At 53.7% G+C, this 55,518-nt stretch carries 50 protein-coding genes, 3 tRNA genes and 1 riboswitch (1 of these 54 running past the window's edge); of the genes, 19 read left to right on the top strand and 34 right to left on the bottom strand.

Features of this window, described 5'->3' with window-relative positions:
- Positions 1-47: 47 nt before the first annotated feature.
- From OUO13_RS16745 to msrB, 12 genes are all read right to left on the bottom strand, one after another.
- Positions 48-123 (bottom strand) — tRNA-Gly (locus OUO13_RS16745).
- Between the two features lie 25 nt (positions 124-148).
- Positions 149-224 (bottom strand) — tRNA-Gly (locus OUO13_RS16740).
- 20 nt (positions 225-244) lie between these two features.
- Positions 245-320 (bottom strand) — tRNA-Glu (locus OUO13_RS16735).
- Positions 321-693: 373 nt separating this feature from the next.
- Positions 694-2,478: a polysaccharide pyruvyl transferase family protein gene (locus tag OUO13_RS16730; RefSeq protein WP_283175033.1), complete on the bottom strand. Its 1,785-nt coding sequence runs from the start codon at positions 2,476-2,478 to the stop codon at positions 694-696.
- Positions 2,479-2,488: 10 nt separating this feature from the next.
- Positions 2,489-3,142, bottom strand: a complete 654-nt coding sequence (locus OUO13_RS16725) for a hypothetical protein (protein ID WP_283175032.1) — start codon at positions 3,140-3,142, stop codon at positions 2,489-2,491.
- Positions 3,123-4,094 (bottom strand): hypothetical protein, encoded by a 972-nt coding sequence (locus OUO13_RS16720; RefSeq protein ID WP_283175031.1) that lies wholly within the window; start codon positions 4,092-4,094, stop codon positions 3,123-3,125. Before OUO13_RS16720 ends, OUO13_RS16725 begins: the two co-directional genes overlap by 20 nt.
- Positions 4,084-6,120, bottom strand: a complete 2,037-nt coding sequence (locus OUO13_RS16715) for a glycosyltransferase family 4 protein (protein WP_283175030.1) — start codon at positions 6,118-6,120, stop codon at positions 4,084-4,086. The genes OUO13_RS16720 and OUO13_RS16715 overlap by 11 nt, the downstream gene beginning before the upstream one ends.
- 23 nt (positions 6,121-6,143) lie before the next feature.
- A complete protein-coding gene (locus tag OUO13_RS16710) occupies positions 6,144-7,757 on the bottom strand; it encodes a polysaccharide biosynthesis/export family protein (protein WP_283175029.1) in 1,614 nt (537 codons plus the stop codon).
- Positions 7,758-7,769: 12 nt separating this feature from the next.
- Entirely contained in the window at positions 7,770-8,945 is a 1,176-nt protein-coding gene (locus OUO13_RS16705) for a KpsE/RkpR family capsule polysaccharide export protein (RefSeq protein WP_283175028.1), read from the bottom strand.
- Positions 8,938-9,603: an ABC transporter ATP-binding protein gene (locus OUO13_RS16700; RefSeq protein ID WP_283175027.1), complete on the bottom strand. Its 666-nt coding sequence runs from the start codon at positions 9,601-9,603 to the stop codon at positions 8,938-8,940. The genes OUO13_RS16705 and OUO13_RS16700 overlap by 8 nt, the downstream gene beginning before the upstream one ends.
- Positions 9,600-10,352 (bottom strand): ABC transporter permease, encoded by a 753-nt coding sequence (locus OUO13_RS16695; RefSeq protein ID WP_283175026.1) that lies wholly within the window; start codon positions 10,350-10,352, stop codon positions 9,600-9,602. Before OUO13_RS16695 ends, OUO13_RS16700 begins: the two co-directional genes overlap by 4 nt.
- A gap of 145 nt (positions 10,353-10,497) precedes the next feature.
- The gene (msrB, locus tag OUO13_RS16690; RefSeq protein WP_283175025.1) at positions 10,498-10,887 is read right to left on the bottom strand and encodes a peptide-methionine (R)-S-oxide reductase MsrB; all 390 of its coding nucleotides are present in this window, start codon (positions 10,885-10,887) and stop codon (positions 10,498-10,500) included.
- A 1,222-nt stretch (positions 10,888-12,109) separates the two neighbouring features.
- Between msrB and OUO13_RS16685 the strand changes: the two genes are divergently transcribed.
- Entirely contained in the window at positions 12,110-13,708 is a 1,599-nt protein-coding gene (locus OUO13_RS16685) for a sensor domain-containing diguanylate cyclase (RefSeq protein ID WP_283175024.1), read from the top strand.
- Here OUO13_RS16685 and purT read toward each other — a convergent pair.
- From purT to OUO13_RS16670, 3 genes are all read right to left on the bottom strand, one after another.
- The gene (gene purT / locus OUO13_RS16680) at positions 13,693-14,904 is read right to left on the bottom strand and encodes a formate-dependent phosphoribosylglycinamide formyltransferase (protein WP_428982356.1); all 1,212 of its coding nucleotides are present in this window, start codon (positions 14,902-14,904) and stop codon (positions 13,693-13,695) included. The genes OUO13_RS16685 and purT overlap by 16 nt on opposite strands.
- Positions 14,905-14,983: 79 nt before the next feature.
- On the bottom strand, positions 14,984-15,187 hold the full coding sequence (locus OUO13_RS16675; protein ID WP_283175023.1) for a DUF1289 domain-containing protein: 204 nt from the start codon (positions 15,185-15,187) through the stop codon (positions 14,984-14,986).
- Positions 15,188-15,260: 73 nt separating this feature from the next.
- Positions 15,261-15,842: a CoA pyrophosphatase gene (locus OUO13_RS16670; protein ID WP_283175022.1), complete on the bottom strand. Its 582-nt coding sequence runs from the start codon at positions 15,840-15,842 to the stop codon at positions 15,261-15,263.
- A 378-nt stretch (positions 15,843-16,220) separates the two neighbouring features.
- Between OUO13_RS16670 and OUO13_RS16665 the strand changes: the two genes are divergently transcribed.
- The gene (locus OUO13_RS16665) at positions 16,221-16,556 is read left to right on the top strand and encodes a DUF3135 domain-containing protein (protein WP_283175021.1); all 336 of its coding nucleotides are present in this window, start codon (positions 16,221-16,223) and stop codon (positions 16,554-16,556) included.
- Between the two features lie 84 nt (positions 16,557-16,640).
- On the top strand, positions 16,641-17,195 hold the full coding sequence (locus OUO13_RS16660) for an NUDIX hydrolase (RefSeq protein WP_283175020.1): 555 nt from the start codon (positions 16,641-16,643) through the stop codon (positions 17,193-17,195).
- A 12-nt stretch (positions 17,196-17,207) separates the two neighbouring features.
- On the opposite strand, the gene OUO13_RS16655 is transcribed toward OUO13_RS16660, so the two are convergent.
- Positions 17,208-17,540 (bottom strand): YqfO family protein, encoded by a 333-nt coding sequence (locus OUO13_RS16655; protein ID WP_283175019.1) that lies wholly within the window; start codon positions 17,538-17,540, stop codon positions 17,208-17,210.
- 141 nt (positions 17,541-17,681) lie between these two features.
- Here OUO13_RS16655 and OUO13_RS16650 point away from each other — a divergent pair, with 141 nt between their 5' ends.
- Positions 17,682-19,277, top strand: a complete 1,596-nt coding sequence (locus tag OUO13_RS16650) for a methyl-accepting chemotaxis protein (protein ID WP_283175018.1) — start codon at positions 17,682-17,684, stop codon at positions 19,275-19,277.
- Positions 19,278-19,288: 11 nt separating this feature from the next.
- Here the strand turns inward: OUO13_RS16650 and OUO13_RS16645 are convergent, their stop codons facing one another.
- Together OUO13_RS16645 and OUO13_RS16640 are read right to left on the bottom strand one after the other, a co-directional pair.
- On the bottom strand, positions 19,289-19,540 hold the full coding sequence (locus OUO13_RS16645; protein WP_283175017.1) for a YkgJ family cysteine cluster protein: 252 nt from the start codon (positions 19,538-19,540) through the stop codon (positions 19,289-19,291).
- Positions 19,541-19,619: 79 nt separating this feature from the next.
- A complete protein-coding gene (locus tag OUO13_RS16640) occupies positions 19,620-20,120 on the bottom strand; it encodes a TIGR00645 family protein (RefSeq protein ID WP_283175016.1) in 501 nt (166 codons plus the stop codon).
- Positions 20,121-20,314: 194 nt separating this feature from the next.
- Between OUO13_RS16640 and OUO13_RS16635 the strand changes: the two genes are divergently transcribed.
- Genes OUO13_RS16635 through OUO13_RS16625 form a run of 3 tightly spaced genes read left to right on the top strand, consistent with a single transcriptional unit; the run spans position 20,315 to position 21,721 of the window.
- Positions 20,315-20,872, top strand: a complete 558-nt coding sequence (locus OUO13_RS16635) for a hypothetical protein (protein ID WP_283175015.1) — start codon at positions 20,315-20,317, stop codon at positions 20,870-20,872.
- A 31-nt stretch (positions 20,873-20,903) separates the two neighbouring features.
- A complete protein-coding gene (locus OUO13_RS16630; protein ID WP_283175014.1) occupies positions 20,904-21,059 on the top strand; it encodes a cell developmental protein SirA in 156 nt (51 codons plus the stop codon).
- Positions 21,059-21,721 (top strand): TIGR01621 family pseudouridine synthase, encoded by a 663-nt coding sequence (locus OUO13_RS16625; protein WP_283175013.1) that lies wholly within the window; start codon positions 21,059-21,061, stop codon positions 21,719-21,721. The genes OUO13_RS16630 and OUO13_RS16625 overlap by 1 nt, the downstream gene beginning before the upstream one ends.
- Before the next feature lie 672 nt (positions 21,722-22,393).
- On the opposite strand, the gene OUO13_RS16620 is transcribed toward OUO13_RS16625, so the two are convergent.
- The 6 genes from OUO13_RS16620 to OUO13_RS16595 all read right to left on the bottom strand — a co-directional run bounded on the left by OUO13_RS16620 (position 22,394) and on the right by OUO13_RS16595 (position 32,295).
- On the bottom strand, positions 22,394-22,543 hold the full coding sequence (locus OUO13_RS16620; protein WP_283175012.1) for a hypothetical protein: 150 nt from the start codon (positions 22,541-22,543) through the stop codon (positions 22,394-22,396).
- A 28-nt stretch (positions 22,544-22,571) separates the two neighbouring features.
- Positions 22,572-26,264 carry an ATP-binding protein gene (locus OUO13_RS16615; RefSeq protein ID WP_283175011.1) on the bottom strand — a complete coding sequence of 1,231 codons (3,693 nt, stop codon included), beginning with the start codon at positions 26,262-26,264 and terminating at the stop codon, positions 22,572-22,574.
- A gap of 2 nt (positions 26,265-26,266) precedes the next feature.
- Positions 26,267-27,136, bottom strand: a complete 870-nt coding sequence (locus tag OUO13_RS16610) for a DUF4194 domain-containing protein (protein WP_283175010.1) — start codon at positions 27,134-27,136, stop codon at positions 26,267-26,269.
- A gap of 71 nt (positions 27,137-27,207) precedes the next feature.
- Complete coding sequence (locus tag OUO13_RS16605; RefSeq protein WP_283175009.1) at positions 27,208-28,704, bottom strand: Wadjet anti-phage system protein JetA family protein; 1,497 nt, start codon at positions 28,702-28,704, stop codon at positions 27,208-27,210.
- A 240-nt stretch (positions 28,705-28,944) separates the two neighbouring features.
- On the bottom strand, positions 28,945-29,616 hold the full coding sequence (locus OUO13_RS16600; RefSeq protein WP_283175008.1) for an MHYT domain-containing protein: 672 nt from the start codon (positions 29,614-29,616) through the stop codon (positions 28,945-28,947).
- Positions 29,617-30,252: 636 nt separating this feature from the next.
- Positions 30,253-32,295, bottom strand: a complete 2,043-nt coding sequence (locus OUO13_RS16595; RefSeq protein WP_283175007.1) for an NADPH-dependent 2,4-dienoyl-CoA reductase — start codon at positions 32,293-32,295, stop codon at positions 30,253-30,255.
- 322 nt (positions 32,296-32,617) lie between these two features.
- On the opposite strand from OUO13_RS16595, the gene OUO13_RS16590 reads away from it, so the two are divergent.
- Both OUO13_RS16590 and map read left to right on the top strand, forming a co-directional pair.
- The gene (locus OUO13_RS16590) at positions 32,618-32,839 is read left to right on the top strand and encodes a ParD-like family protein (RefSeq protein ID WP_283175006.1); all 222 of its coding nucleotides are present in this window, start codon (positions 32,618-32,620) and stop codon (positions 32,837-32,839) included.
- On the top strand, positions 32,832-33,620 hold the full coding sequence (gene map / locus OUO13_RS16585; RefSeq protein ID WP_283175005.1) for a type I methionyl aminopeptidase: 789 nt from the start codon (positions 32,832-32,834) through the stop codon (positions 33,618-33,620). The genes OUO13_RS16590 and map overlap by 8 nt, the downstream gene beginning before the upstream one ends.
- Positions 33,621-33,694: 74 nt before the next feature.
- Here map and OUO13_RS16580 read toward each other — a convergent pair whose 3' ends face one another.
- The 6 genes from OUO13_RS16580 to OUO13_RS16555 form a co-directional block, all read right to left on the bottom strand.
- Positions 33,695-34,294, bottom strand: a complete 600-nt coding sequence (locus OUO13_RS16580; RefSeq protein WP_283175004.1) for a TMEM165/GDT1 family protein — start codon at positions 34,292-34,294, stop codon at positions 33,695-33,697.
- A gap of 11 nt (positions 34,295-34,305) precedes the next feature.
- Positions 34,306-34,492: riboswitch (yybP-ykoY riboswitch) on the bottom strand.
- Positions 34,493-34,554: 62 nt separating this feature from the next.
- On the bottom strand, positions 34,555-35,367 hold the full coding sequence (locus OUO13_RS16575; RefSeq protein ID WP_283175003.1) for an MlaA family lipoprotein: 813 nt from the start codon (positions 35,365-35,367) through the stop codon (positions 34,555-34,557).
- Between the two features lie 78 nt (positions 35,368-35,445).
- Positions 35,446-36,258, bottom strand: coding sequence for an HvfC family RiPP maturation protein (locus tag OUO13_RS16570; RefSeq protein WP_283175002.1), 813 nt, complete (start codon positions 36,256-36,258; stop codon positions 35,446-35,448).
- The gene (locus OUO13_RS16565) at positions 36,251-37,102 is read right to left on the bottom strand and encodes an HvfB family MNIO-type RiPP peptide maturase (protein ID WP_283175001.1); all 852 of its coding nucleotides are present in this window, start codon (positions 37,100-37,102) and stop codon (positions 36,251-36,253) included. The genes OUO13_RS16570 and OUO13_RS16565 overlap by 8 nt, the downstream gene beginning before the upstream one ends.
- Positions 37,103-37,347: 245 nt before the next feature.
- Complete coding sequence (locus tag OUO13_RS16560) at positions 37,348-38,727, bottom strand: sigma-54-dependent transcriptional regulator (protein ID WP_283175000.1); 1,380 nt, start codon at positions 38,725-38,727, stop codon at positions 37,348-37,350.
- On the bottom strand, positions 38,724-40,574 hold the full coding sequence (locus tag OUO13_RS16555) for a sensor histidine kinase (protein WP_283174999.1): 1,851 nt from the start codon (positions 40,572-40,574) through the stop codon (positions 38,724-38,726). Before OUO13_RS16555 ends, OUO13_RS16560 begins: the two co-directional genes overlap by 4 nt.
- A 417-nt stretch (positions 40,575-40,991) precedes the next feature.
- On the opposite strand from OUO13_RS16555, the gene OUO13_RS16550 reads away from it, so the two are divergent.
- The 3 genes from OUO13_RS16550 (at position 40,992) to OUO13_RS16540 (ending at position 44,300) form a co-directional block, all read left to right on the top strand.
- A complete protein-coding gene (locus OUO13_RS16550) occupies positions 40,992-41,978 on the top strand; it encodes a TRAP transporter substrate-binding protein (protein ID WP_283174998.1) in 987 nt (328 codons plus the stop codon).
- 476 nt (positions 41,979-42,454) lie between these two features.
- Positions 42,455-43,462 (top strand): porin, encoded by a 1,008-nt coding sequence (locus OUO13_RS16545; RefSeq protein ID WP_283174997.1) that lies wholly within the window; start codon positions 42,455-42,457, stop codon positions 43,460-43,462.
- A gap of 253 nt (positions 43,463-43,715) precedes the next feature.
- On the top strand, positions 43,716-44,300 hold the full coding sequence (locus OUO13_RS16540; RefSeq protein WP_283174996.1) for a DUF2057 family protein: 585 nt from the start codon (positions 43,716-43,718) through the stop codon (positions 44,298-44,300).
- 435 nt (positions 44,301-44,735) lie between these two features.
- Here the strand turns inward: OUO13_RS16540 and OUO13_RS16535 are convergent, their stop codons facing one another.
- The 4 genes from OUO13_RS16535 to OUO13_RS16520 all read right to left on the bottom strand — a co-directional run bounded on the left by OUO13_RS16535 (position 44,736) and on the right by OUO13_RS16520 (position 47,624).
- Complete coding sequence (locus tag OUO13_RS16535; RefSeq protein WP_283174995.1) at positions 44,736-45,107, bottom strand: VOC family protein; 372 nt, start codon at positions 45,105-45,107, stop codon at positions 44,736-44,738.
- A 100-nt stretch (positions 45,108-45,207) separates the two neighbouring features.
- On the bottom strand, positions 45,208-45,903 hold the full coding sequence (locus OUO13_RS16530; RefSeq protein WP_283174994.1) for a helix-turn-helix transcriptional regulator: 696 nt from the start codon (positions 45,901-45,903) through the stop codon (positions 45,208-45,210).
- Positions 45,903-47,048: a tRNA-queuosine alpha-mannosyltransferase domain-containing protein gene (locus OUO13_RS16525; protein ID WP_283174993.1), complete on the bottom strand. Its 1,146-nt coding sequence runs from the start codon at positions 47,046-47,048 to the stop codon at positions 45,903-45,905. Before OUO13_RS16525 ends, OUO13_RS16530 begins: the two co-directional genes overlap by 1 nt.
- A gap of 33 nt (positions 47,049-47,081) precedes the next feature.
- Positions 47,082-47,624 (bottom strand): DUF4124 domain-containing protein, encoded by a 543-nt coding sequence (locus OUO13_RS16520; RefSeq protein WP_283174992.1) that lies wholly within the window; start codon positions 47,622-47,624, stop codon positions 47,082-47,084.
- A gap of 302 nt (positions 47,625-47,926) precedes the next feature.
- Between OUO13_RS16520 and rimO the strand changes: the two genes are divergently transcribed.
- The 7 genes from rimO to OUO13_RS16485 all read left to right on the top strand — a co-directional run.
- The gene (gene rimO / locus OUO13_RS16515) at positions 47,927-49,336 is read left to right on the top strand and encodes a 30S ribosomal protein S12 methylthiotransferase RimO (protein ID WP_283174991.1); all 1,410 of its coding nucleotides are present in this window, start codon (positions 47,927-47,929) and stop codon (positions 49,334-49,336) included.
- 208 nt (positions 49,337-49,544) lie between these two features.
- Entirely contained in the window at positions 49,545-50,888 is a 1,344-nt protein-coding gene (locus OUO13_RS16510) for a S1 family peptidase (RefSeq protein WP_283174990.1), read from the top strand.
- Entirely contained in the window at positions 50,876-51,904 is a 1,029-nt protein-coding gene (locus OUO13_RS16505) for an FHA domain-containing protein (RefSeq protein ID WP_283174989.1), read from the top strand. Before OUO13_RS16510 ends, OUO13_RS16505 begins: the two co-directional genes overlap by 13 nt.
- Before the next feature lie 113 nt (positions 51,905-52,017).
- Positions 52,018-52,407 (top strand): VF530 family protein, encoded by a 390-nt coding sequence (locus tag OUO13_RS19995; protein WP_346429367.1) that lies wholly within the window; start codon positions 52,018-52,020, stop codon positions 52,405-52,407.
- Positions 52,408-52,410: 3 nt separating this feature from the next.
- Positions 52,411-52,920, top strand: a complete 510-nt coding sequence (locus OUO13_RS16495) for a GNAT family N-acetyltransferase (protein ID WP_283174988.1) — start codon at positions 52,411-52,413, stop codon at positions 52,918-52,920.
- A gap of 76 nt (positions 52,921-52,996) precedes the next feature.
- Complete coding sequence (locus OUO13_RS16490; protein WP_283174987.1) at positions 52,997-53,926, top strand: substrate-binding domain-containing protein; 930 nt, start codon at positions 52,997-52,999, stop codon at positions 53,924-53,926.
- An 18-nt stretch (positions 53,927-53,944) separates the two neighbouring features.
- Positions 53,945-55,518, top strand: the 5' portion of a protein-coding gene (locus OUO13_RS16485; RefSeq protein WP_283174986.1) for a methyl-accepting chemotaxis protein. The gene runs 409 nt beyond the window's last position; 1,574 of the gene's 1,983 nt are visible here — the first part of the coding sequence; the start codon lies at positions 53,945-53,947; its stop codon lies beyond the right edge, outside the window.

Here is a 55,518-nt window from a genome sequence, read left to right as displayed (position 1 = left end):
ATGGGGACATCGTAACTTCCTTAACCGGAAGCAGGCTTCTTTCAAACTGGAGCGGGAAACGAGATTCGAACTCGCGACCCCGACCTTGGCAAGGTCGTGCTCTACCAACTGAGCTATTCCCGCAATTTTTTTTGATCAGACGTCGTATTGGAGCGGGAAACGAGATTCGAACTCGCGACCCCGACCTTGGCAAGGTCGTGCTCTACCAACTGAGCTATTCCCGCATTTGCGCCACTTTAAAAAGTGGCATCCCCAAGGGGATTCGAACCCCTGTTACCGCCGTGAAAGGGCGGTGTCCTAGGCCTCTAGACGATGGGGACGTCTCGATCAGTGGCGCGCATTTTACTGATTCAGAAATGCCTGTCAACACCTTTACGCTTTATTTTTACAAACCCAAACTCTCAGAAACGCACCAAGAGATCCTTCGCCAACAAGGGCTTACACAATACAGAAGGTCCGCCAGGACCATCCCAGGCTATACAGCATACTGAAGCGGCGTTGACGAACCAGAAAAGGACTCAGCCAGCAGGACAGGCTCGCCATTTCGCTGCGTTCGTCGCCTTGCTCACACTCACTGCAGCACTCGCACACGATTGCAGGGCGAAAAACCGAGAGCTGTGCAGAGTTATTCAGAGAGCCCCTGGAGCATTCCCTGCTCCACTCTCACGCACACGCACATCTGTGCACAATTTGTCAGAGCGAGCGGAATTCTTCCTTCAGCAATTCAGGATATGGGAAAGCAGCAATCAAAGCATCCGAGTTGAAATTCAAATTGACATCAATAGGAACCATATCCTTAAGGCTTTCAAAGTCGAGCTTTTCTATTCCTGCGAGATCCAGTGGAGTTTGAACAGGAAGCCCAACACCCAGAAAGTAGTCCTTGAACTTTGTGCCATCACCATGAACATGCTTTTCCGCATCAGAGATTGTTGCCCATTGCGCAGGCACTCCATATGCGTTTGCTATGATAATTCCATGCAGTGACGTTGACACAATAACCTTGCAACTGCAAATCTCATCAATTAGACGATGAATGTCTTCATCTGTCACACCAAGAATATCGATAAATTTATAATCACCAGAAACTGGGTGTTCCTTATGTTGATAATGAGGAATGTACCCAACATCATAAATCTTATCAACTTTTGGTTGATAGAATAGTGGCAGCAGGAGTGCAGGATCACCATATACCTCAGGGCAGAACCCACCATTTTCCATAACCACCCGGCGCGTCAAAGGGCCACGTACTGCATGAAAAACTGCATTTGGATTAATGCCCTCCGGAGATCTTGAAGTTCCTGATCCCCAGACAACACAATCCTCCTCTGCCCATTTTATAATGCTTCCAATTGCAAGCATTCCTTTTCCTCGCTGACAAAACTTTGGAGGAATCCCGGTAAGACGCTCGACAATATAGGGATTAAGAATATCTCCAATATTTCCCGGATATGGAGTTTTAGCCCACCACATCTGGATACGCTTATCATCTTCAAACTGCTCAGCACGAATATCCATATCAAAATCAACAAGCTTCGATTTGGCCAATCCACGCCAGGCGTCATACTCGCTGCGCATCAACTCTACAAGCACATGGCGTGCTTGCGATTTACGACCAAGCCGACACAAAATATCGAACATAGCCAATCTTGAATCATACTTTCGAGGATAAAGAAAACTGGCTCGAACTGCATATGCAAGAGCCTGCTTGGCATTAATCGACTTTCCAACATCTGCCAGCTTGAGAAGCAGATCAAGATCTCTCACCGTATAACGTGTCATTTTGTTATACAAAAACGTCCGAATAACCGGAGTGGAAACATTACCTAACCACTCGGCAATCAAGCCGCCCAAAAAATCACCCAAACGGGTGTTTTCATGCTGTTCAACTTTACCTTTAAATTCTGCAACGTTACCACTATCCCCAAACACAAATGCGGCAGTATCAGAATTATCTCCACGCAATGATAGAAACTTACGAGGAATTGGCAATGCCGTCACATTTTCACCAAATGCACGCCAAGCCTCCTCAAGAAAATAATCATCAGTAGCAAAAACATCACTGTCAGCTTCAATTCTTGCCATTTCATTGACAAGACCTATCCCGCCTTCAGTATAATTAAAAAACATAAACGACGGCGACCACGTCCGTGCGAACTTGATGGGATTAAAGGTCGTCAAATCGTTAAAACCACGAAGAAATGCTGCAAAATCGCATGAAGCCGAGTTAATGAAGTCAGGGACGTAATTGATGACGCTATCCACATCCACCCACAATACCGGCTTTTTAAGCTGATCAAGCTTCTCCTTATAGAATTTCACCTTCAACCGACAAATCTGAGACCAATCAAAATCCTCTGAAATATCAAGTTCGTCAATTGAATAATCAAGCCCTAATCGTTCACAATTGGCCTTCAGTCTGCTGGCACAATCATGATAGTATTTATCACCAGCATAGAAAGAAATCACTACAGGTTTCAATTACCACCCCTCAGACAAGCTTGAATTCAAAATAAGGCCTCAACAAAGACCGAGCCGAAGATATATAAATCTTCCTCCCGGCTTCTTCGAAAACCTTTTTAGCCAGAATAATATTATGCATTTGCGAGCTAAGGGTCGAATCCTCCAGCTGCACTTCGCTTTCGGAGTAGAACCTCGCCTGATTTTGCGAATATTGCATATCAACCCCAACAAGACAAACCTCATCAAGCCCTAGATAATAGGCAACCTGAAGAGCCATAACTGTAGTACTGTTACCAAAGAAAAATCCTTCCCGGATATCCTTCGAAAACCCTGTTTTTCCCAAGGATTTTATAAAATCAACATTCGCGCCCGGATCAACAACCGAAAGATCCTTGAACTCTGCACGCAAAAAGGTACGAACTCCCGAATTTACTACACTATCAAAGCACATTCTTTTTTTTTCGGACTGCAAAAACCGCACATCAGAGAAACAATAATAATCAAACTTCAAACGTGAATACTGATCTCTTAATAACCATGAAGCATTCATACCTATAACAACAGCGTCGCCGAGATCATTCAACCCAGCCTGCAAAGCAGATGGTCCATTGGCAATAATGACACCTTTTTTTCCTTTGCATATATTCTTCAACTCAACAATATTAGAGTGCTTTGTAAACATCAACGTACCTCAAAACCAATTTCCTCCAATCCATGAAATCACGATAGTAGGAAGCTGTCTCCCGTATATAACCCATCGTCAAATCCATATTATTTGCCAAATTCGAAAGCACATCATACACAGTATCAACATTTGCATTCAAAAACGGAGGTCTACGATCTGCTCCGGATATACGTTGCAACATCCGACAAGAGAAATAATCCGCGGCATTAACAACGACATTTCCTGCCGCCATGCCTTCCAAGCTCACCTGATGATAGGCGCCTGTGACAATCTCATCAATCGACACATGACATTGCGTTCTAATTTCGAATAATTTGCCAGGAGTAACAGGACCTTTCAAAGAAACCATTTCAACAGGACAGTCCCGCACCAGTTGCTCAAAGATTCCTGGAAGCCGGGGATCGCCCTTGCTATTCCAACGTCCACCACGAGCGTGAGTCGGTGTAAACAGAACCTTCAGGACATCACCTTGACGTTCCTCGCATACCGGATCAAACAGAACCAGATTTGGAACAATTTCATACCCCGGATAATGTCGAGGATGATATTGAGCGAGAACCAGATACTTAGAAAACCCAATCCCAAATTCATTAACGCGGGGAGTAAAAACAGGACCTTCCCGTTGAGGGCTATGCACCTGATACACAAAAATTTTTGACGAGTACTCTTTAATAATTAAAGCCGCCTGCTCTGACAGGAAGTTGTGCACATGAACAACATCTGCCCACTCAAGTGCATCCCTCAACAGCATTTCACCTTCAGCAGTTGCTGAATTAATCAGCTCCGCTCCATCTGTGAAAAAACCCTGCAATCCACTTTGCTTTGGATAGTCAGAAAGAAGCAAACACCGAGCATTAACACCAACAGCAGCAAGTGCTTTCACAACTTTCACTGGAGCACCTACTAACGGAGTTGGCGCTATATGCAAAATATTCATATCATTCAACATCAAACATGTACCCATCCAGTAAAAAAAGCCGAACAAAATCAACTCGACACTGTCTGTTATTAAAATCCTCAAACATACTTTTATATCTATAATACACTTGATCAGTCACAAATAAATCATCCAACTCATCAACAAAATATTCTATAAAGCTATCATGCGAAAAACCACTGAACTCAAAATCAGGATTTCGCAAAACCGCCAAACCAGAATAAAAACCAGTATCAAAATCCTCAAGCCCAGGCCTGTATTTCAATCCATTCCAAACAGGGACCAGATATCCACCAGGAGATACAATTGCTTCTTGAACCACCTTGCGTATAACCACATGCAAGAAATCATTTTTGCAATAGTATATTTTTCTGGCCGACACCGCTTCAGGGATATCCCCAATCAAAACATCAAAATGAGGAGAAAGCGCATCGAAGTCGAAGGGTTTGCTACCATCATAAACCCCCGCAACAATAATGTCAGGATCACAACAACGAAGAAATTTAGCTATTTCCGGATTACTGATATTCCATAAAAATATGACTCGAAACGCTCCAAACCGGGACCTGGTCGCAGGAGGGATGGAGCGCAACATTTCGTAGCAATTCCAGTCAAAAGAACAATCGACTTTGCCATACTTCAAGTTCGGATGACGCAAAGGCCAGAAATCTTTAAATCCATCAACTTTCAAAAGAATATCATTCGAGAATTCAAAATCCCCGTCCGACATAAAAAGAACACGCATTGCACGATGTTTAACATCCACTTCGGAAACAAGATACTTCGAATAATTCTCCAAAGAAAAATCTATATCATATTTTATAGATGCCGCAGCAGGAGTATTCTTTACAACTGGCAGCACAACCTTACTTCTATCTTGAGAAACGACAAGCTTACCGGTTCTTTTCCTATAGAAATCAAGAAAAAATTGCCTCGGATTAACAAACAGCTTCCTCAACTTCCTTGAAAAGGATCCTTTTTTCTTAAGAACAGACATTTTTCCTGAAACCTTAAATATATAGTTGATATCAAAATCACCAACCCGACCTGTAGCATTCGGGTCAACATATATGCTATTTTGCAAAAGCGCTCTAACGCCCAAAACATAAGACGCTATAGCAATTTCTGCACATTCTCCGCCATGAGATTTCGAGCTCAATGCACTTTCTACCGCCAATTTCATTGAAGCAAGCTCAAATTTTTTTGCAGTAAAAAGTACTGGCGTAGAGAAATACTCCACTATCCCCAAATGATCCCAGCAGACAACAATGCATCCTTTGGCTAATGCTTCAAGAGCCACCATCGAAAAGGTTTCAAAAACACTTGGGACCACAACAATATGGCAACGCTCATACAATTCAGATTTCGCAAGAGGACCAAGAAACTCCACATTGGGAAAACGCCCTAAATCAGCCTGAGCCTCATCTCCAGAAACCACGTAAAACTTCAGCTCCGGGAATAATCTGGCAAGAGCAAGAAAATAATCAGTTCCCTTAAGCGAGTGCCAGCGCCCAACAAAACCGACCGCAATTTCACGTTCAAATTCAGAAGAAACCAGACTTTCACATAGTGGATTGGCAAAAATCGAGCACGATTCATATTCAAAAAAGCGCCTTGTCATATGATCAGCAACATGAGACGGAGCTGAAATATAACGCGCCTGATGAATGGCGATTTTTTCCAGTAGAAAAGCCTCCTCATCAGGGAGCTTGCCTTCCATCACTTGCCCTATATACTTCGAAAAATGCAATCGAATGTGAACAGGAACTACTGAAAGTACGAGATTTGCGGCACCATATGTTTCTGGTGACTCAACCATAGACACCGGATTTTCTGAGCAATACGTTGCAACTCGTTGACGAAACTGTTCAAGCGATTCATCAGACTCAATTGACAACACATGAGCAGGAATACCAGATTTATTCAGAACAGCAACGGCAGAATTACTGTATCTAGTGATTCCTGAATCAGTCCGATTTACCGGATCAAGCAATAAATACACCGGATCACTCCCCCGCAATCCTGAATCAGACTTCATCGATCCACCACCGTACTGTAGCGTCAGATCGCTAATGCAACAGCAGCAGATACTGCAATCTGGTAAATCACCTGACTGACGTCCTTCGTCAACTGCAAGGCTTTCAAATCTGGCTTGGCCAATACAAAAATTTCATCACCCGGGCCGATCATCTTCTTGCTATCCAGCTTGTCATTGGCCGAGCGGAACATTCCATTGGGTTTCATCACCAAAGTATTCATATCCTCCAGATCGGCATTAGTACCACCGGCTTGTTCAACATATCCTTCAATCGTTTCGCCCTTGGTGTAGGTAATCGCAGTCGGGAACAGTACTTCACCGTGAATCATGACCAGATTACGTTTTGGAGGAATCACAACCTTGTCACCCTGTTTGAGGACAACAGTTGCAGGGTCATATCCATCGGACAACAGCACCTGTCCGCGAGGCTGAACCTGGCGCGCTCGGTCTATCCAACGCAACACCGTGTCCGCCTCTACCTGACGCAATTCTGCAGTATCTTTGGTTCCTGACCGTGCAGTAAGAACACTCTGCTCAAGCGCAGCCAGAGAAGACATCAGCATTTCTTTCTGACGTTCTGCAACTGCCTGGCGAAAAAGCTGTACAGCTTTTTTGTCAGATAACTCGGTAAACACAACCTGATCGAGCAAATCCTTCAGCGTTGCGCCCCATGGCAATACAATTTCGGTACGAGATTCATGTTCACCCGTCACTTCGACACTAATGCTATCGGCACGCAACTGCGACGTCACCTTGATCAGGGTACCTGGCGTTACTACCACCCCATCAATTTCGGTTACAGCATACTGACGAGCACCAACACGAGTGCCATTCGGTTCAACCAGGGTCACATGCGTAGCACGCTCTCCACCAACAACTGCCGCAAGGATTTCTTTCAGTGGTGTATTGGTCTCTTTCAGCTCGTATTTGCCGCTGAAGCTGACCTCCCCTTCGACTGATACATCGCCACGCTTGCGATCAACAAAAATCACATCACCATCCTGCAACTGTATATCTGGCATTTCACCTCGCTCAATAAAAGCGTATAGATCTACACGATACAAAGTCTCACCATGGCGTTTTACTTCTATGTAGCGATAACTACCCAAATCCTCACGAATACCACCAGCCTGATCAATATAGCGCAGGATGCTATCCGCACTTTGTCCCTCATAAAGACCCGGTTTAACAACCAGACCGGACAAAAACACCTTTACTGTCTGACTGGATGCCAAGGTAACGTAAGCTTCAACGTTGGACTTGTACACACGCTCAACCGATTTCAGAACAACTGCGTTCAGATTACGGTTTTCAACACCCAGAACTCGTACCGGGCCAACCTTCGGGATAAATATATTCCCCTGAGCATCCACCACCGCCTGCTGCTGGAAATCAAGACCACCCCACAATTGCACCAGCAAGGTATCTCCCTGGGAAATCCGGTAATTAGGGTTAATTCCGGTAAAAGAAGCGTCCCGAAAACCGCCTTTGAACAACCAGCCACCATATACCCTGGACAAATTACCATCAGTCAGCACTTCAGGTTTGGCATCGGGCACTTCTGGCTGAACATCCAGCGCCTGCGCTTTTCCTATAGATACCACCAACAACAGTGCCAACAACACCCACTTTTGCATAATCACTTTCCGTTAATCCCGGTGTTCACGAACGATGGCTAGAATCAGCTTGCCAACCAGATATATCAACAACAAGGCACTAAACCAGGTCATTATGTTGTACAAACGCCGTGGATATTTGTCTTCCTCTGGCATTGATGGTTTCTGCACAATCAACAAGTGCTTGAGCTTGCGGTAAGCTTCGGAACGCACGGCTTCATGACTGGCCAGTGCTGATTTGTATAGATCCGAGGCCAACGCTGCAGCCATCTGGATTTCCTGAAAATCAGCATTTACCTTGTTCAATGCGTCACTATTGGCAGACGTCAACCGTGAACGTTCCTCACTCAACTGCGCACTTAAAGAACGAATCAGGTTTTTCTGCGTACGAACATCGGCAGCATCTTCTCTCATCACCGCCAGAAGTTCCTTGAGGCGCGCCTCAGCTTTGATGAGATCCGACTGCAACTGGCTGATCGCCCCTAACAAAGTCGAACCTTCCTGCTCAGGACTGTACAGTCGGTTCTGATCCTGGAATGACAACATCCGCTGCTGCTGCTCCTGTAAAACCTGGTGAGCACGATTGACTTCACGAGCAGCATAATCCAGCTGTTCGTGAGCCATTTTGTCACCAATAGAGTTAATGAACTGCTCGCTCAGCTCTAAAACGGTCTTGCCAAGTTTGAGGGCGTACTCACGATCAAATGCCTGCACCTCCACGTACACAACATCCGACATTTCATCGTGGTAAACATGGATATGATCATTATAGTACTTAACAAATTGCTCGGCAGTTGCATCAGCAGGCATACGGCTTAAAGGATCAATGCTGTCTTGCTGATAGTGCTGACGCAAACCTATTTCTTCATCAAGCAACATCGCCATGTCACGCGATTCAATAAAGGTTTTGATAATCAGCGAATCTTTCATAGTCCCGCTAACAGCGCCGAGAGAGGCAAGTCCGGATAATGGCAAATCATTGCTATCTGCCTGTTTAACCACAAACTGGGCCTCACTTACATAGCGAGGAGATGCTATTGCGACAAAATAAAATACAATCAGGAGCGACAAGGCAATAACAATAGCAAAAGACCCCAGCCGTGCAATACGACTCATCACGCGCTTGTGCACGCGTTTTATAACATGAGGTTTTCGCTTGTTTTCCTGAACATTCAACACATCAGAGCCAGCCGATCCGATATCAGACACCGTACAACCTCTTATATTCATTCACAGCATCCGATATATCATCAAAATAACGGATATTTTTATCATAAACAACGAGACCAGCATCGCAAAATTGCCGCAGCTGATCCACAGAATGATTAACCATAATCAGCGTTGATGACGCATATTTTTGTTTCAGAACCTGCTCACTTTTCTTTTTGAATGCAGCATCCCCGACAGCTGTCAGCTCATCAATGAGCAAGACATCAAAATTGAAATCAAAAGCCATTGTAATACCAAAGGTGACTCTCGATCTCATACCGCTGGAATAATTCTTCATTGGTTCATCGAAGTACTTGCCAATTTCCGCAAAATCAGCAACACGCTCTTCTATTTCTCGAGTATCACGATAACCATGAATACGAGCCACGAAACGAGCATTTTCTCTACCACTCATATTACCTTGAACCCCACCCTGGAGCCCCAAAGGCCAAGAAATATTCACATCCGAATAAATCCGACCGGCACTTGGCATATCCGCACCACCAATCATCCGAATAAGAGTGGATTTGCCTGCACCATTAGGACCAAGTATCCCAATACTCTTGTCTGTAGGAATTTCGGCATTAATTTCACGAAAAACATAACTGCGTCCATTTCGTGTAGGATAATATTTGCTAACATTTTCAAATCCGATCATGAAAGAATAAACCTCTCACGATTACGCCAATAAAGCATTAACCCCAACGAGTTTGAAAGAACAACAGCCATAATCAAATACTCCCAGCTACCGGCAGGAGTTGCATAACTACGAAACCAGGCATCACGCATGAGTTCAAGAGCATGGAAAACCGGATTCCATGCGATCAGATGCCAGTATTGCTCAGGAATCATGCTCGCCGCAAAAAACACCCCGGAAAAAAGCATCATAGGAGTCATGAGCACCGAGATAACCTTATTTACCGAATCCCAATATAAAGCAACAGAACAGACAACCAGACCACAACCATTTGCAAGCAAAGCAAGCAGTATACAGGCCAGCAATAATTCAAGAAATCGGTCAGGCAGAACATCTACCCCAAGCCATCCAAGACCAGAAAAAAGAATAAATGCCACCAGTATAAAATGAAAAAACTCCAGCAGAACCCTGGCAATCACCGGATCCAGAGCAACGACTTGTCGATAAGACAACAGCCCCGCATTTGCATCAATAGCTCCAGATACTTGCGTTAATGTCTTGAAGAACATTTTAAACGGCAAAAGACTCACCAACATGAACAAGGCCACGGGCACCCCCGTCAGCGACTTTCGTCCGATGGATGAGAAGATCAGCACCATAACCGCCGCTTGTGCGGCCGGAACTGCCAATGCCCAAAAGTATCCGAGTCGGCCATTGCCGTAGCGAGAACGTAACTCCCTCATTATCAAGGCAAAAATGGTATCGGCCATAATTTGCCAGGAGTTGCGCGTTCTGATCAAAATAAAAATCCTTGTAACTGAAAAACGGTTAATTGGCCCCTTTTGCTGACCATACCGAAAGGGCGGACAAGTATAGGCAGAAAGTATGCCGACTCCAACCTGCCAACCACCTCAATTAGCGGCTTTCCAGTACCAGACATACCGAATTAATGCAGTAACGCAGACCGGTTGGTGCCGGGCCATCATTGAATACATGCCCAAGGTGGGCATCGCAACGAGCACAAGTGACCTCGGTACGAACCATGCCATGACTGGTATCAAGGCGTTCGAGTATTACCCCTGCCAAAGGCTCGAAAAAACTTGGCCATCCACACCCGGATTCGAACTTTGCATCCGACACAAATAATGGCGTACCACAACAGACACAACAGTAAGTCCCAAGTTCACTACAATCCATATACTTTCCCGTCCAAGGACGCTCAGTAGCAGACTTACGCGTTACCTGATAAGTCAAAGGATCAAGCAACGCTTGCCACTCCGCATCTGTTTTGACGATCTTTTCCATAACGCTTTCCTACCTTCATATCAGCTTTCATAAGAGTATCGTTTCAATCAGCACACCTGACCTCTGATCTTGCCCCCACTTTAACGCAAACATTCATATTATCCATTCACAGCCTGCCACAATAGAGCTACTCCGCACAGCTCTGCGAGAGTGCTGCAACCAGCGCTCTTCGAACTTGTGGAATGATTTTGACTCAGTGTCGATTTTTGACGCAGCCCCCAGGATGCAGGCAAGAGGACCATCAAACCGGCTTCGCGATTCATCACCATCCCGACAAGCCAGAGTCGGCAACAGGTTATCCAGAGGATCCTTAACTTCGCTACCCGCAGGCAGTGGAGGACGGATCGCAGAATTTCGTTGCCCGTATACTTAGCGAGTCAGCTCACAATCATCTTTTTTCTTGAGTAAATCCTGCACTTTTCAACACCACATCCTTCAAAAAAGATCGGTACAGAACAGAGGCTGCTGGCTTTTTTGCTCCAGAGCTTTCTCTGTACCTGACAGGTCAGCTCAGTCCTTCGATCATTGCTCAGCCTACATCCCGGTATTCTGCGTGAAGAGGTCTGTCACCATAGAAAGACAATCACTGGTGCTCCAGGGGCACTCTGAATCACTCTGCGCCAGTGCTGCAGCGCGCGTGAGCAAGGCGGCGAACGCAGCGAAATGACTAGCCAACCTGGCCGGGTCCTTTTCAAGTAGGGCCGCGCAGGTTCGTCAACACCTATCATACGCGCTGCAGCCCGCGCCCTTAGGGCTTTCGGGATGGTGATGACTAGGTGTCGCCGGTTTTTGACGTCGCCCCACCTGGATTGATGCAAGAAGGCCATCAAACCGGTTTCGTGATTCCTTGCCATGCCGATAGGCCAGAGTGGGCACCGAGTGATTCGGAGGGTGCCCAACTCATTTTTCACATGTTCTTTTCCTACCTGAGCTTGGACACCGGGTTATTCATAAGATCATCAGTTACTTCCTCTATAAGAAGGTGCCCACTAAACCAGTGGCAAGATCACTATGAGTTATGGTCGCAAGAAATCAACAAATTGCCTTGTCAGTCCAAAGCGGATGTTGAAGTCACACAGCAATCTGTTTAATGCAACCTGCTCCTCGTTATGTTGAATAATAATTGCCCGACAATCGACAGCTAACGCTACACTTGTCTTGCCAGATATTTTACATTGCGTGCTTTGTGGGCTGGCATCCACCTTCCGGAGACTGTCGGGCATTGGCTACGAGCGTTTCAATCAATCGGCTGTTTTTCAGTCTGGTCACTGCCTATATGGCATTACTGGTCGCAGGCCTTCTGGGCTTCCGCTGGTATGTAAGCTATCCGAATGAAATAGCTGGCGTCCTGCGCGAGCAGCAACAGGCGATTGATAGCCTGAATGCGGCAATCACCCTTAGCCAGCAGCAGCTGGCCACCCAAACCCGCGATTATGCTACATGGGACGACACCTGGTTTTACGTACAGGACCGCAATAACACCTACATCGAATCCAACTTTGTCGGAGACACCTTCGACTCTTTAAATCTTATCGGTGCAATGATCATTGATATTGATGCACACAATATCATTTCATGGCACTACGATCGTGAACTCAACAACTTGACTCTGGATACACTCGATACCGACACAGAGATCTCCCTTGCTCGAAGCAAACAGATGCTCACGAAAGATGTAGCTGTATACGACGTCGCACTGCTCAACAAGCAACCAGCCCTGGTGAGCGTCAGTGCGATCACCCGTTCCGATGGCACCAGGGCCGATAAGGGCTGGCTGTTTTTCTGGCGGCCGATTGATCAGTCATTTTTAGATAATTTGAGTCGTATCACCCGACTCGAAATTCACCCGTTATCACACGCTCAACGCAATTTGCAGAATATTGTCAATCCACTTACCAAGATCAAGGAAAGTCATCAGCTCTGTATGCACGACCGTCTTGGACGCCCTGAGGTCTGCATGGATATTCGCTTTCCAAACTATCACCCCCCCGAGTTTATGGGGGTAAGTACCTGGATCATGCTTGGAATTCTGGCAGTGGTACCATCATTATTCTTCTGGCTGATCATGCATCTGCTGATTGCTCCTATACGAAAGGCGACCCTGTTTCTGGAATCCAGCGTGCGCACCCGCAGCATCCGCAATCTGGAAGTGCCAGAGGACGGCCTGCAAATTCGTGAAATCCGGCGCCTGCTGACGGCTTATAACCAGCTTGCCAGCACCGTACTGGAACAGAAGTCAGCATTGCAACAACTGACCCGCACCGACGCCCTAACCGGTATCGCCAATCGCCGAGCCTTTGATCACGCACTGGAACGCGCCTGGTTCCGAATGAACCGTTACCAGCAATCGATGGCACTGATGCTGATCGATATCGACCATTTCAAACGCTTTAATGACAGCGCAGGCCACCCTGCCGGGGACGAAGTATTGAGGCAGGTAGCCGAAGTATTGGCCAACATGGCCCGTCGCACCGATGAAGTGGCTGCCCGTTTTGGCGGAGAGGAATTTGCGCTGATCGTGTATGCCCACAGCACCCTCGAAGTCGAGAGTCTGCGTCGTAACCTGCATGAAGCCATTGCCAACCTGGCAATTCGCCACCCGGACTCACCAACATCCGAATGGATTACCGTCAGCGCCGGTATTGCCTGGATTCGCAACTCAGGGGAATGGCTGAATAAAACCAACCAGGAAGACTGGCTGGCTTATACCGACATGGCCTTGTACAAAGGCAAGGCCAATGGCAGGAACAACAGTGTGCTGACCGTGTTTGATCAGCAACACCCACTGGAACCCGAGGCAACGCGTCAGAACGTTACCTGAATCTCCGCAATCACCGCAGCCGCACGTTCACGAGCGGCATCGGTGGACTCATCACGCGCCAGTGCCACGCCCAGACGACGCTTGCCACGAACTTCCGGCTTGCCGAACAGACGCAACTGGGTATCTGGTAACGCCAGTGCTGCTGGCAGATTTCCAAACTGCATACTGGCTGATTCACCACTCACCAGCAGCACCGCAGAAGCAGACGGGCCAAACTGACGGATCGATGGAATCGGCAGACCCAGAATGGCACGGGCATGCAGGGCAAACTCGGACAGATCCTGGGAAATCAGGGTCACCAGACCTGTATCGTGCGGACGTGGCGATACTTCACTGAAGATAACCTCGTCACCTTTCACAAACAGCTCAACGCCATACAGCCCCCAGCCACCCAGTTCGGCCGTAACAGCGTCGGCGACTTGCTGGGCACGTTGCAGAGCCAGTTCAGACATGATCTGCGGCTGCCAGGATTCCTGATAGTCGCCATCTTCCTGACGATGACCAATCGGTTCACAGAAAGAGGTAACGGTCTGGCCATCGGCACCACGATGGCGAATGGTCAGCAGCGTGATTTCAAAATCGAAATCCACAAAACCTTCAACAATCACCTTGCCCTTGCCTGCACGACCACCTTCCTGAGCGTATTGCCAGGCGGCATCCACCTGATCAGCAGTACGCACCAGAGACTGACCCTTACCAGAAGAACTCATGATTGGCTTCACCACACATGGCAGGCCGATTTCAGCAACCGCAGCATCAAAGTCTTCCTTGCTGGCGGCAAAACGGTAACGGGAGGTTGGCAGCTGAAGCTCTTCCGCCGCCAGACGACGAATACCTTCACGGTTCATGGTCAGCTGGGTCGCGCGAGCGGTCGGCACAATGTTCACGCCTTCGGCTTCCAGTTCAGCCAGCGTCGCCGTTGCAATCGCTTCGATTTCCGGCACCACCAGATGCGGTTGTTCATGTTCAATCACAGCACGCAAGGCAGCTCCATCGAGCATATCGACCACATGGCTGCGATCCGCCACTTGCATGGCAGGTGCATGGGCATAACGATCCACTGCAATCACTTCACAGCCGAGACGCTGCAGTTCGATTACGACTTCCTTGCCGAGCTCCCCAGCTCCACACAGCAAAACACGGGTTGCAACAGGCGAAAACGGTGTACCCAGTACGCCAGAACTGAACATGGCCATATGAAAACTCTTCCGATAAAAAATTGATCCAGAAAAAAACGCCGACTCAGCGGCGCTTTGCTTCCTGCCTGGCAGGTGTTCAGCGTGATACCGGAGTTACCGGTATAAAATTGATCGAGGCTTCTTCGCGCTCGTAACAGCGGGCCAGCACTTCCTGCTTGGCTTCCGGCGTCATGCGACCCCAGCGGGCAATTTCCTCACCACTGCGATAACAACCAGTACAGATCTCCTGGTCATCCAGAACACAGACATGTACGCAAGGCGAACGAACGAATTGGGTCACTGAAGCTTCCTCAGAGATATATCAGGACGGTCATGCTAGTGGCTGGGCCCCGGCATGGCAACCTCCCGCCCCATTACATTGGTCGTCCGACCTTGATATTCATATCCCAGTAACGGTTCATCAACTCGGCAATCACACAGGCAGTGAGGCCCCAGATTCGGAAATCGCCGTATTGGTAGTTGGGCATACAGTAGCCTTCACGACGGAAATAACTGTCAGGGGGGCGTCGAAACAGTGCCAAAGGCGCCATAAACAGGCATTCCAGTTCACCGGGGTCGGCAACCAGACGGACATCGTGGGGAATCACCGCCAGCACTGGCGTCACCAGAAAGCCATGAATCGACACAATCTGATCGAGTTCGCCGACAACACGCACCAGCGACGGATCAAGCCCGACTTCTTCCTCGGCTTCACGCAGGGCCGTGGCAATAAAATCAACATCGCCGGCATCCCGTTTGCCGCCCGGAAACGCCACTTCGCCCTTGTGGGTTGGCATGTGCGATGAACGCCGGGTCAACAACAGCATAGGCTCTTCAGCACAATCGGTAATAGCCACCAACACTGCTGCTTCTTTCAGGTCTGGCTGATGCATGACTTTTGGGTCGTGGTCTTGCCAACGCCCACTGAGATAGGAAAACAGATCAGATTGATTCATCGATTGAACCCGCGCGCCTCCACACAGCGAACAGTATCTACGAGCATAGCGGTTAAGCCAGCGAAAACTGCGCCAAAAACCACCACCGCCAGCTGACAGTCTGTTGCAGCAGCACCTGATTGACACAAAAACGTCCTGTTTTGTTCACAGGACCACACCCCTGGACAAACTGCACTTACAAAATAGCAACAGAACTATTGTTCAGAAAATTTGAGCCATTTTTACCGACCAATACTGTCAAAAATATTTCTGCTGCAGTATCAACAGGTTAGTCAGGTTAAAAAAACATCAGCATGGATTTTGCGAATGCCGATGGTTGAGTAGACTGTATTACACAGAATGCAAGTTTATTCACAAATTTTCACAGAGGATTACATCGTGCAACTGCCCTCTTTTGATGAACTGAAGAAGCTGGCTGCCAGCAATCCTGAACAGCTCGAAAAGCTGCGTGCCCAGCTAATCGAAGACACCATCAGCAAAGCGCCAGAACAATACCAGCGTCGCCTGCGTGGTCTGCAATTCCAGATCGATATGGAACGCCGTCGCGCTCGCACCCCAATGGCTTCCTGCATCCGTATTTCAAAAATGATGCACGACCATCTGCACCAGCTACGCACCACTGTACTGACTGCTAATGGTGATATAGCCGCCGAACCAGCACCAGCGGCCCAGGACAATAGTGTTATTCTCTTTTCAGCTTTCGCGAATCGTTAATCAAATCTGACGACGGTATACTGCACTCCTGATTGCGGCAGTAGCTCAGGCCGACTGCCGCCCAACCAGGGAGAGAAAACCAGGATGAACTACTGCAGCCTCTGCGGCGGTCCGATCACATTGCAGATTCCGGCGGGTGATAACCGCGAGCGCCACGTGTGTAACCACTGTGGCAGCATCTTTTATCAGAACCCGAAAATTGTGGCCGGCACCCTGCCTGTGCATCAGGGCAAGATCCTGCTGTGCAAACGGGCGATCGAACCACGCAAGGGCTACTGGACGCTGCCCGGTGGTTTTATGGAAAACGGTGAAGGCACCGAACAGGCAGCTCTGCGGGAAACCCGCGAAGAAGCCTGCGCCGAAGTTACCATCCGTTCGTTATTTGCCATGATCAGCGTCACTCACATCAGCCAGGTCCATCTGTTTTTCCTCGCCGACTTGCCAAAGCCGGAATTCAGTTCCGGTGAAGAAAGCCTCGACGTGCGCCTCTTTGCCCCGGACGAAATTCCGTGGGACGAACTGGCCTTCTCCACCGTAGAACAAACCCTGCGGCGTTATCTGGAAGCACCCGACCTGCAAGGCGCCATGCATATTTTCAGCATTCATAACAACCACGGTGGCGTTCAGAAGGTTGACTGACACCCCGTTGGCTCAGGGCTTGAAGTCCGCCGCCAGCACATCCACCAGACGTGTCACATCCCAGGCCGGCTCCTCGTACGGGTGAGCCGCCACCAGCGCCTGAACCGCTTCACGAATCAGCGCATCGGCACACACCAGTTCCACCCGATATTCATCGACCTGCTCCAGAACACCTGCCGAACCAATAAATGGATTGGCTGCCGCTAACGGCCGGAACTGTCCCATGCCTTTTATCTGCCAACAGCAGCTGTCGTAATCGCCGATTTGACCCGCCCCCGTGGCCAACACGGCGGTCTTTACCGATTCCAGATGGCTCTCTGGAACAAAAAATACCAATTTGTACATCAGACTCCTCAAACTCCGGATGCCAATCATGAAATAACCAAAAAACTGTTTTGTCAGCTGCTTATCCTAATAATCGTCTACGCTTTTACCAGACCTGCACGCTGTGCAGGCTCAGCAGGAAAACGACAACAGGAAAGCAACATGTCGATTCAGCGTAAACTCAATCTTGTACTGGGCAGCATCATGCTGCTGTTGTTGATCATCGCGGTCACCATCAGCACCCATTCAGAACGCCAACTGGGGAATGATCTTGTGCACAGCCTGTTGCAAGACAAGGCCAGCGGCTATCTCGACTCGATGAACATGCTGATGATTTCCGGTGCCATTGGCAACCGCGAGCTACTACGCGAAAAACTGCTGGCCGATCAGGCCATTACCGAAGCCCGCATGATACGTTCAGACGTGGTGAACCGCATCTATGGCAAAGGCCATCCGCATGAACAACCCCAGGATGACCTTGATCGGCGGGCATTGGCCGGTGAACGTATCCTGCTCGAACAGGCAGGCCCAAAAGGGCGCGTGATTACCTATATCCAGCCGATTGTGGCGGAAGAAAACTACCGCGGCACCAACTGCCTCGGCTGCCATCAGGCCAAAGCCGGTGACATTCTGGGTGCCACCCGAATCAGTTATTCGATGCAGGCGGTCGATGCTGGCATCAATGCCAACGCCACCCGCCTCGGACTGATTCAGGCGGTGATCATGGGCGCAGCGCTGCTGGTGCTATCACTCTTGTTGCGCCGGTTTATCGTGCATCCGATCCGCCAGATGAAAAGTGCCCTCGCCCATATCGAACAGCATTCTGACCTCAGCCACCGGCTGGACTTCAGCAGTAACGACGAAGTTGGCAGCGCAGGCAAAACCCTCAACCGCATGACCCAGCGGATTGCCGACTCGTTACGTCAGGTAGTCAATGCAGCCCAACAGCTGCAACAAAACACTCACACCATTGATCAGTCTGCCAGTCGAGCGCTGGAAACCGCATCGCGCCAACGTCAGGAAACCCTGCAGATGCAGGACGCGATCGACAGCCTGCTCGACAGCAGCCGCCAAGTGTCAAGCAACGCCTCACAAAGCACCGAAGCGGCTGCCAATGCCCGTAACATTGCCAGTGCAGGCATGCAACAAACCGAACAAGCCGCTGGCCATATCATCACCATGAACGAGGCGATTCAGCAGACCGCCAACGTTATTGATCATCTGGATGAACGCACCAACAGCGTGGGTGGCGTACTGGCAGTCATCCGTAGTATTGCCGAACAGACCAACCTGCTGGCACTCAACGCAGCCATTGAAGCCGCCCGCGCGGGTGAAAGTGGCCGCGGTTTTGCCGTAGTGGCGGATGAGGTTCGCACCCTGTCTCAGCGCACACACGACTCCACCCGCGAAATTGAAACCATGATTACCCAACTGCAAAGCGAAGCGCGCAATGCAGTAGACGCCATGGAACACGCCCGTAGTTCAGCCGAGCAAGGAGTAAACCAGGTACAACTGGCCGCAGAAGCACTTCGTGAAATGGTGCAACAGATGGACGACATGACGCGCCTGAACGATGCAACGCTGCATAGCATGGAGCACCAGGCGCAACTGGGAGGACGGGTGGCGAATGGTATCAGCAGCGTGCGGCAGTTATCCGAGGACACCACCAGCAACGCTGCCCGCACCAGCCAGAGTGTTCATGAGCTGGCAGAACTGGCAGGACGCCTGCACAAGCTGGTCCAGCAATTCCGGCTGTAACAGGAATGGACTTAACGGGTATTATCTTCCAGCCAGCCCAGAAGCTTCAGCGCTTCTGGTCGTGACTCGCCACACACCACCGGGTCGGCCTGAAACTGGTCACATACCAGCGGACGGCCCGGATCGGTAAAAATGCCACACAGGTAATCGGTGGTCAGATGAATACAACGCACTCCGGCCGGTTTGCCATTGGGCATTCCCGGAATCGGAGACGAAATGGAAGGTGCAATACAACAGGCACCACAACCGGCACGACACTGCAACGTCGCTACTCCTGCAAACAAAACAAACGGGGCCCGAAGGCCCCGCCAGAGAATCATTAAAGCCCGTTCAGGCCAACGATCAATCGTGACTGTGACGAGTCAGTTTATCCAGAAAGCCCATGATAAACGCAGACAACACAAAGGTCAGGTGGATCAGGGTGTACCACATAAGTTTGTCGTTATCGATGTTGGTCGCATTCATGAAAATCTTCAGCAGGTGGATGGACGAAATCGCCACAATCGACGCCGCCACCTTGTTTTTCAGTGAGCTGGTATCCAGCTTGCCCAACCAGGACAATTTTTCAGAGTCCTCGCCAATATCCATGCGAGATACGAAGTTTTCGTAGCCAGAGAACATTACCATCACAATCAGACCACCCACCAGTGCCATGTCGATCAGCGACAGGATCACCAGGGTCATATCGGTTTCCGAGATCTCCACAATGTGTGGCAGCAGATGCGAAATCTCGATAAAGAACTTGGTACCCAGAGCCAGCAGGGCAAGGCTCAATCCCAGATAGATAGGAGCCAGAATCCAGCGAGCCATGTAGATGGTGCGTTCCACCAGAGTTTCGATCATGTCATCCTCAACAGATAGTTAAAATTGATAAACTGCGATTATACCCAAGCCGGTTGCCATAACCAGTGTGCATCAGGCGTAACACTGTTCAAATACACAGTAATCCGGACGAGCAACCTTGCCATACCAGAAGGCCTGGTTTAGCCTTGCCCGACTTTTTTCCAGCACCGTCCCATCACGGAGAAGGATGATACATGCGTAGCCCAGTCGCCCTGTCCTGCCTGTTTGCCCTGTTACCTCTGGTCAGCACCTCTGCGCTGGCGGAAGACAAACCGGCTTACACCAATTTTCGCGTTGGCGTGGGCAGCTTTCGCCTGGATATTGACCCGGCCGCTTCGTATCTGACTGACGCTGGCGACCGTGGTTCCAGCCTGTTTGCCGAGTTCCCGCAGAGCGAACACGCAGCATCGCGGTTTATCATGTATCGCTACCACGGTGACGACAAAGACCTAACCGGTTTTGAAACCCAGCTGATGTGGGGCTGGGGCCTCGCCAGCGAAGGTGCACGCCTGTACACCGGCCCGGCCTGGCACCGCGAGAAGATGGCCGTTGAACGCAGCAGTGGCACTCGCGTATTTAACGGCTGGGGCTGGCAACTGGGTGCCGGTTATCAGGTCGGAGCCATCACCGTTGATGTGGCCGCCACCTGGCGCGACAACGAAGACTACGACGACGAAAACCATGCGGCTGGCCACGATTACAAACGCCCGAATGTCTGGTTCCGTAATCTGCTGATCAGCTATCGTTTCTGATAACGACCGTTTTGTTGGAAGGCCTGCCGTTATGACCAACCCCGTTACCGTGCGTTATATGTCACGCTCCGAACTCGAAAGCCTGATGTATAGCCTCACCGCCGCCAGCAACAACGAACAGGCGCAGCTGTTTGAAGCCATCGCCCGCCGCTTGCTGGAAATCATGGAACAGGAAAGCCGCCGTTGATGTTTCCTGTTCTGGCCAGCAGCTCCGACTGGCTGGCCATTCTCAAACCTGAAGGCATTGGTATGCATCAGGAAACCGATGCCAACGACCAGATCATTGAAGGCATCGTTACCCGCCTGCAACAGCAACAACAGGAAGAACTCTGGCCAGTGCATCGCCTCGACAAGGTGACCTCCGGCGTGTTGCTGCTGGCCCGTAACGCCGAAGCCGCCGCCCGCCTCAGTCAGCTGTTTGCCGATCATCGTATCCAGAAATACTACCTGGCACGCAGCAGCAGTCGGCCCAAGAAAAAGCAGGGCTGGATCAAGGGTGACATGGAAAAAATCCGCAACGGCAGCTGGCGTCTGGCGCATAGCACCAACAACCCGGCCATCACCCGCTTCGATTCCTGTTTTGACGAACGCCTGCAGAAACGTCTGTTTTTGCTGCAACCATTTACCGGCAAAACCCACCAGTTACGAGTAGCCTTGCGCAGCCTCGGTGCACCGATTGACGGTGATGAACGTTACAAAGGCGAAACCGCTGATCGTACCTACCTGCACGCCATGGCCTTGTGTTTTGAAGACAAGGGCCAGCAACACCGGATAGTGCAACTGCCCGTCAGTGGCGACTGGGGAGAGATACCGGCCGACTGGCACCAGCCATGGGCCGTCCTGCCCTGAAATATGGGCGTCGGGCCGGGCGCGTTCGGATCGGGCGTCAGGCGTCGGGCGTCGGGCGTCGGGCGTCGGGCGTCGGGCGTCGGGCGTCGGGCGTCGGGCGTCGGGCGCACAGTGTCCATCAACACCGATTTATCCCAGCGCAGCTGGCTGCACCATGCCCATCTGGGCGAGCCGGGATTCACCGCAACGGCCGACCCAGCCGGGGCATGGATGCCCCGCAAGGCCAGTTGGTACAGGGATGTACCATCTGGCCGGGGTCGATCAGCCGTTGTCGGGGAAAACCGGAGACACGAGCCCAGTCGGGCAAAAGCAGGGGGAGGCCCGCCCGGCCGGGGGACAAGGTCCTCCAAGAGGGCAAGCAGCCTCACCAATTAACAAGCCGAGTAGCCGTCGGACGTCAGGCGTCGGGCGCACAGTGTCCATCAACACCGCCTTAACCCAGCGCAGCTGGCTGCACCATGCCCATCTGGGCGAGCCGGGATTCACCGCAACGGCCGACCCAGCCGGGGCATGAATGCCCCGCAAGGCCAGTTGGTACAGGGATGTGCCATCTGGCCGGGGTCGATCAGCCGTTGTCGGTGAATTTCGGAGATACGAGCCCAGTTGGGCAAAAGCAAGGGGGAGGCCCGCCCGGCCGGGGGACAAGGTCCCCCAAGAGGGCAAACGGCCAGGCTAATTAACAAGCCGAGTAGACGCCAGACGCCAGACGCCAGACGCCAGACGCCAGACGCCAGACGCCAGACGCCAGACGCCAGACGCCAGACGCCAGACGCCAGACGCCAGACGCCAGACGCCAGACGCCAGACGCCAGACGAACAGCATCAAAGCCTTTTCAGCCCCCGAAAACCCCTCACACCGCCCCGAATTCCTCCATAAAATCGAGACTGGCCTGATGGCGAATGGTCTTGCGATGGAACGCCCACAACTCACGGATACGCTCCTGATTACACTGCTGCCGATCCACCAGCACCCGGGTTTGCAGCTCACCGGTCTTGACCCCACCCGCCAGCGGAATCTTGCTGAACACAAACTGGTTGGAAATCAGGTCCATAAACGGACCCGACTTGCTGGTTGGCATAATAAACAGCAACTGCAGCCCCAGACTTTCAGTGAGATAACGAATCACCTCGCGTGAGCGGGTTTCGTCCATTTTTGAAAAGGCTTCGTCTACCAGCACCATACGCAGATGGGTGTCGCCTTCACTGAAACGGAACGCCGAGGTAATCGCTGCCGCGCGGATGATATAAGCCGGTGTTTCCAGCTGACCACCAGAACCGGTGCCGTACTGGCTGAGGGCGATCGGCTCCTTGTTGGCTGGCTGCTTGAAGATTTCATAACGGCGATAGTTGCGGTAATCGGAAATCCTCTCCAGCTCACGCATGGCCTTCTGTTCGTCTTCATCCAGCAGCATGGCCATTAACTGGTCACGCACCCGGCGGGCGGTCTTCGGCAACTCGGCGTCAAACAGGGTTGCACCTTCACCGAGGGTCGGGTTACGAATAACCTCCTCGAAGAACTGCCAGTATTCGCGGAATTCCGGCACCCACTCCCAATCGAACCAGTAACGTTCCTGGTCGGCACCAAAACGATGGTGCTCCAGCTCACGGTTCAGTTCTTCCAGCACCCGTTTACCATCGTTGATCGACTGATAAATCGCGTGGCAAAGGTTGGTCACAAAAGCGTTGTTGAAGCTGTCACGCAGCTGCGCCAGCTTGCCCTGCTTCTCCACCAGAATGTTGTTCTTCAGACGGTTGTGAACACGCTCGACCTCGCGCAACAGCGCGGTGATCTGCCGGAAGAACGGGTCCTGATGCTGCTGGCGGTAATCCGGGCTGTAAACAATAGCGTCGAGGGTCTGGCAATGCAGGTTGTGCTCGGCCACCAGACGCTCCAGCTCCAGTGAGTCGGAGCCCAGTTGCTGCAGCAACTGCCGGCATTGTTGCTCAAGTTTTTCCACACCATTACGTTCAGCCGCCACCGTTGCCGCATCACCATCGGCACGTTCCAGCGTGGCATCCAGATCCAGCTCTGGCCACAAACTGGCCAGACGACGCATCGCCTGCTCGGCGGCTTCGGCTTGTAACAGGGTTTTCTCCTGCTGACCACCCAACCAGTGGCAACGCTGCTCGCAATCCTTGATCTGCTGGCTCAGTCGACCCAGCTCACCGTCAAGCTCACGGATGCGCACATCCTGCTCGTCAGCACGATCACGCAGCTGACTGAACTCCTGCTCCAGACTGGAGAAGTCCGACAGGTCAATATCACCGAGTGATTGTTCGGCCTGACGCAGCTGGTAGTGGGTTTCCAGCATGGTCTGGATCTGATCGGCAAAGGTCAGATGACGCAGCTGATTGACCGCATGCAGCAAACGCGAGCATTCGTCACGCTGGACACGCGCATCGGCTGCCTGCTGCAGCAATGTATCCAGCTCCTGCCGCCGCGCCACCAGTGCACGTTCACGAGCACCGGCACCAAACACCAGTTCCCCTTCATCAAGGTCACAACGGTAAATGGAGTAAGCACCAGAGCCCAGACCTTCAGCGGTCAGACCCCGACGGGTTACCTTGAGGGTTTCAACATCGTCGACCTGCTCGACCGTGCCGTAACTGGCGTGCAGATAATCGCGGGCGGTGGCGTGCTCAAACGCCATCAAATGCAGAATCGAGTTGGCCGCCAGCGGCATCCGCGCAGCGTCCTGACGAGCCTTGATCCCCTGCACCACGCGGGCACGGTTACGAGCACCGCCGGTCGCAGGCAGAGAACGCACAATACGGGCAGCGTCGGCTTCGTAATCAGAATCCACAATGATGCTGAAACGGGCACCACCGATATAACCTTCAATGGCGTTCTGCCAACGGCTGTCGGTTACCGAAACATAGTCGGCCAGCACCTGAGGTTCGGCTTCCGGACATTCACGGCGAATCGCTTCCAGTGCCTGGCGGACAAAGCCCGGATAATTGAGCTGACGCCCTTCGAGGCTGTCGATATCCGTCTGTTTCTGGCTGACACGGGATTGCAGCTGCTGCAGCTTCTGTTCTCGTCGATCCAGAACCCGGCTGAGCTGATCACGCAAGGATACCGACTGCGGTTTGTCATCGGTTTCAAACCAGCTTTGCCACCACTGATTCAGCACCGCCTGATGCTGGCGCGCCTGATCCAGATGGGCTTCCAGTGGGCTGAGATCAATCCAGTCGTTGCCCAGCAGCTGTTTGAGGTCGATGGTTTGCTGATCCCGCAACCCCAGCACCGCTTTCATTTCTGCCTGCAAGGATTTGCTGCCCAGCCCCGGAATTTCCAGCGCCAGCGAGCTGGTTTGCAGCCCTTTCATCAACAGTTCACTGGCACGCAAACTGGCCTGCAAACGATCCCCCTGTTCGAGCAGTGGCACCGCTTGCTGCTGCAGCGACTGTTTGGCTGCGGCAATGGCTTTTTCGGCGGCGTCCTTGTCTTGCAAGGCGGTAATACCGAGACGACGCGCTTCCATGGCAATCAGCTGTTCACGCAGCACCCGGCGGCGTTCCTGAGCCAATTCCCGCTCAGAAGTCACCTGGGCCTGACGGCTACGCAGTTGCTGCTGTTGTTCACGAGCATCCAGAAAGCCGCGCTGATCAGCCAGATAACGGGCTCGCGCCGCGCTGTATTCGAGAATCTGGTGTTCCAGCCACTGGTCGATGTAACGATGGCAGAGATCACGGCCACGCCCCAGACGCTCAACACTGGCGGCCAGCTGGGCTGACTCGTTTTCCAGCGCATAAATCGTTTTCATCAGGTCCGAAACCGAACGAATGGCATCGCCCAGGTCACGCGGTTCCAGCACCTCATGGGCCACAAACTCGTTAATGCTGCGCACCGGCTTGTAAGCCATAAAGCGTGAAAACGTGCGGGCGGCGTGTAGTGCTTCACGTTCACCAACGGCGTCAAAACGGCCACGCAGGGCACCGTACAAACGGCGCAGGTAGGCCTTTTTGGAATCGTACTGCTCAACGTTAAAACCGGCATCGGCATGGCTGGCGCCCAGACGCTGGGTTAACCAGGTCTTGAGGCGATTGACGGGCACCACCAGTCGATTGCCCTGACCATCGTCCTGCAGAAAATCCCCCAGCGACAGCTGCTCACCAGCAACGATAAAAAACTGGATATCGTTCTGGCGCGCCACCGGATGACTGCCAGCACGGTCCAGCGTGGCACTGACACCAATCACTGCAGTAAAGGCTTCGCCCGGTTCTTCGCGGGTTGGATGAAACACTGCCGCCAGATACCCAACCGCGCCTTCCGGACGCGCGTAGGAACCGTCGTCACAACCCAGCACATAACTGGCAAGGGTACGCACCTGCTTGCCGCGACCACGCTGGGTGGCTTCGTCCTGACCGGGGTTATAGTTGAACAGGGTGTCGTGGGCCGCGGTCATGATGGTCTGGATGGCATCCGCTGCGGTGGTTTTACCGGAGCCGTTACCACCGGACAGCAGGTTTACCGGACCAAATTCAAATTCACTGGCCGGGATATTGCCCCAGTTAACGTATACGAATTTTTTCAGAAACATGATCAGAGGTCCTTGCTGTCAACATCCACATCAGTCGCGTCAGCCGCGGCCGTATCGGTATTACCGGAGTCCTGATTATCAGCGTCGGCGTCGTTTTCCTGCGAATCGTTTTCCTGCGAATCGTTTTCCTGCGAATCGTTTTCCTGCGAATCGTTTTCCTGCGCGTCGTTTTCCTGCGCGTCGTTTTCCTGCGAATCGTTTTCCAGAGCCTCAGTGCTGCTGTGCTCCGGTACTGGCGCACCTTCAGCCGGTGCCGCCATCAGTGCGGCCAGCACTTCGTCACTGACGTAACTCATGATCAGCGGCCGAATACGCAACCAGGCGTCGGCATCACTGAGCAGCTCATCGTTGCTGACGTGCACCAGACGCAACTGACGCAAACGACGGAACAGGTTCTTGCGCTCTGCCGGTGAATCCGGCAATGAGCGTTTGAGCAGGTTTTTCATGGCAATCGCCAGAGTCTCAATGGCCAGCAGCACACAGCCCTGTTCGTCCACCGCCCCTTCACGCAACGCCTTGTCGTACTGCGCACGCAACACCAGCACCAGCGCCACTTCGTGCTGGTTCAGGCGCAAACGCAATGCCTGACTGCCTTCGTGCCCGGGATCGTCATTCATACCGGGAACGTGGGCACCGGGTGGTACCACTCGCAAAAACTGGAAACGGCGATCATGCAGCAACCGCAAGCCAATCAGCTGCAGGTAGTCCTGCACCAGCGCTTCGATACGCAGATAACGGTCGTACAGCTGTTGTTCAATCTGGCTTTCATCCCGACAGACCACTCCGTAGTCGAGCAAACGCATCAGCAGCTCGGAGTATTCACGCAGGCTGATTCCCTGTTGTTGCAGTTGTTTTTCAATCAGTTGCAGCATGTTGTTTCTTCAGACTGAGGGTGTCGCCCGCCATGGCCGACACCGGAATTCAAGGGTTGGAACCGGAGTAGTCAGGAGTTCAGTGCTGGCACCGGTGTTTCGATCAGTTCGAATACAAAATGATCCTTGCTGACAAAACAGCTTTGCGCAGGATCATCCGCCACGGGTGGCGGCAGGAAGGCACCGTCCGGATCGGCGTAATCCACACGAATCCGGAAACCACTGGCGGTTTCCTGCTCCGCCGAACCAAGGCTGATGGCATGCGCTACCGCCATAAAATCGCGGGCACTGTTGACCGGTAATTCACGACTGGAAATCTGCCGACCAGAACCGAGCTGGTCCACCAGCCACTGGCGCAGGTTTTTCTGGTTAATCAGGAAGGCCTGATCGAGCACCTGCCGAATCCAGGCCTCTTTGCGAGCATCGTGATCCAGCGGTGCTTCAGCACGATCAAGCATGGCCACCGGCACTTGCCGCTGACGCGGTGGTGCCAGTCGAACCTGGGCCGGATCAACAAAGCCCATGCCCGGCAGCCCCATGCTGTCGGCGGCCATTAACAGGCGCCGGTCCTGCTCGGTTTCTGGCAGGGCCGCAAGGGTCTGGCACACAGCCAGCACGTCGTTATGTTGTTGTGATGCCAGATAACTCATCTGCCGCATGATGATGTCGGCGCGGCGGGTGAAGCCCTGCAAGGCCCGACGCAGGGCTGGCAGCATAACTTCCGAAGCATTACGCATACGCTGTTCGATACCATCCAGCACCCACCACAACAAGGATTCGCCGGGGCGCGCCTGCTCGGGCATCAGTTCGCGCAGACGTTTTTCAATGCTGGCTTTAAAACCCTTGTCGCGACGCCGGATGTTCTGGATCAGCTGTTCGATCTGGTCGCGATGACGCTCAACGTTATCCGCCGATAGCCGCACCGAGAGGTCGGGCTGGAAGCGATTTTCCATAAAGTCGAAAAACGCCTCACTGGCGTGACGAACCAGCAACTGGTCTTCCATCTCCCGTACCAGATCGCGCTTGCGCTCATCCAGTTCAGAAATCACGTCGGTGAAGTCGCTGATGATACGTTCGGAATATTCAAAGGCATCAAGCAGGTCGTAGACGTCACCACGATCCACAAACGCTTCGAGGGAATTGCGGGTATTACGGGTATTGCGATGACGGGTGTGGGCCAATACCCGGCTGCTGTTAACAAACGGCTCGGTGAAATCACGGCCATGTCGGGTAAAGGCAAAGGTGCTGCTGAGGGTCGCCTGATCCAGCTGCTTTTCGATCCAGCCGTGTTCCAGCAACTGGTTCAGAACCCAGACCGCCTGCTCACGACTGTTACGAAAACGGGTGTCATCCTCACCGTCGGAATCGAGGCTGCCATCAAACGGCGTACGCTCCAGAGCTTCCTGGAAAATTCCTACCAGCGCATCGCGCTGCAAGGCCTGACCGTAGTCTGCATTGCTGGCGCTGTACAAACGCACGTACAGCTCGCGCAGACACTCGGCGATCTGGGCGCGGTACTTGCCGGTCAGAGGACGGAAAAACTGGACTCGTTGTTCGCTAAAAAACATGTAGAAGCTTCTGCAAGACTGGCTAAATATTCAGGAAGAGCGGAAGCCTAGCCAAAGCAGAGGGCAAAGGCCAGCCAGAGAGGCTACCGGCCTTCGGGAATCCCGACGGTTTCACGCCAGAGCGGACAACCGCAGAAAGTGACGGGCAGTCAAACAGAAAAAAGACCGGTCGGGGACATCCATTGTTCGAGCCGGTCTTGACCCACCTGCAAACCTGTTAGGCGGAGAAATCCTGAGAAATCATCTCGCCCGTGCTGCTTCAAGACGACGCTGCTCTTCATAGCCCGCCATGGTACCCACCAGCAGCGACACCAGAAGACCAACCACAACCACAGCAATGATCACCGCCAGCACGGCTGGATCCAGAGTGGCCTCGTAGCTCATAAGCTCCGGCGTCATGGCCGACATGTCGTGGTTATACTGCAGATGCAGAGCTGCCATACCTGTGTAGTGCATGCCACACACTGCAAAGCCCATCACCATCGCACTGGCGATTCGCTGCCACGATTGACGCACGTTAAACGCCAGCCAAAGGGCACAGATCGCTGCACCAATCGCAATTAACATGGAAGCACCCACCAGAGCCGGGTCATAGACCAGCTTGCCCGGCATCACCATGGCCGCCATACCGGAATAGTGCATGGCAGTCACACCAAGGCCAGTTACAGTACCACCGGCCAACAGGTGGCCAATGCCTTCCGGCTTCAGCGCCACGATGTACAGCCCCACCGCCACCACCGCGACTGCCAACACCAGCGACATCATGGTAATGCCGAGGTCATATCCAAAATCGACCGGCGTTTCATACGCGAGCATTCCCACGAAGTGCATGGCCCAGATACCGCCGCCACCAAGTGCAAATGCAGCTGCCAATAACCACACCCAGAATGTGTTATCTCGTGAAAGCACCATTCCCGCCGCCAGTTTTAACGCGGTATAGGAACCAAGAACTGAAATACAATACGAGAGAAAAACAAGAACAAAACTATATCCGGTTTCCATATCGTTACCTCTATTAGAGACGATTTCAAATCCCTTGAATCGACTGTAGCTGGTCAGAGGCTCTTGTTTGACCCAAGGGCAACTTACGCAGAAACCTGTACAATGCACAAGTCTGTACAAGAGATGATTACGCAACAAATCAGATTTCATCGCGCACAGACAATACTCAACCAATTTACTCAGGTTTTCAAGTCGCGTTCAGGCAACCCGTTTGTACAAGTTTATTTCGCCACCTGCTACAAAATATCCACATATAAAAAGTGGAAAAACGAAGCCATATCCGCACATAAAAACCGGGTATCCGGGCAACTGCTTGTATTCATAAAGAAAAATGCACTGTTCAAAACATCAGCAAAAACAAACAGTATATTTCATGCAATTGGATATTTTTTGAACTGCCTGACAATCGCGCACCAAACACACTGTCGATAGCAAATCCCAATGATGACAATATAAAAATACCATCAATAAAAAAGCCGCTGTTCCATTTGGAAACAGCGGCTTCAAAGCCATCACAATTGTCTGATCAGCGACTGCAAAACCGTATTACAAGGCTGCGGCCAACTCACTGGCCTGACGAATTGCACGTTTGGCGTCGACTTCAGCAGCCACCGCGGCACCACCAATCAGATGCACGCGGTAACGTTCATTGGCGAGAGCCTGCAGTTGGGTAAACAACTGATTCACCGATTCCTGGCCCGTACAGAGCACTACGGAATCAACGGCCAGCACGCGTTTCTTTGCAGCATCCCCTTCACCGACCAGCACATGCACACCATCATCATCAATCTTCTGATAGGCCACCGAGCCCAGCATCTGCACCGCCTTCTGTTTAACCGCCGCCCGATGCACCCACCCCGTAGTCTTGTTAAGCCCCTTACCGAGTGGCGCTGGCTTACGCTGCAACAGGTATAACTGACGCGCGGCCGGACGAAGCTCTGGCTTGCGCAAACCACCCGCCTGATGGCTGATCGGGTCTACCCCCCATTCCCGCTGCCAGAGTTCGGGATTCAGGCTTGGCGAATGACCATCTTCGGCCAGGTACTCCGCCACATCAAAACCGATGCCGCCAGCCCCGAGAATCGCGACTCGCTTACCGGCGGTGCGTTCACCACTGAGCAATTGCTGATACGTCATCACCGAAGGGTGATCAATGCCCTCAATGGATGGCACGCGCGGCTTGACCCCGGTCGCCACCACCACGTCGTCAAACCCCATTACCGCCAGATGCTCAGCATCCACCGCCTGCCCGAGCCGCACATCCACACCCAGCAACTCCAGCTGGCGCTGGTAATACCGCAAGGTTTCGCGGAATTCTTCTTTACCCGGAATGGTCGCCGCCAGTCGGAACTGGCCACCAATACGGCCGGAAGCCTCAAACAGAGTCACTTCGTGACCACGACTGGCCGCGACCGTCGCACAAGCCAGACCAGCAGGCCCAGCACCAATCACCGCAACCCGACGACGCACGACCGCCTTGATATACAGCAGCTCGGTTTCATGACAAGCACGGGGATTCACCAGACAACTGGAAATCTTGCCGGAGAAGGTGTGATCCAGACAGGCCTGATTACAAGCGATACAGGTATTGATCTCGTCAGCACGCCCTTCCCCAGCTTTCACCACCCATTGCGGGTCAGCCAGAAACGGACGCGCCATCGACACCAGATCAGCCTGCCCGGCTTCCAGAATCGCCTCCGCGGTGGCCGGCATATTGATACGGTTGGAAGCTACCACAGGAATCTTCACCACCTTGTGCACCTGAGCAGTGGCGTCCACAAACGCGGCGCGCGGCACCGAGGTGACAATGGTCGGAACCCTGGCTTCATGCCAGCCAATGCCGGTATTGAGAATATTTACGCCTTCGGCTTCCAGCGCCTGCGCCAACTCCAGCACTTCCGGACCACTGGCGCCCTGTTCGACGAGATCCAGCATCGACATCCGGAACATCAGAATGAAGTCATGACCAGCCGCCGCGCGCACCGCACGTACAACCTCCAGTGGGAATCGCATGCGATTACTAAAACTGCCGCCCCACTCGTCATCCCGCTGATTGGTGCGAGCCGACAGCATCTGACTGATCAGATACCCCTCGGAACCCATAATCTCGACGCCGTCGTAACCCGCCTTGCGGGCCAGACGCGCCGTTCGGGCATAGGCATTAATCGTTGAACGAATCTGCTTCGCCGACAACTCACGGGGTTTGAAGGGTGTAATCGGCGATTGAATGGCGCTCGGTGCCACACAAAACGGGGTATAGCCATAACGGCCCGCATGGAGGATTTGCAGCAGAATCTTGCTGTCGTGTTCATGAACCGCGCGGGTAATTCGCTGATGGAATGGCACCTGCCAGCCGTGATTCAGCTTGGAGCCAAACGGTGTCAAATCACCAGCACGATCCGGTGAGAACCCACCCGTCACCATCAAGGCCACTCCACCCCGCGCCCGTTCGGCAAAGTATTCAGCCAGACGACCAAAATGCCATGGACGATCCTCCAGACCAGTGTGCATGGAGCCCATCACAATCCGGTTTTTCAAACGGGTAAAACCCAGATCAAGGGGTTCAAACAGATGCGGGTATGCAGACATGAATGCGTTTCTCTTGTTCTTGTTGTGTCGTTGAGGGTAAACGAGCGCTTCAGTGATACACTTATTTTATGCTTTTAAATAACGACAGCAATGAAATTTTTACACAAATAGAAGCAATCAACCTCGCCAGCAAAGAGATCTGACCCGACAATCCAACCAGAATACCAGCCAGACCTTGCAGGTGAAGACAGCAATGCGGGCACTTGTTTTGCCAAAACAGGTCTCAGTTCCGGTGTATGCCGAGTGCTGCAGCCGAAAAGCCGTTGCCGAAACACAACTTCGACAATACACTCCGTATACGTTTTATATACAGAGTGTATACATGGGTATTATCCGTATCAGTGATGAACTTCACGATGACCTGCGCAAGGCCAGCACCACCATGCTGCGCTCCATCAATGCACAGGCGGAATTCTGGATCCGCATCGGCATGCTGGCCGAGTCCAATCCCGACAAAACCTATCAACAACTGATCCGCGAACAACTGAAACTGGCTGACCTTCAGGATCAAGCCAGCAAGGAAGGAATGGTGAGCAATGGCTAGAGTCACCATCAAGAACAGTGAAGAACTGGCGCTGATGCGCGAATCCGGACGTCTGCTGGCACAGGTATTTACCTACCTCGACCACCATGTCAAAGCCGGTATCAGCACGCTGGAAATCGATCGCCTGACCGAGCAGTTTATTGTGCAGGAGCTGCACAGCCGTCCGGCCAGCAAAGGCCAGTACGGATTCCAGTTCTCGCTGAATACCTCTATTAATGAAGTGGTTTGCCACGGCGTACCGTCCGCCAATGACATTCTCAAAGACGGTGACATCGTTAACCTCGACATCACCCTCGAGAAAAACGGTTATATCGCCGATTCCAGCAAGATGTACCGGATTGGCACGCCATCGGAAGCCGCCAACAAGCTGGTGGATGTCTGTTACGAGGCCTTGTGGCTGGGTATTCGCGAAGTTCGCCCCGGCGCCACCACTGGCGATATTGGCCATGTGATTGACCGTCATGCCCGCAAGCACGGCTACATGGTAGTGACGGACTATTGCGGCCACGGTATTGGCAAACAGATGCACGAAGATCCGGCGATTCACCACTACGGATTGCCCGGTCGTGGTGTACGCCTGGAAGCGGGTATGACCTTCACCATCGAGCCGATGCTCAACGTTGGTACAGCGCGGGTCAAAACCCTGAAAGACGGCTGGACGGTCATCACCCGTGATAACGAGTTGTCAGCCCAGTGGGAGCACACCATTGCGGTAACCGCCGGTGGTTTTGAAGTATTAACCCTGCGGCCCGAAGAACCGCAGGAATGGCGCATCGGTTAAACCGTACGCCCAACGGCTTGCAAGCGAACAAGCAGATCAGAGAATGATCCGCTTGTTTGCCTCCCGGAACCCGCTCAGCCGAACAGGGTCCAGAGTGCCATCACAGCAAACGCCGCACTGGTCAGGTAACGCACCAGATCCAGTGGCAGCACCTTCATGACACGCTCGCCGTACCAGACCACTGGCAGGTTAGCGATCAGCATACCCACAGTAGTACCAGCGGTTACCCAGAATACAGACTGCCATTCAGCCGCCAGCAACACCGTTGCAATCTGGGTTTTGTCGCCAATTTCCGCCAGCGAGAACAGCACCAGCGTGGCCATAAAGGCACCCATACTCATAAAGCGCGAATCTTCATCGTCTTCAGAGTCTGGTACCAGTACCCACACCGCCATACCGATAAAGCTGGCCGCAAGAATCCAACGCACGTAACTGGCGTTTAACCAGGTATCCAGACCCACCCCCAGCCAGGAGCCCAACCAGGCAGACACGCCGTGGTTCAGCAAGGTAGCCAGCAGAATACCCAGGGCCAGAGCCGGTTTATTGGCAAAACGCAGAGTCAGGAACAGCGACAACAGCTGGGTCTTGTCACCAATTTCTGCCAGAGTGACAGCAATTGCAGACGACGCAAAACCGTTGTTCACAAGGGAATCGATCAAAGTTGGATCAAACATTTGAATGGTTCCGGGGGCGGCGAATAACCAGAGACAAACCCGGAGGCCGCCCTCGTTAAAGTGCCCCGGATGTTTGTCTCAGGTCTCGTCAAACCGCGATGGGCTGTGTACGCCATGAGCAATGAGGCTCAAGAATGTTGACGCACACGACACGTGTTTCACTGAACAGGTGTCAGACTACTCCCCCAAGAGTGACGGCATCATAACGGCCTGATCCGGGATTGTCACCCCGGATCAACACCCTTTTTCGCCAAACGGAATTATTCTGCCTTGCCTGGCGCCGGTTCGCTGTCCCAGTTGTCGTCCCACTCAGCATCGTCTTCTTCAAAATCGCCGAAATCATCAAAACTGTCGTTGCTGACACCATCGTTAACCAGATACTCACGACGTTGCAGGTACAAACTGCGCAGGAACACATACCGGTCGCCGGTGATCATACTTTCAGCCGACAGCAGATCCGCACGGGTATCCACCATCTTGACCGAAAACAGCCCCACTTTTTCGCCCGTGGTATCAACGGTATTGGTATAGGTAATACCGGAGCCCCACTCCATACCAGTACCAACGCTATCACGTACCGTGCTTGGCCCCAGAATTGGCAACACCAGATAAGGGCCCGTGCCAACACCCCAGTAGCCGAGCGTCTGACCAAAGTCTTCGTCGTGTTTTTTGAGACCAATGTGGGTGGCCACATCAAACACACCAAAGAAACCCACGGTGCTGTTCACCAGAAAACGCGCCGTGTCAGACGCTGCCTGGCCAATCTTGAGCTGACCCACGTCGTTCACAATCACCAGAACCTCTCCAAGGTTGGAGAAGAAATGGGTAACCGATTCGTCGACCGGTTTTGGCGTAATCGCCTGGTAGCCCTTGGCAACCGGCTTGGCAATGTAACGATCCAGACGGTCGTTAAATGCAAACATACTACGGTTAAAGCCTTCCCACGGGTCAGGATCGGCCTTTTCTGCAGCACTCACCACTGACCCAGCGGTCAGCGTCGCCAGCAGCAACGAGCCCGACAACAACCAGGAGCGGCCACGGTCAAACCAGTCTCGGCTTCGTGAATTCAACATGTTGAAAATCCCTGATTTCTTTTGGCGGCTATTAAAACAGCGCAAACGCCATTCACCAAGAGATGACCGACCAGCGAATCAGTCTTTCCGATCCTTGCGTAAAATGCCCAGACGGCACCAGCCGCGCAAGACTTCGTGACCACCCGCGACCGCAGCGGCCTGCTGGCTGAGTCCGAAGCTTTCCAGCAATTCGTCCAGCACCACATTGGCAACACGTTGTTGCTCTGGCTCGCGCAGTGCATTGGCCTGCAGGCGTTCGAATAACGCCAGCGTAAACGGGCTGGTATGTAAAAAACGGGCCTTGTCGGAGTCATCACGAAACACCAGCAAGGTGGTCAGCACTTCGGCCGGGGTGGCATTATCAGGCGCAATCATGTGTACCGGATAATGATAAACCCCAGCTCGGGCCGACAGGGTTGGGCGCACACAGCCATCACACAACCACTCGTCCAGACCATCGGAACCATGATCCAACGGCCAACGTTCGCCGTTATCGTCCTCCGCCAGGTCTACTGCCAGCTCCAGCCATTCGTAATGAGCCAACTCGTACAGCCACGGCGGGTCCTGATGAGCGACTGGCTTACCAGCGCGTCCACGCAGATACGCCAGAAATTCCTCGCTGATTTTGGCGAAGTACGGCGTTTCACAAGGATGCTCGCGCAGAAAATCACGGGTCAACAAACGCCAGCGCGGACTGGTCAGGACTTTTGAAGTGACCGGAAAGGTTGTCGCCAGCAGATTGCGAATATTGTTGGCAAACAGGTCGCGATAAATCTCCAGACGCTCAGGCGCAACGTCATCAGGAGCCGGGCTGTCGCCATAGGTGCGAATGTAACTTGCCAGCTGCTGTTGCAGCGGCTGGAAGTTACCGTCTGGCTGCTCGTTACTCATGCCCACCTCCGACGCTGACCTTGTGCTGGATGTTGCGAATGTGGCTGACCTCGTCGAGCAACTCGCGTAACGGCGGAAAATTGAAGTCACGTTCGAGAAGGGTGGGAATCACCCCATGCGTCTGATAGGCATATTCAAGCAGATGCCAGACATCTTCTTTTACCGGGCGACCGTGGGTATCAATAAGGATTTGCGGCGACTCCTGATAGTGCCCCGCGATATGCATACCGGCGATTCGTGCCGTTGGCATGGTGGCAATCCAGGCACGCGGGTCACCACCGTGGTTATGGCAGTTCACATAGACGTTGTTAACATCCAGCAGCAGATCACAGTCTGCAAGTGTTAACACTTCCCGCACAAAATCCGCTTCATCCATCTGTTTGCCGGGTTCGGCGTAGGTCGAGACGTTTTCAATCACCAGACGCCGCCCCAGCAAGTCCTGCACACGGACAATACGCTCAGCCACATAACGGGCAGCTTCTGGTGTATAGGGAATTGGCATCAGATCGTAGAGGTGACCACCGGCGCTGCAAAAGCTCAGATGTTCACTGTACATACGAACATCGTGCTCCTGCATAAAATCGCGCACGGCCAGCACCAGCGACTCATCGAGAGGATCAGGACTGCCAAGCGACAGCGACAGTCCATGACAGGTCGTCGGGAAACGTTCAGTAAACGCACGCAAACGCCGGGCGTTACGCCCACCAACACCAATCCAGTTCTCTGGAGTCAACTCCAGAAAATCAAACGGTGCCGGGTCAGTACTGGTCAGCACCTGGCTTTCCAGTTCATTCAGCAAACCTCGTCGCAAACCAAGGCCCGCGCCCATTACGGGAAAATTCATATCAGTATCCGCCACACAAACCAGAGAGTGTCAGCTGGTTAGTCGGACCAGATGACTTTTGATTACAGGTCTGTTTGAAAAATAGTTGCCGCTGGCGTGCCTTGCCACATCAAAGACAGGTCAAACAGGTATGGCAGCCGAAAAAGACACAAAAAAATCAAAGGGCAGACAGGACAAGCGAGTCACAACCGGAGTATTCCCCAACGCTTGCAAGGGAATAACTCCGGCTGGTTATGACGGAAGGATTACTGCAGGGACGCTACGTCATCGGCACTCAGACCCTTGAAGGTCTGTTTGTCGAGGCCGTACTTTTTCATTTTTTCATACAGGGTTTTGCGCCCCAGCCCCATTTCTTCCTGAGCGTCTTTCAAACGCCCCTGATGACGGGTGAGCACTTCACGAATCAGCATTTCTTCATACCGACTGACCTGCTCAGCCAGTGAAATCCGGCCACCCGATCCCGCCTCGGTACGCAGTGCGCTATCAAAGGCACGTTCAGGCCCGAGCAGCACAAAACATTCCGCCAGGTTGCGCAGCTCCCGCACGTTGCCCGGCCAGTCATGAGCCATCAGTTGTTGACGCATGGCGCTGGTTAGCGCAGGCACTTCACTACCGCCGTAACGGTTAGCGGCGGCCCACACGAAATGCTCAAACAGGATGGGGACGTCTTCACGACGATCACGCAGCGGCGGGATATGCACCTGCACCACGTTCAGACGGTAATACAGGTCGAGACGGAACTCACCCTTGTCGCTCAGTTCTTTCAGATCAACCTTGGTGGCGGCAATGATACGAATATCCAGCGGAATCTGCTGGTTACTGCCCAGCGGCTCGACCTTGCGCTCTTCCAGTACCCGCAGCATCTTGATCTGCAGAACCATCGGCATACTTTCGATTTCATCGAGAAACAGTGTGCCGCCGTTGGCGTACTGGAATTTTCCCACCCGTTTTTTGCCAGCACCGGTAAAAGCACCGGCTTCGTGGCCAAACAGCTCGCTTTCGATCAGGTTTTCCGGGATCGCACCACAGTTGATGGCCACAAACGCCTTGCTGCTGCGTTTGCTGTGAGTGTGCAGATAACGCGCCACCAGTTCTTTACCACAACCGGTTTCACCGTTGATCAGCACGTCGGCCGGGGTATCTTTAACATGGTTGAGGGTATCGCGCAGTTTGCGGATATCCGGATGGTTACCAATAATTCGCGGCCCCGGCCGGGACTGTACTTCGACTTCCTGCCGCAAGCGGCGGTTTTCCAGAGTCAGCAGGCGTTTTTCCTGGGCACGCTGGACGGTTTCCAGCAGAACGTCGGTTGAAAAGGGTTTTTCGAGAAAGTCATAGGCACCCTGACGCATGGCATCCACGGCAATCGACACGTCACCATGGCCAGTGAGCATGATGACCGGCAGATCGGCATCGATCAGCCGAATCTCGCGCAGCAGCGCCATACCGTCCATCACCGGCATATTGATATCAGTAACCACCACCCCGGCCCAGCCGGTGTGGATATGAGCGAGTGCTTCACGGCCATTGGCAGCCGTCACGACATCCGCGCCTTCGATTTCCAGAGTCTGGGCCAGCGATTTACGCACCAGCTCCTCATCATCGACTACCAGCACTTCCATCATCGTGTTTCTCCATCGAACGTTTCAGTCGCCACCGCTGGCAGACTGATAATAAATACGGAACCACCGTCACGACCCGGCTCGGCACTCAAGGAACCCGCCAGCGCCTCCAGAATTCGCCGTGACAGCGCCAGACCTATACCAAGCCCTTTGCTTTTGGTGGTAAAGAAGGGCTCGAAGATCCGGTTCTGCATATCCTTAGCAATACCCGGGCCATTATCACTGACCCGGATTTCCACCCGAGATTCCACTTGCAGCACTTCAATCGAAATCAGGTGCTGTTTCGGGCGCCAATCCGGGTCCACTTCCTGCATAGCCTCGGCGGCGTTGGTCACCAGATTCACCAGCACCTGCTGAATCTGCACCGGCTCGCAGAAAATCACTGCCTGTGACTTCGGCGATGGCACCTGAATCTGGATACCGACCTTGTTCAGCAACGGTTTCATAATCACCAGTGCCGAGTCGATAACCTCACCCACCTCTACCCGGCGTGGCTCTGGCGGCGAACGACGCGCAAACACCTTGAAGCGCGACACAATGGCGTGCATGGTGCCGGTGATTTGCAGGATTTCACCCAGATTGCTTTTGACCGTTTCGAACTTGCCCCGCTCAGCCAGCTTGAGGCTGTTTTCAGCATAGGTCTGAAGTGCCAGCAGCGGCTGGTTGAGCTCATGATTCAGACCCGCCGACATTTCCCCTAACAGGGCCAGCTTGGCCGTCTGGATCAGCTGGTCCTGGGTGGATTCCAGCTCATTCTGGGTCCGCTGGTAATGCGCCACCAGCTCTTGCAGTTCGGCGTTAGACTCGGTCAACTCCGAGGTCAGTTCGGTCACCCGCCGCTCCAGCTCCTGGTTCATGGTACGTACGTGGCGCTGCACTTCCTGGCGTTTTTTCCAGTACATCAGCCACACCACCAGCAGACCAAAAATCAGCGAATAATAGGCACTGAACTGCAAGGTACGGCGCAGGATTTCGCTGTGCGGCATCAGGGTATAGAGCTGCCAACCGGCGTCGGGAATCAAGGCCCGCCCGACGACATAGCGATAACTCACGGCATTGGACGGCAGAATCAGGTTACGGCTTTGTAATGGGTCGAATTCATCCCCTCGGTACAAAGGCGCCAGCGACGCATTGCCATAACGACGTGACGCCCGCAGGCTGCGCAGCTGACTTTCCGGTATGGCTTGCAGGCTTCTGAGCTCCCATTCGGGCTCGGAAGCCGCAAACACAATCGAGTCGTACCCCACCAGGATGTAGCGATGACCTTCGCGACGTTGTTTGGCGAACAACTCTTCGAGTGAAATTTTTACCACCGCCACCCCCAGAATCCGGCCATTTTCCAGAATCGGAGCGGAGAAAAAGTACCCGCGTGTGGTGGAAACCACCCCTTTTGCATAATAGCTACCAGGCTCACCCAATACGGCTTGCTGGAAATACGGCCGAAACGCGAAGTTGTAACCCACAAAGCTATTGGCATCGGCATGGTTACTGGAACCAATCGCCAGCCCGTTCATGTTGAGTACAAAAATATTTTCACTGCCCAGACTTTTATTGGTCTGGAACAAAAAGCGGTTGAGCGTGTCCATACCATCCGGTGATGGGTTCATCAGTGCGCCACGCAGCGTACGCAGGGCTGCTACCTGCGGTGCGATGTTCTCGAACCCCTTCAGATAATGGTCGAGCTCACCCGCCAACTGCCCTGCTTCAAGATCCAGTTCGCTGATGGCCTGCTCTTCATGAAGTCGCCAGGATGTGGCCACCACCACCAGGATTCCACCCAGCCAGACCACGGCCAGCAAAACCGTCGTCCAGAACCAGGCAGACCTGCCTTCCAGCCATTTTTTGATCACATTTGCTCCCAAGGCAAAATACCACCCATTCCGCACTTGCTTATGGGGGTGTTTCCACCCATTGATCACCCTGTAATTGACCAGCTCTTACCAACAATCATGTGGGATTGTCGTCTACTGGCATCTTTGTCATTGTTTTGGCACTAGACCATAAATCGTCCACACACTCCGGTCCGACCATTTTGCTTGGCATCCACAAGGCACTCAAGCCGCAGCCAGTCAGGCCTGGCAGGCTCTAATCCGACTCTGATCACGGCTTTTGAACCAGCAAACGCTATGCTGATTCAAGCATGACGCGTGCCGCATTTACAAAAGTTGGCACACCGGTTGCTTTTCAGGATCAAGCACTGGAGAACCACTGGCACCCGTGCCGGATATCCCATGCCCTTCAAACTAAAATAAAAGTGAGGACCAGGAATGAAAACCTTAGTCGCTTCCATTCTGGCATGCGCCAGCCTGCTGACCTTCAATGCAGCAGAAGCCAAGCCAATCGAAATCAAATTCTCCCACGTCGTGGCAGAAAACACTCCTAAGGGCCAAATGGCTCTGAAATTCAAGGAGCTCGCTGAAGCTGCCCTGCCAGGCCAGGTAGAAGTAAAGGTTTACCCTAACTCCCAGCTGTACACCGATGAAACCGTTCTGCAAGCCATGCAGCTGGGTGACATCGAGATGGCTGCTCCTGCTCTGTCCAAGTTCCAGGCTTACACTGACCAGCTGCAACTGTTCGACCTGCCATTCCTGTTCAAAGACATCGACGCAGTTGACCGTTTCCAACGCGGCCCACAAGGCCAGGCTCTGCTGAAGTCCATGGAAAGCAAGATGCTGGTTGGTCTGGGCTTCCTGCACAACGGCATGAAACAGCTGTCTGCTAACGACCCGATCCGGGTTCCTGCTGATATCTCCGGCAAGAAATTCCGCATCATGACCTCTGACGTTCTGCAGGCGCAGTTCGAAGCTGTTCAGGCGATTCCGCTGAAAAAACCATTTGCTGAAGTGTTCACCCTGCTGCAAACCAAAGCAATTGATGGTCAGGAAAGCCCATGGTCCAACACCTACGCTTCCAAGTTCTTCGAAGTTCAAAAGTACGTAACTGAAACCAACCACGGCATCCTGGATTACATGGTTGTGACCTCTTCCGAGTTCTGGTACGGCCTGCCGGATGACGTTCGCGCCAAGCTGACCGTTGCCATGAACGAAGCGATCGCTTACGGCAACAAGGTTGCTATCGAACAGGACGCTGCTGACCGTCAGCACATCCTAGACTCCGGCAAAACTGAAATCATCACTCTGACCGACGCAGAACGTCAGCAGTGGGTAGATGCCATGAAGCCTGTATGGAACATGTTCATCGACGAAATCGGCGCTGACCTGGTTAACGCCGCACTGAAAGCCAACAATCCTTAATCGGCTTTCATTCTCTGGCCGGCCACACCACAAGTGTGCGCCCGGCCAAATTATCCCCAGGGACACTCTGAATAACTCTGCACAGCTCTGCGCGAGTGCTGCAGCGCGTGTGAGCAAGGCGACGAACGCAGCGAAATGACGAGTCCTTTTCAAGTTCGTCAACACCGCTCAAACGTGCTGCAGCCCGCGCCCTTCGGGGCTTTCGGGATGGCGATGACTCGGTGTCGCCGGTTTTCGACGTAGCCCGCTATGCCATCAAACCGGCTTCGTGATTCATCACCATCCCGATAAGCCAGAGCGGGCACCGAGTTATTCAGAGGATCCCTAGCGATAAAACACTCTCCCAGCCGCGGACAAAACCTGCGGTTGTGGTGAAGTGCTGCCTGAAGAAAACATTACCCGGGCATTCTTCCGGGAAGACCCGCAACGGGTAATGCACATAACAACGACCATAAAAACAAAAAGAGAGCCATCTCATGCAAATGACCAAACTCGCCATCGCCATGTCTGCAACCCTGCTGTCTGCAAGCCTGGTACAAGCCGAAGAACTGTCTACCTCCTTTTATGGCACCCTGCGTACAGGCCTGGAGAAAGTAGATGCTGGCGTTTCCACCGATTCCATTAACGGCCGTGACTACTCATCCGCAGTAGGCGTTAAAGCCGCTCTGAAAATGGATAACGGTCTGACCGGTCTGGGTCAGGTGGAATACGGCCTGGTATCCGAAGACGGTGAAGATTTCGAACAGAAAGCCGCACCTACCCTGCGTTATGCCATCGTTGGCCTGCAAGGTGATTTCGGCAAACTGACTTACGGCTCACAAGCGACCCTGTTCCACACCTATGTTCGCAGCCCGTACTTCGCTGATGGCAACGACACCATCCGTCTGGGCACCTCCCGTGACGACGAACTGACCCATTACCAGTTCACCGGTGCCAACTACAGCGTGGCTGCTGGCCTGCTGACCGAAGACCGCGATGGTGACAACGTCGATTCATGGACCGTTGCCGGTGACTACAAGGTTGATGCCCTGACCCTGCAAGCAGCCCTGCAGAAAGACCAACGCGGTGATAACAAAGGCCGTCTGGCCGGTGTTCGCGCCTGGTACAAGCTGAACGACAAGGTAACCCTGTCTGTCTACCGTCATCAGCAAAGTGCCAAATTTGACCTGCACGGCGGCTCCAGCGGTTATATCACCGCCGACGGCGTTAGCGGTGTTGGTAGCTGCAGCGGCGAAAAACGCTCTGCAACCGGCGTTTACGCTGCCTACATGATTGGTGCTGACAAACTGCATGGCCGTTATGCCATCGACAGCTGTGATGCCAAAGGCGACGTAGCGTCCACCAAGGTTGAGTACATCCACGCCCTGACCAAAACCTTCAGTGCCTGGGCGTCTTATGAAGTTCTGAACAGCGATGACACTCGCACACCCTCTACCGGTGACGACATGTCTGCCGCCCAACTGGGTGTACGTCTGGACTTCTGATAAAGCAGTCACAACCGGGAAAACGGCGCCGACAATTTGGGGCTCGGACGCCGTTTTCCTGGTTGTACTCCCAACGGACACCGCCTGGTGTCCGTTTCCCCGCAAGGATTCGCGACCGGCGAGTATCGAAATACCCCCCCGGCATACTGCCAATGGCTTATTGGCTGACTTCGCCAATACGGTATTCTTCGCACTAACGGCCATATCACGCAAATAAATGGTCGACATTTTCCAGCGAAACGATTGCAGACACATGAATACTTTCAAGGTTTTCCTGAGCGTAGTGGCGTTCTTTCTGTCCGCCTGCTCCATTTCATCCGTCCAGTCTGGCAGTGATCTCGTCACTGTTGGCGAAGGCGACGTCGAAATTCTGGTGCCATCGAGCCTCAAGGTACTGGCGATTGATGGCCGTCCGGTTTCATCGCCAAACCTCGCCGATGGCCAATATCGCCTGCAGGTTCCAGAAGGCCAGCTGCGCATCGTCGTGCAGTACGAAGGCAACTGGAACACCCCGGATGAATCCGGCTACATCATTCGTTGGCATCCGGTTGCCATCGACAACGATTTCGAAGCGGGCCAGCGTTATGTCCTGACCCACGCGCCGGTCAAAGATCGCCAACAAGCGCAGGAACTGAGTGAGGAATCCCCGATCTGGCTGATTGGTGCCAAACAGAAGATCACCGGCGAGCCGGTGAAAGGTGAAACCGCCAGCATTCAATACCTGCCGGTGGATGAAAATGGCGATGTTTCCCGCCTGAAAGAGATGCAGAACATGTGGCGTAAAGCGCGTCCGGAAGAACGCGAAGCCTTCACCAAGTGGCTGGAACAACAGAAGTAATCCGGCGGAAGCCGTTGTGGTGAGCGGTTAACCCCGCTCTTTGCTGTTACTCCGCCGTCACACATCCGATGGCAGCTCCAGCTGTTAATTTGCAGAGCTGCTTGCCCTCTTGGGGGACCTTGTCCCCCGGCCGGGCGGGCCTCCCCCTGCTTTTGCCCGACTGGGCTCGTGTCTCCGAAATTCCCCGACAACGGCTTTTCGACCCCGGCCAGACGGCACATCCCTGTGCCACCTGGCCTCGCGGGGCATCCATGCCCCGGCCGGGTCGGCCGTTGCGGTGAATTCCGGCTCGCCCAGATGGGCATTACGCAACCAGCTACGCTGGGCCAACAGGGTGATCAACGCGTTTACTCTGGCTTCACGTAGGGTGGGCATTTATGCCCACAGATCACCACAGCCAAAACATCGCTACTCGACCAATCCCTGCTATTTTTCTCAGGCCTCACCGGGCGCAAACAAACGCAAACGATGACCATCCGGGTCCAGTACCACACAGGTATACCCAAACTCCATCTGCACCGGCGCCTGCGCAATCGCCACCCGCTGATGGCGTAACACATCGTATTGAGCATCAAGTGCTGGCTGGTCTGCCATTACAATCGCCAATTCCATCGCTCCGGCTTGTGCCGTCACCGCTGGTTGCACGGTTTCCCGCAGCCACAGTCCAAACTTCAGTCCCGATGGCAGAACATACAGAGCAAAGCCGCCGGAATGCTCAACCGGCTGCAATGCCAGAAACTCGTTGTAAAACGCCACACTGGTATCAAGATTATTCACATACAGCAGCACAAATCCCGGGTGCATCATAGGGTATTCCTCAGTGGTTTGATTGACCGGCTCAGAATCCCACGAGGCACTGACAGTTTCTGTCAGCAGTGTTTTGCCCAATGCCTTTCAGCCTGAACCATCAGCTCTGACGCGCACTCCCCGGCAGGGTCAGACGCCAACGCCGCAGCAGCTCTCGGCGTCGCAGCGGATATTGTTCGTCCAGCCCCCGCCAGCTCTGGATTCGATCGGTACGAAAATGGCGAAAGTCCCCGCGCAGCTCACACCAGGCCACCAACACCCGCACACGTTCAAAGTAACCAAGCGCAAATGGCCAGATACGGCGCTGGCTGGGCACACCGTTGGCGTCGGCATAGGTCAGATCGACCCGCTGCTCGGCACGCATCGCTTCGCGTAATTTCTGAATATCGACCTGATGCTCAGGAAGACTGACGTTTGGCACCACCAGCAAACCATTGCTTTCCATATGGTCCAGCAGACCAGCCGGTAACACGGCACGAATCCGGCTTTCCGCCTGCCGGGCGGCATTCTGCAAGCCCGAGTCGCCCTGACTGGCCACCCAACGCATCCCCAACACCAGCGCTTCCAGTTCTTCAGCACTGAAGACCAAGGGTGGCAGGGTAAATCCGGGTTTCAGCACATAACCAACACCGGCTTCCCCTTCGATACAAGCGCCCTGCTGCTGCAGAGTCGCAATATCCCGATAGAAAGTACGCAGGCTGATACCCAATTCATCAGCCAACACCTGGCCCTGTACCGGGTATCGATACCCACGCAATAACTCCAGCAACTGCAATAAACGACCGGCACGAGACATCAGGACAAAACCCGATCACGCGTTGCGCTTACCGTTTGCAGCCATTGCTGCCACAGCGTCACGCTGTTACCGGCCAGCCAGTTCGATACATCGCAAGGCGGTAACTGCCCGGCAAACGCGGCCTGCACCAGCGACACCAGCTCCCGCCCTTCGCGCTCGGCGGCAGACTCAGACGACACAGCAGCGGACTTCGCATCAACATTCACATTGGCGCAGCAAGGATAACGGTATACAGATGGATATTGTTCAACGTAACACAGACGGTCCGGTACCAGTGGAATGGCACCGGCACTGGTCGCCTCCAGCATCGACAAGCCCTGGAACTCATGAATCGCAGTGCTGACCACCACCGTCGCCCGCTGCAACCATTGCTGATATTCAGCACGACTGACACGGCCATCCACCAGAATGCGATCGGCGTACCGTTCACGAATGGCTTTCAAAGCAGGAGGTGTTTTGGGAGCGCGACCACCGAGCAGCGCCAGACGAAATTCTTCACCCGCCGCCGTCAGCGCATCGAGCAAGGCAATAAAGGCTTCAGGCTGTTTGTCGTATTCCCAGCGGTGATTCCAGAGAATCAAACGTGGGTCCCGCTCAACCGCCGCCGAAGCAGCAACCGGGTTTACCACCACCGGCATCCACTGACACTTGCCAGCCAGCCGTTCACGAATTCCCGGCGGCACGGCGTCGGGCAACCGCTTTAGCAACTGCTCAACACCGTCCAGATAGGAGTCGCGGTTGTAGAGAGAATTGAATAACAGCTCGTCGGCGGCGAGAGCGCCGTACAGCTGTACCATCAAAGGATCAACCGAGCTGTGCTGGCTGGCCGTTACCGGGTAGGCGTACTGGTTTTCGTGAAAATAATAACTGACCGGAACCGCCGCCAATGACGGGCATAGGCCCTTGATCGTTGCGATGTCCACCATACTGGTAGCGAGTATCCGTTCGGGTTGCCAGTTTGCCAGTAGAGCTTCGAGTTCAGGCAACCACGACAGCGGATTACCCCGAATACGCCAACGGAAAAAACGGCCCGGCAGTTCCAGTACCCGCCAATCCGCCTGCAGATGTTGCACCAGCCAGTCTACCCAACTGGCATGGCTGTCAGAGCGATAAGCTGATAACAACAGGATTCTGGGCGCACTCATCTACAACCACTCCGGGGCACAAAACCGCCGATTTTACGGGTTCCGCGCCTTGAGTGCCGCCAGTTCCTTTTTCACTTCATCGATTTGGCTACGAACATAGTCCTGATATTTCTGGTATCGACTGCGGGTATCAGCAATCGACAGCTCAACAACTGCCCTGCGGTTGGTCTTGTTGTTACCGGCAATGGCGTCGCGGTCGGCTTCCATCGGTTGCAGTTCGGCGGCCATTTTCTGCTCGGAATCCGCCAGCTGCCGCTGCAACTGCAGCAGACGCCGTTCCAGCTCGCGCTGACGATTGCCGTCACGCACCGCCTGATATTGCGGGTTTTCGGTGGAAATCCGGTTGGTGGTATCTGCAGGTTTGCTGCTATCGTCGGCTTTCGGTGGCGGCGTCGATTCATACTGGCGCACGATACTTTTCTGACCCGTTGGGCAAGGATCCTGGGTGTAGCTATGCCGACCGGAGGCATCAATGCAGAGGTTGTACTGGCCAGCCAGCGCCGCCGGAGCAACCAGAGCGCCAGTCATTACCATCAGGGAAGTCAGCCAGAGACTGGCAAGACGCGTTATCTTCATGTGATTCCTCAGTAGTACATGCCCACAGGGCAGCAGCCGAACCCGAACCCGACGGTTCAACCAACTTCAATTCCATACATCCGCTACGGACACTGTACAGCCTCGTTTCACGGTACACCGATTGGCATCCGTAACAACGCAGCCGCCACAATCAACAACAATCCGCAGCAACAAATCCACCACAACAAGAAGGCATGACGACAGCCACCAGCTCGGCTAGAATACGCCGTTTTCCGTAACGCCCTGTCGCCCGAATACCGCCGTGATGTTCGTGGCCCGTCAAAACCCGAGGCAACCCCTACATGTCTGAACAGAACACCCCGTCTCCAGGTGCAACCCAGTTTGCCGCCAAAACCAGCAGTGGCAAGGTCGGCTTTGTCAGTCTGGGCTGTCCAAAGGCTCTGGTGGATTCCGAGCGCATTCTCACCCAGTTGCGCATGGATAACTATGAAGTAGTCAACAGCTACTCCGATGCTGACGTGGTGGTAGTCAATACCTGCGGTTTTATCGACGACGCCAAACAGGAATCCCTTGAAGCGATTCGCGAAGCCATGGCCGAAAACGGCAAGGTAATTGTGACCGGCTGTATGGGCAAGGGCAAAGACGCCGAAACCATCCGTGAACAGAACCCGGACATTCTCGCCATCACTGGCCCACAAGCCTATGAAGAAGTAATGACCGCGGTACACGAGTGGGTTCCACCGGTACGCAGCCACGACCCATTCATGGATCTGGTGCCTCCACAGGGTGTCAAGCTGACCCCGCGTCACTACTCTTACCTGAAGATTTCCGAAGGCTGCAACCACAGCTGCACCTTCTGCATCATCCCGGCCATGCGTGGCAAACACGTCAGCCGTCCAATCGGTGACGTACTGGATGAAGCCAAACGTCTGGTTGAAGCCGGCACCCGCGAACTGCTGGTGATTTCCCAGGACACTTCCGCCTACGGTGTGGATGTGAAATACCGTACCGGTTTCTGGGATGGCAAACCGGTCAAGACCAAACTCTACGACCTGTGTAACGAACTGGGCAACCTCGGTGCCTGGGTACGTCTGCACTACGTTTACCCATACCCGAACGTTGACGACATCATCCCGCTGATGGTGGAAGGCAAGGTACTGCCGTACCTGGATATTCCATTCCAGCACGCCAGCCCACGTGTGCTGCAGCTGATGAAACGTCCCGCACACGCCGACAACACCCTCGAGCGCATCAAGAAATGGCGTGAACAGGTGCCAGAGCTGGTGATCCGTTCCACCTTCGTGGTGGGTTTCCCGGGTGAAACCGAAGAAGACTTCCAGCACCTGCTGAACTGGCTGGAAGAAGCCGAACTCGACCGCGTGGGTTGCTTCAAATACAGCCCGGTTGATGGCGCCAAGGCCAACGAACTGCCAGACCACGTTCCACCAGAAGTCCAGCAGGAACGTTTTGACCGCTTTATGGAAACCCAGCAAGCCATCAGCGCCCGCAAACTGCAGCGCAAGATTGGCCAGCGCATGATGGTGATCGTTGATCAGGTTGATGATGAAGGTGCCGTTGCCCGCTCCATGGGTGATGCTCCGAACATCGACGGTCTGGTGTACCTGAACGAGTTCCACGAGTGCGAACCGGGCGATATTCTCGAGGTGGAAATTGAGTTCGCCGACGAATACGACCTGTGGGGTGCTCCGGTGCTGCACGCCAGCGGCCTCGGTGACGACGACGAGGAATAAGCAGTACCACTCCAGGGCAGCGCAAGCTGCCCTGTCTGTTTCAGGAACTGCGAATCCACCCTGCAACCAACGCTATGCCCCAATGGCCATTAGGGTTAATCCGGTGAATCACAACCTGGCTCACCCTTAACCTGTGATCAGGCCGCTATACTCCAAATCACCACAGAACCCGCCCGCTACCGGGCAGACCTCAGGGGATCACCGGAGTATGATTTCCAAAACCTTCGATAAGGAAGCGCGTTTGTCTTCTCTCATGCCTCGCTGGCAACGCCTGATCCGGTGTTACCAAATCCTGCTGGCCACCAGCCTGTTGGCCTTGCTGCTTCCCGTGGCAAACCCTGCACACGCCGAAACCGGCCAACAAGCCCGCGAACTGTTCGCCAGCTTGCGCCAGCAAGTGCACCAGATCCGTATTATCGATATCGGCTCCGGCAACAAACACGTCATTGGTTCGGGTTTTCAGGTCAGCACCGACGGCCTGATCGCCACCAACTTCCACGTGGTGTCGGACTATGTGCATCATCCGGAGAAATTCCGCGTTGAGTATTTCAACGATGCCGGTCAGGCCCTGCCCGTCACGGTGATGGCCGTTGACGTGGTGCATGACCTCGCGATTTTGCGAGGCGAAACCTCCGAACACTGGTTCAACATCAACACCAGCGCCCTCGACAAGGGCGAGCGGATTTTTTCCATGGGCAACCCGCACGATCTGGGGATGACCATTATCGAAGGTACCTATAACGGCGAACTGCAACAGTCGCGTTACCGCAAAATCCTGTTCTCGGGCTCGTTAAACCCGGGCATGAGTGGTGGCCCGGCGTTTAACGGCCAGGGTGAAATCATCGGCGTCAACGTCTCTACCGGTGGTGATCAGATCAGCTTTCTGGTGCCCGCCCAGTACCTGCAACAACTGCTCGAACGTGCCCGCAATCTGAGCGAACCCGATATCAGCGAAAACGCCATTGCTGACAGCCTGCTGGCTGACCAGCAATCGTTCTACCAGAATCTGCTGAACGGCCCGTTCGCGACTGAAACCCTTGGCCAGCTGCAAGTGCCGGGCAAACTCGACGACACCATCAAGTGCTGGGGCAACACCAACGACGACCGTGGCGGCAGTGACAGCATCGACCTCAATGTCATCACCCTTTCCTGCCAGACCGACGACGACATTTTTCTGTCGAGTGACCTGCAAACCGGTGAACTCAGCTACCGCTATCACTGGCTTACCACCAAAGACCTGAATGGCACCCAGTTTTACAGCCAGGTTCAGGGGTTTTATCGCCACGCCTCGTTTGGTGGCTCCCGCGAAGACAAGGGTGCCTTCCATTGCGACGACAGCGTGGTGCGCCTGCAGGACAAGGACTGGAAAGTATCCACCTGTTTCCGTGCCTACCGCCGTTACCCGCAACTGCTGGATGCCAGCCTGATCATGGCTGCCATTAACGATCCCCACGCCAGCCTGGTGGTGAATCTCGGTGCCAGCGGCATCAGCCGCGAAAACGCCCTTGCCCTGTTCCGCCGGTTTATGGAGACCCTTGCATGGAAGTCGTAAACACTCGCCCGGCCGACCTGCTGATTCGTCTGGCCGACGACAGCGAAGCGATTCCGCGCCTGTTTGAAGCCACCGAGTCCTGCACCATTGGTCGCGGCTACCGCAACCAGCTGGTGATTAATGACGAATACGCCGATGCCTGTGCCGTGCAGCTGAGCCGCACCGCCGACCAGCAGTTCTGGCAACTGATGCTGGTTGATAACAGCGTTAACGTTCGCCTTAACGACCGCCCGCTGGAAGCCGGAGCCCATTACCGAATCGAGAATGGCGACGAACTCACCATTGGCAAAACCACCCTGGTGCTGATTGATCCGGATGTGCCGGTAGCCGCAGCACGACCACTCAATCTCCACCGCTGGCAAGGTGGATTCCTTGGCATCCTGTTTACACTGGCCAGCCTGATGCTGGTACTGGCCGGTTTCCAGGGGCTGGAGTGGCTGCTGATCAACCCGACCAGCAACTGGCGTGAAACCCTGGTGTTTGTAACGGCTGGTCTGATGGTCGCCAGCATGTGGGCCGGCATCTGGGCTCTGGTCGGCAAACTGTTCCGTCAGCAAGCGGCATTTTTTGATCATCTGCTGGCGCTGACAACGGTGCTCGCGATCACCATGCCTCTGGAATACGTTCCCGACTGGCTGGCTTTTACCACCAACACACCACTGCTGAACCGTATTGCCGATCACCTGATCTCGCTGCTGCTGGTGTTCCTGCTGATCAGCAAACACATGGCGCTGGCAACCCGACTCAAACGACCACGCATGGTGGCGGCCATGGCAACCCTGATTCTGACCGGCATTCTGGCTGTTAACGAATTCAACAGCTTTGAGAGCCGCCAGTACTGGCCGAGTTACAGCAACTCGCTGGCACCGGCATCCTGGTATCTGGGGCCGGTTCAAAGCCCGGATGAATATCTGGATGAACTGGGTCAGTTGCTGGATCAGATGCCAGCCGCCGCTGATGAGCCAATGCCCGATGACACCGATCCGGAAGCCCTGATCGATATGATGAACGAGTAAGCCTGAACCGCGCTTACCGAAACCCTGCCCCATTAACGGACAAATGGGGCCAACAATTGACAGGGCCTCTGCCGCTCTTTACCGTGCAGAGCCCTGAAATTCCGGAGTTACCCTTGAGCCAGGCCAACAACCCGTTACACGGACTCACCCTCGAAGCCATCGTCACCCGTCTGCAAGAGTTCTACGGCTGGGACGGACTGGCAGAACGCGTCCGCATCAACTGTTTTGCCCATGAGCCATCGGTGCAATCCAGTCTGAAATTCTTGCGCCGCACCCCATGGGCACGCGAAGCCGTGGAAGAACTGTACGTCGGCACCTTCGCCACTGGCGGTTCACCGGTCAACGTTCCGGCCGAGCGCAGCCGCAAACCGGCGCGCCCGCGCCCAGTGGCGGGTCCAAAGCCAGCCAATCGCCCGGCATCCGCTGCTGGAAAATCGTCCGGTGGTTTTGCCTGGCCTTCAGCCAAAGACAAAACCGATCAGGACAAAACCGGGCAGGACTGAAACATGCCGTATCAGATTCGGCCGTTACAGGTCAGCGACCTGTCGGCCGTGATGACCATTCAGGCCCGCTGTTATCTGGACATCGAACCGGAACGCCCTGAAGTGATGGCCAGCAAGTTGGCTATCCCTGCCCACGCCTGTCTCGCCTGTGAGTCGTCTCAAGGTCTGGCCGCTTATCTGTTATGCCATCCCTGGGTCATGGGCGATATTCCCGCGTTGGATACCATCAGCACCTGCCCACCCGCGGGCCAACCCTGCTTTTATTTGCATGATCTGGCCGTAGACCCGGGTGCCCGTGGCCAGAAACTGGCGCAACGTCTGGTACAGCAAGCATTACAGATCGCCCGCGACCAGGGTCTTGATCATGCCGCACTGGTGGCGGTTCAGGGCAGCCTGCCGTTCTGGCGCTCGCTGGGATTCACCGATCACACCCACCGCCTCAGCCCTGAGTTACAACAGCGCCTGCAGAAATACGGCGACAGCGCCTGTTATCTGGCACGATCTGTCCCTTAGTCACACGCCCTCTGCGCCGAGCAAAAAAACAGGCCTGTTCTATGCTTAGGTAAACACCTGTTTGCCGGAGCCATTCATGCCACTCTTGCCGTTTACCCGCCGTCTGCTGGCATCTGCCTTGCTGATCGGGGCTGTCAGTGCCGATGCCGGTGTCATCGCCGCATCCATTACCCGTTACAACGATACCTTTCAGACCCTCCTGCGAGAATCGATGGAAAGCTCCGCCGAACGCCGTGGCCATGAAATATTCGTGGGGGATGCCGAAGACAACTCGGAACTGCAACTGGAACAGCTGGCAGGATACGCAAACCTGGATGTTGATGCCCTGATCGTGATTCTGGTCGACAGCAGCCCGGCATACGTACAAAAGGTGATTGATATCGCCTCCCCCAAACATATTCCGCTGGTACTACTGAACCGTAAACCGGGCATCGATCCACTGCCCGATGGTGTTGTGTATGTCGGCTCCAACGATACCGAAGCAGGCACCCTCGAAATGGAGGAGTTGGCACGTCTGGCCAACTATCAGGGCAAGGTCGCCCTCTTGCGTGGCCCGGACAATCATCCGGCCGCCATTGCCCGCACCCGCATGGTGAAAGACGTCATCAGCAAATATCCGGACATGTCACTGGTGGTCGAAGACGCCGCCCTCTGGCGCCGTAATCTGGCACTCAGCAAAACGACTGAATGGCTCAATGCCGGCAAGGATTTCAACATCATTGCCGCCAACAACGACGAAATGGCCATTGGCGCCATCATGGCCATCAAGGATGCAGGCAAGGATCCGAAGGACTATCTGATTGGCGGTGTCGACGCCACCCGCGATGCCCTGCAAGCCATGGCCGATGGCCAACTGGATGTCACCGTGCTGCAGGATGCCCGAGGTCAGGGTAAGGGAGCCGTATCAGCGGCGGTGAACATGTTGAATGGCAACTCCGTGGATTCCGTCATCATGGTGCCCTTCAAGCTGGTCACACCGGACAACGTTGAACGTTTCAAATACTGATCCAGGCGAGGACCCGTTATGTCTTTGGTACAACGCATTATCTGGGGCTTTGCCCTCTTGCTGATTGCCCTGCTGGTTCTGGCTGGCAGTAACTTTATGTCGCTCAGCAGTATTCAGACCCAGCTACAGGGCGTAACTGAACGCGCCGTGCCGTTATCACGCACCGCTGGTTCGATCCGCGCGACCGTGTTACATGCCGATCTGCTAATGCAGCGTCTGCTGCAAACCGACAGTATTGAAGAAAATGCCCGTATCAAACAACAGTTCGATAACACCATAGCGGAGCTGAACCAGCTGCTCGGCAGCATCAGCCCGGAGCTGATTGCCAGCAATAGCGCCCTCAAAACAGCACTTGATGGCATCCGTTCCTCGGCCACCGACTTCGGTAAAAACAGCGACAGCCTGCTGGCCAACCACCTTAAAACCCTGGAGTTACGCAAGATTGAAGAACACCATGCCCGCATCATGGTGAAGCTGGATCGTCAGCTCGACAAATACCTGGGCAAAGACACCACCAACCTGTTCCTTGCGCCGGATGTTCGCACCACCGTACAGGCACTGGACCGCGACACCCGCACGGTGATGAACGCCTTCAGCTCCTTCCTGGTCAATCGCGATATGGAACGCCTTGAATCCCAGATTGCAGGCCAGGCCGGAGTCATCAGAAACGCCCTCGACAGTATTCGCACAACAGAGCCAAACAAGGCCAAGCTTTACTCCATTATGCTGGTGCCCCTGCTCTATCACCTGTCCGACGACAAGGGCCTGATGAATGTTTATCGCAACCTCAATCGTCTGGACGCCGAAAGCACCAGCCTGCAGACTGCCATCAGTGGTGAAGTATCAGAAACTACTCAGCACGCCGACGAACTGGTGGGCGTAGCAGGCAAAATGCTGGATGTGGCACGCACCGACTCAGAAACTACCGTCAACACCAGCCTGACCCTGCTATCGCTGATCAGCCTCGGCGCCATCGCCCTGGCAGTGATCATCAGCCTGGTGCTGTCACGCAGTATTCGCGCCGCCATTAACGGTTTCCGCGAAAATCTGGTCAGCATGAGTCGTGGAGACATGCGTGTGCGCTTTGATACCCGTCGCAGCGATGAGTTTGGCGAACTGGGCGGCCACCTCAATGAACTGACCGACAACCTGCAAACCACTTTCCGTGAGTTGTCTTCTGCCGCCGACCGTTTGTCGCACACCTCAGGCACCAACGCTCAGACCAGCCGTGATACCCGACAGGCCGCCGACGAGCAAAAACACCTGCTGGAACAGACCGCCACCGCCATGACCGAAATGGAAAGCACCGTGCGTGAAGTGGCGCAACGCTCACAAGACACCATGCACGCCGCTGACGACGTCAAACAGCAGATGAACCAGGCCCGTCAGGCCATCGAAACCGCCATCAGCAACGTCCGCCAGCAAGCGGCGCAGGTTGCACAAGCCTCTGGCACCACCAACGAGCTGGATTCCTACGGCAAAAAAATCGACTCCGTGATCGAAACCATTCACAACATCGCCGAACAGACCAACCTGCTGGCACTTAACGCCGCCATCGAAGCTGCTCGCGCCGGTGAACAGGGCCGCGGCTT

It is taken from the genome of Parathalassolituus penaei (assembly GCF_026626885.1).
In the GTDB taxonomy this organism is placed as follows: Bacteria; Pseudomonadota; Gammaproteobacteria; order Pseudomonadales; family Oceanobacteraceae; genus Oceanobacter; species Oceanobacter penaei.
This window is presented reverse-complemented; position numbering and strand designations above follow the sequence as displayed.

Excerpts from the sequence above, each read along its gene's own strand:
- OUO13_RS16725 (WP_283175032.1), bottom strand. The coding sequence starts at position 3,142 with ATGTTTACAAAGCACTCTAATATTGTTGAGTTGAAGAATATATGCAAA.
- OUO13_RS16720 (WP_283175031.1), bottom strand. The coding sequence starts at position 4,094 with ATGTTGAATGATATGAATATTTTGCATATAGCGCCAACTCCGTTAGTA.
- OUO13_RS16715 (WP_283175030.1), bottom strand. The coding sequence starts at position 6,120 with ATGAAGTCTGATTCAGGATTGCGGGGGAGTGATCCGGTGTATTTATTG.
- OUO13_RS16710 (WP_283175029.1), bottom strand. The coding sequence starts at position 7,757 with ATGCAAAAGTGGGTGTTGTTGGCACTGTTGTTGGTGGTATCTATAGGA.
- OUO13_RS16700 (WP_283175027.1), bottom strand. The coding sequence starts at position 9,603 with ATGATCGGATTTGAAAATGTTAGCAAATATTATCCTACACGAAATGGA.
- OUO13_RS16695 (WP_283175026.1), bottom strand. The coding sequence starts at position 10,352 with ATGGCCGATACCATTTTTGCCTTGATAATGAGGGAGTTACGTTCTCGC.
- msrB (WP_283175025.1), bottom strand. The coding sequence starts at position 10,887 with ATGGAAAAGATCGTCAAAACAGATGCGGAGTGGCAAGCGTTGCTTGAT.
- purT (WP_428982356.1), bottom strand. The coding sequence starts at position 14,904 with ATGGCCATGTTCAGTTCTGGCGTACTGGGTACACCGTTTTCGCCTGTT.
- OUO13_RS16670 (WP_283175022.1), bottom strand. The coding sequence starts at position 15,842 with ATGAATCAATCTGATCTGTTTTCCTATCTCAGTGGGCGTTGGCAAGAC.
- OUO13_RS16660 (WP_283175020.1), top strand. The coding sequence starts at position 16,641 with ATGAACTACTGCAGCCTCTGCGGCGGTCCGATCACATTGCAGATTCCG.
- OUO13_RS16655 (WP_283175019.1), bottom strand. The coding sequence starts at position 17,540 with ATGTACAAATTGGTATTTTTTGTTCCAGAGAGCCATCTGGAATCGGTA.
- OUO13_RS16650 (WP_283175018.1), top strand. The coding sequence starts at position 17,682 with ATGTCGATTCAGCGTAAACTCAATCTTGTACTGGGCAGCATCATGCTG.
- OUO13_RS16640 (WP_283175016.1), bottom strand. The coding sequence starts at position 20,120 with ATGATCGAAACTCTGGTGGAACGCACCATCTACATGGCTCGCTGGATT.
- OUO13_RS16635 (WP_283175015.1), top strand. The coding sequence starts at position 20,315 with ATGCGTAGCCCAGTCGCCCTGTCCTGCCTGTTTGCCCTGTTACCTCTG.
- OUO13_RS16630 (WP_283175014.1), top strand. The coding sequence starts at position 20,904 with ATGACCAACCCCGTTACCGTGCGTTATATGTCACGCTCCGAACTCGAA.
- OUO13_RS16625 (WP_283175013.1), top strand. The coding sequence starts at position 21,059 with ATGTTTCCTGTTCTGGCCAGCAGCTCCGACTGGCTGGCCATTCTCAAA.
- OUO13_RS16620 (WP_283175012.1), bottom strand. The coding sequence starts at position 22,543 with ATGCTGTTCGTCTGGCGTCTGGCGTCTGGCGTCTGGCGTCTGGCGTCT.
- OUO13_RS16615 (WP_283175011.1), bottom strand. The coding sequence starts at position 26,264 with ATGTTTCTGAAAAAATTCGTATACGTTAACTGGGGCAATATCCCGGCC.
- OUO13_RS16610 (WP_283175010.1), bottom strand. The coding sequence starts at position 27,136 with ATGCTGCAACTGATTGAAAAACAACTGCAACAACAGGGAATCAGCCTG.
- OUO13_RS16605 (WP_283175009.1), bottom strand. The coding sequence starts at position 28,704 with ATGTTTTTTAGCGAACAACGAGTCCAGTTTTTCCGTCCTCTGACCGGC.
- OUO13_RS16600 (WP_283175008.1), bottom strand. The coding sequence starts at position 29,616 with ATGGTGCTTTCACGAGATAACACATTCTGGGTGTGGTTATTGGCAGCT.
- OUO13_RS16595 (WP_283175007.1), bottom strand. The coding sequence starts at position 32,295 with ATGTCTGCATACCCGCATCTGTTTGAACCCCTTGATCTGGGTTTTACC.
- OUO13_RS16590 (WP_283175006.1), top strand. The coding sequence starts at position 32,618 with ATGGGTATTATCCGTATCAGTGATGAACTTCACGATGACCTGCGCAAG.
- map (WP_283175005.1), top strand. The coding sequence starts at position 32,832 with ATGGCTAGAGTCACCATCAAGAACAGTGAAGAACTGGCGCTGATGCGC.
- OUO13_RS16580 (WP_283175004.1), bottom strand. The coding sequence starts at position 34,294 with ATGTTTGATCCAACTTTGATCGATTCCCTTGTGAACAACGGTTTTGCG.
- OUO13_RS16575 (WP_283175003.1), bottom strand. The coding sequence starts at position 35,367 with ATGTTGAATTCACGAAGCCGAGACTGGTTTGACCGTGGCCGCTCCTGG.
- OUO13_RS16570 (WP_283175002.1), bottom strand. The coding sequence starts at position 36,258 with ATGAGTAACGAGCAGCCAGACGGTAACTTCCAGCCGCTGCAACAGCAG.
- OUO13_RS16565 (WP_283175001.1), bottom strand. The coding sequence starts at position 37,102 with ATGAATTTTCCCGTAATGGGCGCGGGCCTTGGTTTGCGACGAGGTTTG.
- OUO13_RS16560 (WP_283175000.1), bottom strand. The coding sequence starts at position 38,727 with ATGATGGAAGTGCTGGTAGTCGATGATGAGGAGCTGGTGCGTAAATCG.
- OUO13_RS16550 (WP_283174998.1), top strand. The coding sequence starts at position 40,992 with ATGAAAACCTTAGTCGCTTCCATTCTGGCATGCGCCAGCCTGCTGACC.
- OUO13_RS16545 (WP_283174997.1), top strand. The coding sequence starts at position 42,455 with ATGCAAATGACCAAACTCGCCATCGCCATGTCTGCAACCCTGCTGTCT.
- OUO13_RS16540 (WP_283174996.1), top strand. The coding sequence starts at position 43,716 with ATGAATACTTTCAAGGTTTTCCTGAGCGTAGTGGCGTTCTTTCTGTCC.
- OUO13_RS16535 (WP_283174995.1), bottom strand. The coding sequence starts at position 45,107 with ATGATGCACCCGGGATTTGTGCTGCTGTATGTGAATAATCTTGATACC.
- OUO13_RS16530 (WP_283174994.1), bottom strand. The coding sequence starts at position 45,903 with ATGTCTCGTGCCGGTCGTTTATTGCAGTTGCTGGAGTTATTGCGTGGG.
- OUO13_RS16525 (WP_283174993.1), bottom strand. The coding sequence starts at position 47,048 with ATGAGTGCGCCCAGAATCCTGTTGTTATCAGCTTATCGCTCTGACAGC.
- OUO13_RS16520 (WP_283174992.1), bottom strand. The coding sequence starts at position 47,624 with ATGAAGATAACGCGTCTTGCCAGTCTCTGGCTGACTTCCCTGATGGTA.
- rimO (WP_283174991.1), top strand. The coding sequence starts at position 47,927 with ATGTCTGAACAGAACACCCCGTCTCCAGGTGCAACCCAGTTTGCCGCC.
- OUO13_RS16510 (WP_283174990.1), top strand. The coding sequence starts at position 49,545 with ATGATTTCCAAAACCTTCGATAAGGAAGCGCGTTTGTCTTCTCTCATG.
- OUO13_RS16505 (WP_283174989.1), top strand. The coding sequence starts at position 50,876 with ATGGAAGTCGTAAACACTCGCCCGGCCGACCTGCTGATTCGTCTGGCC.
- OUO13_RS16495 (WP_283174988.1), top strand. The coding sequence starts at position 52,411 with ATGCCGTATCAGATTCGGCCGTTACAGGTCAGCGACCTGTCGGCCGTG.
- OUO13_RS16490 (WP_283174987.1), top strand. The coding sequence starts at position 52,997 with ATGCCACTCTTGCCGTTTACCCGCCGTCTGCTGGCATCTGCCTTGCTG.